Here is a 40,559-nt window from a genome sequence, read left to right as displayed (position 1 = left end):
TACTGCACCCCAAAAGTTAGACAGAAAAAATCTAACTTTTGGGATCAGTACATATCCTCGCTTTTTTTAATCTAATAGGTCCTTATTTTCAATTAAGAGTTCTAGTGGGGATTTATCTCTTGCTACAATAAAACCAGGTTCATATTGGTTATGAAATGTTCTTTTCTGAGAAGTTGGATCAATATACAACTCATCTCCATCTTCTGTGTATAGCTGGTTGCCTCTTGTTAGGTAAAGTAAATCCTCTAAGTACTGTCCATCAGTTTGTAGAAAATGTTCGATGTATTTGACAGCCTTTAAGATCTCACTTACTTTATCAGAGTATTCATTCGATTCAAGAACACTCTTTTCTAATTCAATCTCCTTACTCGTTCCAAAAAGTTGAGTTGGAGTTGCATTAAAATATTCTGCTATCTTATCTAAATTTGCAAAGGTGGGGTAGCTTTTTTGTTTTTCGTAGTCAGAGATGGATTGTTTACCGATTCCTAAATCTTCCGCAAGTTGAGTTTGACTCACTCCTTTTTCTATGCGTAGTCGTGCCAAATTGGGTCCAAAATTTTGAATAATAAAGGTCATGATGAACTCCTGTTTTTTATTTTAAACTTATTCTATCACCTATAAACTTACAAATCAAGTTTTTAATTGACTTCCAAAAATATTTTTTATAAAATATATTTATAACTTAAAAATAAGTTATAAATAATGCAAAATAGTTCATCTGTTTAGGAATAGTGAGTGAGGAGGAAGTTGAAGACGAGACTATGACTTATGACTATTCGAAGCCTTGGAGCTAGAAATTGTGTGGACAAGGACAAGGGACGAGCCTGACGGGAAGTCAGGCGAAGTCCTGCAGACTGCCGTCCAGACAATTTCTAGCCAAGCAAAAACTGGCTATTCTAACAGCCAGCAAAAAGGTACACTTAGGACAACGTCCAAAGAACGACGGAACGAGCAAACGTTGATTTGACGGTGTTTCTGAGACCTAAAAAATCTAAAAGAAGGGGGGACAATTTTGTTGGTTTCTATACAAGATTTAAGAAGCATTCAAGAACGATGTGAAATAGGAGAATTAGTACAGAGGTTAGATGTCAGTATTGATAGATTAACGGTTATCTGGGATACAGATACTGGTTCCCTAAGGCGGATTTTCAAAAATCTGAAACAGGCAATAAGTACAAGAGTTGATTCATTTGAAATATATGATAATGTTCGAGATGATGTCTTTACTTTAGCTAAAGATTTTAATGAGTATGATTCAATCAATATTATATTTTTTCAATTATCCACTTATGGAGGTGAACAATTGATTCGGATTGATTTCAATCCTAACACTTTAAAAGAATTTGATGGAATGAAAGTATGGAGGCAATTAATGTACTTTGCCAGATTGAATTCATTGACGGTACGTTTGTCTCGTTTTGATTTGGCATTTGACATTTTCAACAGGCCTGAGATCGTTAATTTGCAACATATTAAAGGTGGTGTTACCCATAAGGTCTTCTATGGTCGAGGGGGCGAATTAGAGACGAAATATTGGGGTTCTAGCGGTAGTAATGTACAAGTTAGGTTATATGATAAGAATAAAGAAATCATTGCTCACAAGCGAGAAGAGAAGCTAGATTTGGATGTAAATCCGTTTTGGTGGAGACTAGAGTTCCAACTCAGAACCAAAGCGATTGGTGAGGAGATGGTCCAAGATATTATGAGTAGACTTGATAATTTCGGATTTTATAAGCTAGATCATATTCGAGTGGATCAAAGAGCATTTACAATTATCTTTCTCAACAATCCTGAACTGTTGTCATTGGCTTTTCCAAAATTAAAATCAGACAGCATCAAAAAGAAAAAAACAAGAGTCCGCAAACTATTGAGAGAAGAAACGAATCAATTTGCGGAAGAATTAAAAGAAGTATTAATACAGAATCTCCCTAAATTAAATACAGAATTACAACTACTTGTAGGTGAGTTTCTGACTTTAGAAAATCAATAAGGAGGATAACTATGGATAATAATTTAATTAGCAACAAAGAATTAATTGAAATGGGCTATCGCCCTCACACTGCAAATGATATCATCCATCAGGCAAGAGAATTACTTGTATCACGAGGCTATACATTTTATAATCGCAAACGTTTGATGGTTGTTCCAAAAAGTGTTGTAAATGAGATTCTAGGAACAGAGGTGGCGTAATATGGCGAGTGTTCGTTATCGAAAGCGAGGAGATAGTAATTTATGGACCTATGAAATTCGTAGCGAAGGAAAAACTATTGCTCATAATAGCGGTTTTAAAACAAAAAAACTTGCAGAGTCAGAAGCTGAACCGATTCTGCAAGAACTTCGTTTAGGAAAAAGAATTTCTAGAGATATTTCTCTTGTCGATCTATATCAAGAATGGCTTGAACTAAAAATTCTACCGAGTAGTAGGTCGGAAGAGACAAAGAGAAAATATCTTCTCCGTAAAAACACAATTGAAAGATTATTTGGAAATAAAAAAGTCACTCAAATTCGTGCGAGTGAATACCAAAGAATAATGAATAAGTATGGGCAAACAGTTGGTAGAAATTTTCTTGGTAGATTGAATACTGGGATTCATCAAAGCATCCAAATGGCAATTGCCGACAAAGTTCTAATTGATGATTTTACACAACATGTCGAGTTATTTTCATCCAAAGAACAACAGATGACAGAAGAGAAATATTTACATACAGAAAGGGACTATCTGGATTTACTTTTAGCAGTAAAGAAAAAATTTGATTACCAACGTTCAATTGTTCCTTATATCATCTATTTTCTATTAAAAACAGGCATGAGGTTTGGAGAGTTAATAGCGTTAACTTGGAATGAAGTTGACTTTGACAGAGGACTGCTAAAAACATATAGGAGGTTTAATACCCTTTCTCATAAATTTGTCCCTCCAAAAAACAAAACGTCTATTCGGATGGTACCGATAGACGAAGAATGTATTAAGATATTACAAGACCTAAAAATTGAACAGGAGAAGGCTAATAAAGAGCTAGGAATCAAGAATAGGTATAAAATGATTTTTCAGCATTATGGATATATTCACTTGGTACCAGATATTGCAAGTGTCAATAAAGCTTTGAGTGTTCTTTTAAATGAATTAGATATTTATCCAATTATCACGACAAAAGGAGCACGTCATACCTATGGAAGCTACCTCTGGCACAAAGGATTTGACCTTGGAGTTATTGCAAAAATTCTAGGGCATAAAGATATTTCAATGTTAGTAGAAGTATATGGACACACTTTAGAAGAGAAAATTTTTGAAGAATTTAATCAAATTAGAGATGTCTGGAAAGATTGCTCATAAAAAAATGTGGGGCAAATGATGGGGCAAATCAGTTATAGACAAGCAAAAAAGCCTTATAAATCAAGGCTTTTTCCTGTTGATTTAGATGCCCCCTACAGGGCTCGAACCTGTGACCCATAGATTAAGAGTCTACTGCTCTACCAACTGAGCTAAGGAGGCAAATATAAAAAGCTGTATTGGTGCCGATACTTCACGATTTGTATTGAACCCGCGCAATTAAGCAGGTGGGCAACTCGCTCTGACTTAGCTGCTTCCGCGTGAAACGGCCTGCATACTGCCAGAAGTCTTTTGTTTCCCTAATAATACAAAAAATAGTCGGTCAACACTTAAGTGTGAAGTCGTACACCACAGCGTTTCTATATGTATATGATACCACATTTTGAAAATATTTCAAGGAAAAATCTCAATTTTTTGAAACCGATGTCACTTTTTCTTAAATTGATCAATCTTCTCCTTGGTGGCTCCGAGAGCACGCTCGTACTTGCCATTTTCATTGGGAATAAAGTAGGAAGCGTGTTTGAGCTTGTCTGGCAAGTAGTCCTGATTGACCCAGTTGCCAGGGTAGTTGTGAGGGTATTTATAGTTTTGCGCATTTCCCAGTTCCTTGCTTCCGGCATAATGACCATCACGGAGGTGGCGAGGAATAGGAAGGTTGCCAGAACTTCTAAGATCAGCCAGCGCTTTATCCATCGCAACGTAGGCTGAGTTAGATTTAGGCGAAAGGGCTAGATCGATGACGATGTTGGCGATGAGAATACGGGCCTCAGGAAAGCCGATGCGCTCAGCTGCTTGCAACGCCGTCACCGTATGAATCTGCGCATCTGGATTGGCCAGACCGATATCCTCATAAGCAATGACGGTCAAGCGACGAGCTAGGCTGGGTAGATCTCCGGCTTCGATCAAACGAGCGGCGTAGTGGAGACTAGCATCGACATCCGAACCACGGATAGATTTTTGTAGAGCAGAGAGCACGTCGTAGTGGCCGTCTCCATCTTTGTCCATGGTGATGTAGCTACGCTGGAGGCTATTTTCCATGATCCCTAGCGTAATATGGCGGATGCCTTCTGCATTTTCAGAAGTCGACAGCACCGCCAGATCGAGAGAATTAAAGGCAGAGCGAAGATCTCCATTGGTCGAGGTAGCGATGAAATCCAAAGCGTCCTCGTCAAGCACGACAGGAAAGTCAAAGCCACGCTCGGGATCATCCAGCGCCGTTTTCAGAGCTTGCTTGACCTCCTCCATCGTCAAAGGTTCCAGCTCAAATATTTGTACGCGGCTACGAATAGCGGGTGTGACAGAGAAAAAGGGATTTTCAGTCGTTGCACCGATCATGATGACAAGACCACTTTCGAGCAAAGGCAGGAGAAAATCTTGCTTGGTTTTATCGAGGCGATGGATCTCGTCCAAGAGCAGGACCAAGCCACCAGAAAATTTGGCCTCCTCTGCGATTTCTTGTAGGCGTTTTTTACTGTCAACTGTTGCATTAAAGGTCCGAAAGGCATACTTAGTCGTTCCTGCGATCGCAGAAGCAATACTGGTCTTTCCGATCCCCGGAGGTCCATAGAGAATCATAGAGGACAGACGATTGGCCTCGACCATGCGACGAATGATTTTGCCTTCTCCAACCAGGTGCTGTTGACCGATGACTTGATCGATCGTTCGTGGTCGCATACGGAGTGCGAGATTGTCGGGCATTTCCTTCTCCTTTCTAGCTTTGTCTCCTTTCAAAGAGGCGGTTTTTATGGTAAGATTGTAGTAACTATTGTATCATATTCCGCTCTAAGAGTGGGAAATTAGAAAGAGGACGCTATGTCTAAATACGGATTTTTGGATGTTTTAGAAGAGGAGATGGACAAGGTTTTTCCTTTTGATTTTGAGATCAATTGGGATAAGAAAAACCATGCTGTAGAAGTGGCTTTTCTCTTGGAAGCACAGAATACGGGAGGGGTTGCACTGGTTGATGAAGCTGGCGAAGAATCTGATGAGGATATTTTCTTTGAAGAAGCTGTCATCTTCTACAATCCAGCCAAGTCTCATGTGGAGGAAGATACCTATTTAACAGCGATTCCTTATGAGCCTAAAAAAGGCTTGTCTCGTGAGTTTCTAGCCTATTTTGCGACTTTTCTCCGAGATACAGCTGAGCTGGCCTTGGATGAGCTCATGGATTTCTTAGCAGACGAAGAAGCAGAGAGTTTTGAGATCGTCTGGAACCAAGAAGTTTTTGAAGAAGGCAAAGTTGGCCTAGAAGAAAGCACCTTTTATCCCTATCCAAGATATTAGAAAAGATTCTAAGTATTTTTTTTGAATACTAGATTCAAGGAGAAGGGGAAAACTATGCTAGGAAAAATCAAACAGTTTTTCAGGAGAAAGTCAGATAAATCTGAGCAATCAGTTTGCATTCTTCCCCGCAATCGCTTTGCGGATTTAGATTTTGAGCGAGTATTGAAGTCAGGAACTCGTTGTTGTGTTGATGAAGATGGGCACTATGTTGAGGATGGTAAAATCACATTATTTGAATTTTCTATAGACTTTGCAGAATTTGAGTTCATAGGTGATTTCAAAATTGAGGAGAAAGATCAGTTTAAGCAACTATTAGCTCGTTTGAATAGTTTTGACAATGCCATTCAGTCCCATTTGGAAAGCGAGTTGCAACAACCTATCCCTCAGTTTGCCAAGAATCTCGGCTATACTCAGAAGAGGTGGGAGAAAACCTTTTACTTCCACCCTTGGATATTAAGTTTTGATGAAAATCCTCCTAATCTTCGCTATGTTGCAGATTATGTAAATGATGAGTTTACGGTTTATTTTGCTAAAAAACATGGCAGATGGCAGGCGTACTGGGATGCAGAGTGCCAAAAGGTGATTGAAGAAAGCTAGCTAGGGGTTTTCTATAGAGTAGTAGTTATGATAAGAAAAGGTCATCATCATGGAATTGTTGGATAAACACTTGGATTTTACGGGTTGTAAAATTGCCCTCTTTTGTGGAGATAAGCTACTGACCATCTTGCGTGATGACAAGGAAAATATCCCTTGGCCCAATATGTGGGAGTTGCCAGGTGGTGGTCGTGAAGGGGACGAGAGTTCTTTCGAGTGTGTAGCGCGTGAAGTTTATGAAGAATTAAATATCCAACTGTCGAAAGAGGAAGTGATCTGGTCTGGGATCTATCCCAGTATGCTAGATGGGAACAAGAAATCTGTCTTTTTAGTTGGGAAGTTGACGCAGGAACAGTTCGAAAGTATCATATTTGGAGACGAGGGCCAGGGCTATAAGTTAGTGAGCTTTGAAGAGTTTTTAACTTCGGATCGGGTAGTTCCCCAATTACAAGAACGAGTGAGAGATTATGTGGAGAAGAAATTAGGATGAAGGGTAGTAAAAATATCAACATGTTTCTCATGGATGGAGAAGTTACTGGTATAATCAAATGTACCTTGTCCAATTGGACAGGTGTGATCTATAAAATTCCACGCATTCAATTATTAGATTTAAAATCACGTGACGAAATGAAGCAAAGTGGCATTTATTTCTTATTTGGTCGTGATGAAAATAAGCAAAAGGATGTTACCTACATTGGGCAGGCGACGAATCGCAAAAATGGTGAAGGTGTCCTTTTACGTGTTCAGGAACATACTCGTGATAACCATGCAGATTATTTTAATGATGTGATTATTTTGACGACGCAGAATAATTCCTTTGGTCCCACAGAAATTAGTTACTTGGAAAATAAATTTACACAACTAGCAAAGGACGCGGGGCGCTTTATTGTCAAAAATGGGAATGAGCCCAATTCTGGGAATGTAACAGAAGAAAAGCAGTCTGAGTTGGATGAGGTTGTAGAAAATACTTTGATGATTGTAGGAACCTTAGGGTACCGAGTGTTTGTTCCTATGACCAAGAAAACGGATCAGAATGTTTCTGATGAAAATTCAACTTATCTCTATTTGAAGCGAAAAACAAAGAAATCAAATCGAATGATTGAAGCTATCTGCGAACAGACTTCGGAAGGTTTTGTTGTTTTAGAAGGCAGTCAAGTGGATGAGGTTGATTCACCCGCAATACCAGCTAGTCTAAAAGAATTGCGTAAGGAATTAATCAAATCAAATGTGATTAAAGATGGTGTTTTACAAGAAAAACAACTGTTCTCCAGTCCATCTTATGCAGCTGCTTTTGTACTAGGAATGAATACGAATGGACGAACGGATTGGAAAAATAAGGACGGTAAGACTTTAAAAGAATTAGAAGAAACAATGGATTGTTAAGGAGAATCAGATGGAAACATGGCAAGAGTTAAAAGTTACAGTGAAGCGTGAGGGTGAGGAGCTAGTCTCTAATCTCTTGATCGAGTTAGGCGCCCAAGGGGTCGCAATCGAAGACAGCATGGACTATGTGGGCAACGTCAATCGCTTTGGTGAGATATTTCCTGATGTCGAGCAGCAAGAAGAAATCGTGGTGACCGCCTACTACCCGGAAACGGTTGATGTAGCAACAGTTGAAGCGGATTTGCAGGATCGCTTAGCAGAATTGACGGATTTTATGGATCTAGGAGAGGTCAAGATGGGCACGACTGCCTTGGCTGAGGAAGACTGGGCCGACAACTGGAAGAAATACTATGAACCAGCTCGCATCACTCATGACTTGACCATCGTGCCGTCATGGACGGACTATGAGGCGACTGCTGGAGAAAAGATTATCAAGCTGGATCCTGGTATGGCCTTTGGAACAGGAACTCACCCGACCACTAAGATGAGCCTCTTTGCCTTGGAGCAAGTCCTTCGTGGCGGGGAGACAGTGCTAGATGTGGGGACAGGATCAGGCGTCCTTTCTATTGCTAGCTCCCTTCTTGGTGCCAAGGAAATCTTTGCCTATGACTTGGATGATGTAGCGGTTCGCGTCGCTCAGGAAAATATTGAACTCAACCCGGGAATGGAAAACATCCATGTAGCTCCAGGCGATTTGCTGAAAGGCGTGGAGATTGAGGCAGATGTCATCGTGGCCAATATCTTGGCGGATATTCTTATCCATCTGACAGAGGATGCTTATCGCTTGGTCAAGGACGAAGGTTATCTGATCATGAGTGGCATTATCAAGGACAAGTGGGACATGGTGCGTGAGTCGGCTGAGTCAGCTGGATTTTTCCTTGAAACCCACATGATCCAAGGGGAATGGAATGCCTGCGTCTTCAAGAAGACCAAGGATGTCTCCGGTGTGATTGGAGGCTAGCATGCAGCAGTATTTTGTAAAAGGTTTGGCTAGCTCACCTGTCACCATTGAGGACAAGGAGACCAGCAAGCACATGTTTCAGGTCATGCGCCTGAAAGAAGAGGATGAGGTGACCTTGGTCTTCGATGATGGGATCAAGCGCTTGGCGCGCGTGGTCAATGTAGAAGTCCGTCAGTTGGAGCTGATCGAGGAATTAGCTGACAATGTGGAACTGCCAGTCCAAGTGACCATCGCATCAGGCTTTCCCAAGGGAGACAAGCTGGAGTTCATCACTCAAAAAGTGACGGAACTCGGTGCTAGCCAAATCTGGGCCTTTCCTGCAGACTGGTCAGTCGCCAAGTGGGATGGCAAGAAGTTGGGTAAAAAGGTCGAGAAATTAGAAAAAATCGCCCTTGGAGCAGCCGAGCAAAGCAAGCGTAATCTTGTCCCAAGCATTACCCTTTTTGAGAAAAAAGCAGACTTTCTGGCTCAGTTCGACCAGTTTGACCGGATCGTGGTGGCCTATGAAGAGTCGGCTAAAGAAGGAGAGGCAGCAGCTTTACTTCAGTCTCTGACCGGATTGGAAGCTGGAAGCAAACTGCTCTTGATCTTTGGACCAGAGGGCGGTCTCTCACCTGCAGAAATTGAAAGTTTTACAGCTAAAGGAGCAGTCCCTGCAGGACTTGGTCCTCGGATTCTTCGAGCAGAAACCGCACCACTCTATGCCCTCAGCGCCGTGAGTGTTGTTACAGAATTAATGAACTAACGAAGTGAAGGAATCGCTTCGTTATTTTTTTACAAAAATCTTCTATTTTCAAAAATTTTTACGAATTATAATATTGAGGAGAGGTGCATATGAATAAAAGAAAGAATAGACGACGTTTGGTATTTTCTGTGATAGTTGTTGGGATCTTGATCTGGGTAGGATCAAAAGTAAAGGATCATCTAGAATTCCAACAAGAAATGGTCCGAATTGTACATAGTAAGGAAGTGAAAGAGTTAATTGTACATGATTTGAAACAGAAAGACCCGGATGCGTTTACAGAAAAAGGAAAAATTCAATCGTATGAAATTGATGACGAAACGATCGAACACAATCCTATGGGAGGAATTATGTTTGAGGTAATAATTAATGGAGATAAAAAAATAACAGGTAGTATGGGATTATGGAAGCGTAGTGAAGATGGCCCTATTGAGTCTGTAGGGATGGATACCTCTGTAGGTCTTCAAGAACTTATGGAAGAGTAAGCTTGATATTTGCGGGAAAATCAATCATCAATGGGAGCAATCGGGTTGTTTATTTAGCTTTCTTCCAAATTATTAAAGTAAGAGTAATAAAATTGAAAACTAAATATTGTAAAGCGATACTACTAGGAATTTATGAGGATGAAGATGAAGCCAAAAAGAAAAAATTGTCGTTATATATTTGGAGTGTTGTTACTGGGAATCTTGATATGGGTAGGTTTACTTGTAAAAAACCATCTTGATTTTCAACATGAAATGGTTCAGATTGTCCGTAGTAAGGAAGTGGAAAAGCTAATAGAAGAAGAACTGAAGGAGTTGGATCCAAATGCCTTAACACCAAAATGTAAGATCCAATCGTATGAAATTGATGATGAAACGATTGAACACAATCCTATGGGAGGGATTATGTTTCGTATCATCATTAATGGAGACAAAGAAATAACCGAAAATTTTGGATTACGAAAAGATAGTAAGGATGCACCAATCGAACAAGTGGGAGTGCGTAAATCTATTGAGTTTCAAGATCTGGTAGAAAAGAAATGATAATCAAAATAAAAGAAAAGCATATTCGATTCGAATATGAAATATATTTTCTTTGAGCGCTTTGTATATTTAGAAAAAATTTTTTAAAAGGATCTTTTTTTGAAAATTTTTACGAATTATTAAAGTAAGAGTAATAAATTTGAAAACTAAATAGTGTAAAGTGATACTACTAGGAATTTATGGAGGATGAAAATGAAACAAAAAAGAAAAATCGGCCGTTATATATTTGGAGTGTTGCTATTAGGAGTCTTGCTATGGGGAGGTCTACTTGTAAAGAACCATCTTGATTTTCAACATGAAATGGTTCAGATCGTGCATAGTAAGGAAGTGGAAAAGTTGATAGAAGAAGAACTAAAGGCAACAGATCCAGATGCCTTGACGCCAAAAGGTAAGATCCAATCGTATGAAATTAATGATGAAACGATCGAACACAATCCAATGGGGGGGATAATGTTTGAAGTGACTATAAATGGAAATAAAGAGATAACTGGAAGTATGGGATTGAGGAAGAGTAGTGAAGATGGCCCGATTAGATCTGTAGGGATGTCTGAGTCTACAGAACTACAGAATCTAATAGGAGATTAAAAATGGTATTTAATGATGAACAAAAGAATGATATTGCATGGCAGGAATATACGAAATATAAAGTTGGAAATAAAGTAAAAATTGATACAGATAATAAGAAAAAAACAATAGGCTATGTTTCTGAAGTTTTTGGCCAGGCACCAGAAGAGGATATGGTTTCCTCTCTCGAAGACTTGAAAGCACGGTTTCAAGGAGCTCTATCTGGTTTAAATGGATATATTGTGACAGATAAAAAAATCACTCATGAAACCAGACCAGAAGATGTGCATGAAGTAACAATTTTGTTTGAGGGATCGGAAGCTAAATTTGATAAAAATTTCATGGGAGCCGTAGATGATTGGGTACTTACCGATGCTCCAACTGCATTACAAATATCAATGGCTAAAAGACTTGGAATCAAAACTGGGAAAACCTCCCAGCTTGATGCGGCTTCGAAAGAAGTAAAAGCAGCAATGGATAGATATCCGAATGCTCGTTTCAAATTTTATGCTCATTCTTTAGGGGGCTTAAATATCCAATCTTCACTGGGTTCTTTAGAGGATAAATATTTAGATAGAATTGATGGGGCTTATATATATGAAGCACCCAACCTTTATCCACAGTTGAGTGATGCAGAAAAGAAACAGGTCGATAAGATTAAATATAAAATTTTTAATTTTATAGACAAGCGTGACTTGGTCACATGGGAACATTCTGAAGAAGGGAATGAAGGAGTTGTTGGAACACTTGTTCGAATTGACAGTAAGGATGCTGGCAATTTAGGAAAACAACATATGTGGGGTGGTTACGACTACAAGTATGGCTACTTGAACGTCAAAGAAGAGAGTTTAGATGACTATCGGTTAGCTCGAATAAAGCAGACAAAAGAACAACTGCAGTTAAAGAAACAAGCGCTGGAGTCTTGGAAGAAAAGCGGACTCTCCGGAAGTGACCTCATTTCCATGGATACCATTCAGGCAATGGGAATAGTGGAGTCGCTGAAGGAGTTTACCCTCATTGCCTCTGATTATATTTTAGCTGTCTGTGATTTCCGTATTGCGGATATAAAAGGAACCTGGGAGACGTTATTAATTTCTTGCCGTTCAACTGTATTAGGGACCCGTTGCACAGAAAGTGATATCATAAGCGCACTTGCTCAAATTGGTGCAACAAAAGAAACGATTGAGACGAATCGCATCACAGAATTAGAAAAAATTAAAAAAGATACTCTAAAAATAAAAGAAAGTATTTTTAGTCTATCAACAGACATAGCGAAAGGAATTGCAACTGTAATAGGCACGGATGTTTCTCTAGCAAGCCAACTTCAATTGCAATGGTAAAGAATGGGCAACAAAGAGATTGAATACATTAATGCGATTAGAGAAGTAGAAGAAAAATGGAATGGTACTGAAGAAGAATTAAAAATGGAGATGAAAGAACTAGAGAAAAGAATGAATCATATCCATGATCAGTATTGTTTTACAAAACAAAACATTGAAATGATGGAAGAGGAAGTCGGATATTTCTCTAAGACGATGGGTAATACGGAAATTTTATCGGATTATTATCGTGAATTATCAGATGTTTATGAAGAATTGAATGCAGAGCACTATCACGAACTAGCTCATATTGAGGAAGCGCATCAGTTAAAACAAAAAGAATTACAGGTAGCCTCTGAAAAATATGCGAATGAGATTGCAAAATTACGAAAGGAGATGTATGTCGAAAATTGATCTTACAAATGATTTAACATACGAAGATAAGCGTTTCATGGCAGCTCTTCTTAGTGTTAAATTTATGGGGGAAATAGCCTTAACAAAGGCAACTGTTGACCAAAGAAGCATTAAAAAAAGAATTTTATCTAGTTTAACAGAACTTGAAAGTTCTTTAGATCAGGTTATTGGAACTATTGATTCGGATTTGGCTGGAAAATTTTCAAACTCTGTTAAAGAAGGAGTTGAAAGAAAGAAATTGGAGTTAAACGCTTTGCAAGAGTTTTGTAAGACAAAGTAGTATCCGTATATTAAAGTAGCTTCATTGGTTCCCATCTGCTTCTAAAAGTGTTAAAATAGTATCCAAGAAACTGGAGAAAACGAATGCCGAAAGAAGAGAATTTAACAGGGGACCAAGTCGTTGCCCTTACAAAAAAATATTTATCACCTGAAGATGTTGCTTTTGTACAAAAGGCTTTGGTCTATGCGGTTGATTGCCATAATGGGCAATTCCGTCAATCTGGAGAGCCTTATATCATTCATCCGATTCAAGTGGCAGGAATCCTTGCCAAGCTGAAACTGGATGCTGTGACGGTCGCCTGCGGCTTTTTGCATGATGTCGTAGAAGATACGGATGCGACTTTAGATGATTTAGAGCGCGAATTTGGTCATGATGTGCGCGTGATTGTCGATGGGGTGACCAAGCTCGGGAAGGTCAAGTACAAGTCCCATGAAGAGCAGTTGGCGGAAAACCATCGCAAGATGCTCATGGCCATGTCTCAAGATATCCGTGTCATTTTGGTCAAATTGGCAGACCGCTTGCATAATATGCGTACCCTCAAGCATTTGCGCAAGGATAAGCAAGAGCGCATTTCGCGTGAGACCATGGAGATCTATGCGCCACTAGCCCACCGTCTCGGTATTTCCAGCGTCAAGTGGGAGCTTGAGGATTTGTCTTTCCGTTATCTGAATGAAGTCGAATTCTACAAGATTTCTCATATGATGAAGGAAAAACGTCGCGAGCGAGAAGAGTTGGTCGAAGAGGTTGTCCACAAGATCGAGACCTATGCTGGGGAACGCCATTTGCATGGGAAAATTTATGGTCGACCAAAGCATATCTATTCGATCTATCGCAAAATGCAGGATAAAAAGAAACGCTTTGATGAAATCTATGACTTGATTGCCATCCGCTGTATCCTGGATACCCCAAGTGATGTTTATGCTATGCTAGGCTACATCCATGAGCTCTGGAAGCCAATGCCGGGGCGTTTTAAGGACTATATTGCCAACCGGAAGGCCAATGGTTATCAGTCCATCCATACGACTGTATACGGCCCTAAAGGACCGATTGAGTTCCAGATCCGAACCAAGGAAATGCACGAGGTTGCTGAGTATGGGGTTGCGGCTCACTGGGCTTATAAAAAAGGCATTAAGGGTCAGGTCAACAGCAAGGAATCGGCTATTGGGATGAACTGGATCAAGGAGATGATGGAACTCCAAGACCAGTCAGGCGATGCCAAAGAATTTGTTGAAAATGTAAAAGAAGACATCCTGGCAGAAGAGATTTACGTCTTCACACCAGATGGAACCGTGCGCTCGCTTCCGAAAGATTCTGGGCCGATCGATTTTGCCTATGAAATCCATACCAAGGTTGGGGAAAAAGCGATTGGTGCCAAGGTCAACGGCCGGATGGTGCCTCTTAATACCAAGCTACGGACGGGAGACCAGGTGGAGATTATCACCAATGCCAACTCCTTTGGTCCGAGCCGTGACTGGCTGACCCTTGTTAAAACCAGCAAGGCGCGCAACAAGATTCGTCAGTTCTTTAAAAATCAAGACAAGGAATTATCTATTAACCGTGGTCGGGACCTCTTGATGGCCCAATTCCACGAGCATGACTTGGTAGCCAATAAGTTCATGGACAAAAAGCACATGGACAAAGTGCTACAAAAATCAAGTTACAAGACAGAAGAAGCCTTGTTTGCGGCGATTGGTTTTGGAGAGATTGGGGCTATTACCATCTTTAACCGCTTGACGGAGGATGAACGCCGGGAAGAAGAACGGGCTAAGGCACGCGCAGAAGCAGAAGAGCTAGTCAAAGGTGGCGAGGTCAAGGTTGAAAATAAAAAAGACACCTTGAAAGTCCGTCACGAAGGTGGCGTGGTCATCCAAGGTGCTTCTGGACTCTTAATTCGGATTGCTAAGTGCTGTAACCCAGTTCCAGGCGATGAAATCGTCGGCTACATCACCAAAGGACGCGGTGTTGCCATTCACCGTCAGGACTGTATGAACCTCCGAGCTCAAGACAACTACGAGCAACGTTTGATTGATGTGGAATGGGAAGATAACAATACGACCAAGGACTACATTGCTCACATCGATATTTACGGACTCAACCGTGCCGGACTTCTGAACGATGTACTACAAGTCCTCTCCAATACAGCTAAGATGGTCTCGACCGTCAATGCCCAACCAACCAAAGACATGAAATTTGCCAATATCCACATTTCCTTTGGGATTCCAAACTTGTCTATGTTGACAACGGTTGTGGATAAGATTAAGAGTGTGCCGGAGGTGTACTCTGTTAAGCGTACCAATGGCTAGTCTTCTGCGAAAATCGACTTCATACTGCGTTAGTTTCGACTGGCCTAACTACAGTTATGCCTGCGTCTCACTGCCTTGTCTGATGTCGATTTTCTTTGAAGAAGCTAGGACGTGCTCAGAACTCTTTTATTGTTTGGTTAGCTAGTCTCGCCGTTCTAGAGTACTGTCTTGGTCTCGCTGCCTCGCACTAAAAGCAACTGAACAGCCTTTACTTTTCAGATGGTGTGCCTGCGTCTCACTGCCTTGTCTGATGTCGATTTTCTTTGAAGAAGCTAGGACATGCTCAGAAGTCTTTTATTGCTTGGTTAGCTCGTCGTCTGTGGTTGATGTTCTTTCAAGAGCATCAGTGAATGCTCAATAGATTTATAAAATAGGATAATAAAATGAAATTAGTAATTCAACGGGTCAAGAGTGCCTCGGTTTCCATTGATGGTCAAGTCTACAATGCGATCCAGCAAGGTTTGCTGCTCTTAGTGGGAGTAGGGCCTGAGGATGACCAGAAGGATTTGGAGTATGCGGTCCGCAAGGTATCGCAGATGCGTATTTTCTCAGATGAGGAAGATAAGATGAATCTTTCGGTCAAAGATATTCAAGGAGAAATCTTGTCGATCTCTCAATTTACCCTCTTTGCGGAGACAAAAAAAGGCAACCGTCCTGCTTTTATAGGGGCTGCCAAGCCAGAGATGGCCAGTCAGTTATATGATGCCTTTAATGATCAATTAGAAAAAGAAGTCCCTGTCAAACGAGGGATCTTTGGAGCCGATATGGCGATTGAATTGATCAATGATGGTCCGGTGACGATTTTACTAGATACAAAAAATCCATAAGTAAGAAAACATGCAGTCGGGTTAGACTGCATGTTTTTCGATATAGAGTTGTTGGGCGATCACTTGGTTGATAGAAATTTCTTGTCCATGGATAACGAAGTGATAGAGGCCTGTGTAGTCATCATACCGTTGAAACGCGATGGTATCGCCAATCTGGAGATGGATCTGGTCTAAGAATTTTAACAATTCATAGGTGTCATAGACTCTTTGCAGAATATACAGACCAGGCTCAGTCGTTTCACTGAGACGGTCTTGGTAGGCTTCGACAAGCCTTTCACCTTTCTTTGGAATTGTCCCACCATGAGGGCATGTCTTAGGATTTCCAAGCATGTGATCCAGCCGGTCGATGAAATGTTCAGAAACGGTATGCTCGAGAACTTCTGCCTCTTCATGGACTTCTTCAGTTGTGTAGCCAAGATTTTTCAGCAGAAATACTTCGATCAAGCGGTGCTTGCGGTAGAGATCAGAGACCAATTGCGAGCCCAGATCCGTTAGTAGATAGCCATGGGTCTTATCTTTCACTAGGAGACCCTCAGAGACCATCCGCTTAATCATCTCAGTCACAGCGGGTGGAGAGACCTGCATGCGACTAGCGATTTCCTTATTACTGATTTTTTCTACTTCTGTGCCAATTTCATAAATGCACTTGAGGTAATCTTCTTTGTTTGGTGTCATGCTTTCCTCTTTTCTTCGCTCACTTCTAGTATATCAAAAAAATCCTCAAAAACGCTAGTGGAGTAATGAGAATTGTCTCAAGCTCCAAAAGATGGTAGTATAGAAGCATAGAAAGGACGGCATTATGAACAGACGGGAATTAGCGAGACTAGGCTGGAGAGAAAAAAGTTTAGCCTATCTAGAGAAGCACTTGCAGGGATACAAAGACCCACAAGCCTACCAAGAACAATACCAGTCTGTCTTTTTCTTTGCCAGTCCTCTGTTTCAAAAAATGTGGTTTCAAGAGATCAAGGATCTAACGGAAATTGCTGCCCAAGACTTGCTGAGGGGCGTCATGAAAATTCTCCTAATGCCGAGTGACTTGTCTGGAACTTGTGAAGAAACAGCCTTTCTTCTGAGTAGGATGGCTCCAGATTGTCCACCAGGTTCCGACTTTTGGAAGGCTTTTTCACGCGTCGTGCAGGTCGCTTTTGAAAGGGATCCCTTGGCGGACCAGTCGGGAGATCAGCTCTTGAAACGCCAGATTCACCAGTTGCGTTACCTACTTTCAAGTTACCAGGCACAATGGATTAGGATGCATAATGCGAGAGCTGGACAGACTGACGAGGAGGCCTTACAAGCTTACCTACAGGAGGCTAGAGCGGTCACGGTGGATGCTTATGCGGCTGCTCGCCTTCACAACAAGGTCTCCCTAGGGCCAGATGGTCACCTTCATTATCCATCAGGAGCCTCCCGACAAGTCAATTTCAAGGTCTTGTTAAATTTTCATACGGAGTATATTCTCGACCAAGCTGGGCATTTCCTCAATGAAGTCGATCCAGTAGAAGTTTCTGAAAATGGCATTGTCAATGGTGCCAGTTTTAACTACGGGTTGGCTAGGGGCCGGACCCATAAGGACTTAGATATTGACCCCGTCAAAGCTTGGGACCCAGCCTTTCGCAAGCAGGTCCTTTATCGCCAAGGTGTTCGCTATCTAGCTCCGAAGAATGACCGCGGAGAGCAAGGTTATTGGAGTCGAAAAGGAGTCTTTGCACAAGGAGGCAAAAGCTATAAGCAACAAGTAGCACAGCGCGTGCGAAGTTTCCTCAGAGGCATCCCTCGCTTACGCTGGCGGGTCCTCCTCCAGAATGGGCTCCATCGGATTTTATAGCAGTCCTCTTTCAGATTGAAGACAAAGGTCTCTTAGAAACTTTCCTTAGGTGAGTACGGACGTTAGGTGAAATTATCCAGTGGATGATTTCAGCAATCCAGGAAGTTCCATGACTTAGTTTTGAACCTAAAGTTTCAAAACTCCCGAGTGCTAGAAACAATCGTGTTTCTAGCACTTTTCTCACGGTGGAAAGTTTCAGTATATGTTGAATGAGCCTAATAGTGTCTACCTCATTTTATTTTTTTTCAGCATCATTTAGGTTCTTTTACGTAAAAGTAGTTTGTTTATATTAAAAAAAGAGGTCGCAGACCTCTTTTTATGTTTATCCAAGTGTTTTGACGGCTTTGATTGCAGCGTCGTAATTGGGTTCGCTGTTAATGTTGTCTAGGTATTCAACGTAAGTCACCTTGTTGTCTGCATCTAAGACCAAGACAGCGCGCGCAAGCAAGTGCCATTCATTGATCAAGAGACCGTAAGCTTTCCCGAAGGAATGGTCATAGTAGTCTGAGAGCATGATAGCATTTTCGATCCCTTCAGCAGCACACCATTTGCCTTGGGCGAAAGGAAGGTCGACGGAAACCGTCAAGACCACAGTGTCCTCCATGTCAGAGAGGGCCTGGTTGAAGTGACGTGTTTGAGTGGAACAGATACCTGTATCAATAGAAGGGATCACACTGAGAACTTTTTTCTTCCCAGCAAAATCAGCCAAAGATTTTTTCTCCAAGTTTGGTGTAGTCAGTGAAAAGTCATGAGCAGTATCACCAACTTGAAGTTGAGATCCAGTAAAGGTAACAGGGTTTCCTAAAAATGTTGTCATAGCAAAGACTCCTTTTTTCTTTTCATTGTACATCAATGAAGGGGGAAGAGCCACTGATTTGTTTGAGAATCTAATCAGTTTGGAATCTTATTTGTTCAAACCTTCTGCGATTTTCTCCAAATTCCATTTCATCATGCTGTAGTAGCTATCGCCCTTTTCTCCTTCTTTGGCAATGGAATCAGTGAAGATCTTTGCATAGATTGGGATGTCGGTATCTTTAGACACAGTTTTCATAGGACGTTCATCGACACTGGATTCAACAAAGAGGGCAGGCACCTTGGTTTGCCGGAGCTTTTCTACCAGCGTTTTGATTTGGTCAGGTGTGCCTTCTTCTTCCGTATTGATTTCCCAGATATAGGCGGATGGGACGCCGTAGGCTTTGGAGAAGTATTTGAAGCAGCCTTCGCTGGTTACAATCATCTTCTTCTCTTCTGGGATATTGTTGAATTTTTGTTTGGCTTCTTGGTCGAGCTTGCTGAGTTTTTCAGTATAGGCAGCTAGATTTTTTTCGTAGAAGTCCTTGTTTTTGGGATCTTTTGCGATCAATTGTTTGGCAATGTTTTTAGCGTAGAGGATCCCGTTTTCGAGATTGAGCCAAGCGTGAGGGTCTTCTTTTCCAGCTTGGTTTTGGCCTTCCAAGTAGATGACGTCGACTCCGTCGCTAGCTGCGAAATAGTCTTTGTTTTCAACTTTATTGGCATTTTTGACCAATTTAGTAAACCAAGCATTGCCACCGGTTTCGAGGTTGATCCCGTTGTAGAAGATGAGGTCTGCTTGCGAAGTCTTTTTGACATCTTCTGGAAGCGGTTCGTACTCGTGAGGATCTTTGCCGACAGGAACGATACTGTGCAGCTCGATCTTATCCCCAGCTATATTTTTGGTGATATCTGCAAGGATGGAGTTGGTGGTGACCACTTTCAATTTATCAGAAGCTCCAGAAGAAGAGCCTTTGCTACAGGCCAACAGACCAAATAAGAGCGCCACAAAGAGGGCGAGGATAGAAGTGAATTTTTTCATGGTTTTCTCCTTTAATGAGATGAAAGAGCGTGCTTATTCTTTCTCTGCTTAGGAGCGATAAAGAAGCTGATGAGAAAGAAGACAGCAGAAGTGAGGACAATACAAGACCCGACGGCGATGTTTAAGCTATAGCCAATAAAGAGTCCCAGGATGGATGCAAGAGCACCTAATCCGGATGAAAGGAGCATCATGGACCAGAGACTATTGGTATAGAGATAGGCCGTCGCAGCGGGTGTAATGAGCATGGCGACGATGAGAATGGTTCCGACACTCTGCATAGCAGTGACAGAAACCAAGGTCAAGAGCACCATAAGGAGGTAGTGATAGACCTTGACCCGGACGCCCATGGATTGAGCCAGAACAGGATCAAAAGATGTGAGCAGTAAGGGTCGAAAGAGTAGGACAATCACCAGCAAGACCGCAGCACCAACACCGATGGTTATCCACATATCCCGGTCTTGGACGGCCAAGATATTCCCAAAGAGGATGTGGAAAAGGTCGGTGGAACTTTTAGCGACTCCAATCAGGATGACTCCTAAGGCGAGGAAAGAAGAAAAGGTAATCCCAATTGCAGTGTCGCTCTTGATGATGGAGTTGCTCTTGATATAGGTGATAAGGACGGACGCCAGGAGGCCAAAGACAATAGCGCCAATAAAGAAATTGATGCCCAGGATAAAGGAGAGAGCCACACCAGGAAGAACTGCGTGTGAGATAGCGTCTCCCATGAGAGACATGCCTCTTAAAATAATGAAGCATCCAACGGCTCCAGCGACAATCCCGATGGCGATGGCTGTGATCAGGGCATTCTGTAAGAAGTGGAATTGCTGTAATCCATCGATAAATTCTGTAATCATCCGACGCCACCTCCTATAAAGAGTTCATGCCCATAGGCTGCATGCAGATTTTCTTTGGTAAAGGTTTCCTCTGTTTTCCCAAATGCAATCAGTTTACGATGAAGGAGGAGGACCTGGTCGAAATAAGCTGGGACCTTGCTGAGGTCGTGATGGACGATCAGAATGGTCTTGCCTTCTTGTTTCAAGGTCTGGAGGGTCTGCATGATGATGTCTTCGCTGACAGAGTCAATCCCTGCGAAGGGCTCATCCAAAAAAATGACATCCGCTTCTTGGACCAAGCAGCGGGCGATCAGCACCCGTTGGAATTGCCCTCCTGAAAGCTGGCCGATCTGGCGATCCGCTAGATCAAGAAGATTGACAAGTTTCAAGGCATTTTCCACTTTTTGGAGATCTTCTTTGCTTTTTCTCTTGAAGATAGAAAGGTGGGGATAAAGACCCAGTGAGATGCACTCTCTCACCGTGATGGGAAAGTGGAAATCAATAGCGGATTTCTGTTCGACGTAGGCCACCCGTTGAAGAACTTGGCTGAGATCTTTTTGATCGAGCTGGACCTTTCCCGCATGAGGGAGAAGTCCTAGCATGGCCTTGATTAGGGTTGATTTTCCAGCCCCATTGGGGCCAAGAATGCCTAGGATGGTTGGACCCTGGATGGTGAGGGAAAGATCCTCCAAGGCCAGTGTTTGCTGGTAAGCAACACTGAGATGTTCAATTTGAATCATGATTTTGCTCCTTTACCATTAATATACATGAATAAAAAAATTAAGTCAAGTTAATTTTTGAAATAATTATACACGAATAAAAAGTTAAGTCAAGTTAATTTTTAAAATAATTCAACTTAAATCTCTTGAAATCATTGAAAAAAGTTCCTATTTTTGATAAGGTTATTACAAAAGAATGAAAGCGAGAAGATCATGGTACGTTTACAAGATGATTTTTATGATTACGTCAATGGGGAATGGGCTGAGACAGCTGTGATTCCTGATGACAAACCGTCAACTGGTGGTTTTATGGACTTGATCCAAGACATCGAAAACTTGATGTTGGATATCACTGGAAAATGGCAACGGGGAGAAGAGCTGCCTGAAGATAGCATTCTGCAAAACTTTGTCAAATACCATAAAATGGTGGCAGATTTTGATGCGCGAGAAGCAGCTGGTGTGGCACCAGTCATGCCCTTGATCAATGAAATTAAGGCTCTGTCTTCTTTTGAAGACTATACCAGCAAGTTGGGGACCTATGAACTAGCTGGCAAACCAAATCTCATGCCATTTAGCGTGTCACCAGACTTTATGAATGCCCAAATGAATGTCTTGTGGGGAGAGTCTCTTGCTCTCATCTTGCCAGATACAACCTATTATGAAGATGGCAACGAAAAAGGCCCAGAATTACTGGCTATCTGGCGCCAAATGATGGAAAAACTCTTACCTAAATTTGAATTCTCAGAGGAAGAAATCAAGGATATCCTGGATAAGGTCATTGCGGCGGATGCAGAATTGGCCAAATATGTTTTGTCAAATGAAGAAAGATCAGAGTACAACAAACTCTATCATCCTTATGAGTGGGCAGATTTCAAGGCCTTGGTCCCAGAATTGCCACTCGATGCCTTCTTTACTGAAGTGATCGGACAAACACCAGATAAAATCATCGTGCCAGAAGAGCGTTTCTGGAAGGAATTCGCACCAAAATACTACTCGGCAGCCAACTGGGAAACCATTCATGCCAAATTGAAACTTGGTGCAGCTTTAGATTGGACGTCTTTCTTGACGGAAGAAATCCGTGTCTTGTCTGGTGAATATGGACGGATCATCACGGGGATTCCAGAACCTCGTCCAAAAGAAAAAGCCGCTCTGGCCTTGGCAGAAGGACCTTATAGCCAAGCACTTGGACTCTGGTATGCGGGAGAAAAATTCTCACCAGAAGCAAAAGCAGACGTAGAGCATAAAGTAGCGACCATGATTGACGTCTATAAGGAGCGCTTAGAAAAAGCAGACTGGCTCGCTCCTGAAACTCGTGAAAAAGCCATTGTCAAACTCAATGTCATCACACCACATATCGGCTACCCTGAAAAATTACCAGAAACATACGCCAAAAAGATCATCGACGAAAGCAAGACCTTGGTTGAAAATGCTCAAGCCCTTTACGAAATTTCCATTGCCCATACTTGGAGCAAGTGGAACCAACCGGTTGATCGAAGCGAATGGCACATGCCAGCCCATCTGGTCAATGCCTACTATGATCCGCAACAAAACCAAATCGTCTTCCCAGCAGCGATTTTACAAGCACCTTTCTATGACCTTCACCAATCATCATCAGCCAACTACGGCGGAATCGGTGCAGTCATTGCCCATGAAATCTCCCACGCCTTTGACACCAATGGTGCTTCCTTTGATGAGCACGGTAGCTTGAAAGACTGGTGGAAGCCAGAGGACTACGAAGCCTTTACAGCTCGCACGCAAAAAGTTATCGATCAGTTCGAAGGTCAAGACTCTTACGGTGCTAAGATCAACGGGAAATTGACTGTTTCTGAGAACGTAGCAGACCTCGGAGGAATCGCTGCAGCCCTTGAAGCCGCTAAGAAAGAAGCAGACTTCTCAGCAGAAGAATTCTTCACCAACTTTGCTCGCATCTGGCGCATGAAAGCTCGGACAGAGTACATGCAACTCCTCGCAAGTGTTGATGTCCACGCACCAGGAAAACTCCGTACCAATGTTCAATTGCCAAACTTTGACGAATTCTTTGAAACCTTTGATGTCAAAGAAGGCGACGGCATGTGGCGCGCACCAGAAGATCGTGTGATTATTTGGTAAACTAAGATAGGAGAGACGATTCGGTTTACCGAAACTTCCTGCAGAAAAATAGGAAATCAATGCCGCATTCCCTGAATGCCAATTGATTTATCTTTTTTCCAAAGGAAGTAGTCTCGACTTCAGTTAAGCCATTGATTGATTTTCTCAATGCTTGTAAAAAAATAAAAATCCCAAAAGCCAAGTTTCAATCTACTGAAACTAGCTTTGGGGATTTTTGAGTGGATTAGAAATCAGAAGAGATATCAAATAATCAAATAATAATGAAGCGTTTTCAATGGCTGCCTGAACAGATAAATTTAATTGATTGCAGCCTTGTATAATTCTTTGACTTTCATAGAAATAAATGCTACTATGAGTGTGAACTAAATAAATTTTAAAGGAGTAGACTATGAGAAATTTTGCAAGTCCGTCACGTTACATTCAAGGTGAGAATGCCTTATTTGAAAATGCGCAATCTATTTCAGAATTAGGGACTCACCCTGTTTTGCTATGTGATTCAGTGGTCTATGATATCGTAGGGAAGCGTTTTGAAGAATACCTTGGTCAAAATGGGCTCACGGTTTTGCCAGTCTTCTTCAATGGAGAAGCTTCTGACAACGAAATCAATCGTGTGGTTAGTCTGGCAGAAGAAAATGGCTGTAATTTGGTCATTGGACTTGGTGGAGGAAAGACCATCGATAGTGCAAAAGCTATTGCTGATCTTCTAAAATCACCAGTTGTGATTGCTCCGACCATCGCCTCTACAGATGCTCCCGTTTCAGCCTTGTCGGTTATCTATACGGATGAGGGTGCCTTTGAGCGCTATATCTTCTATTCTAAGAACCCAGAATTGGTCTTGGTGGATAGCAAAGTGATCTCTCAAGCACCAAAACGTTTGCTCGCCTCTGGTATCGCAGATGGCCTAGCGACTTGGGTAGAAGCGCGTGCGGTTTTGCAAGCGAATGGAAAAACCATGTTGGGTCAACGACAAACCTTAGCGGGTGTCGCCATTGCACAACGTTGTGAAGAAACCTTATTTGCTGATGGTCTCCAAGCCATGGCTGCTTGTGAAGCCAAAGTCGTAACCCCTGCTCTTGAAAACATTATCGAAGCCAATACTCTTCTTAGTGGGATTGGGTTTGAAAGTGGTGGGTTAGCAGCGGCCCATGCCATCCATAATGGCTTTACAGCCCTTACTGGGGACATCCACCATTTGACACACGGTGAAAAAGTAGCTTATGGAACCTTGGTTCAATTGTTCTTGGAAAACCGTCCTAAGGAAGAATTGAATAAATACATTCGTTTCTATCAACAAATCGGCATGCCAACCACTCTGAAAGAAATGCATCTTGAAACTGCAAGTTATGAAGATCTTCTCAAAGTTGGTCAACAAGCCACCATCGAAGGAGAAACCATCCATCAAATGCCATTTGAAGTGAAGGCTTCTGATATTGCCCAAGCCATCGTAGCAGTAGATGCCTACGTTCAAGGTTTAGACTAAATCAATATCTGTCATTCACAGATAATGTAGACAAACTGATTTTTTACATCAAACAAACTAATGGATGCCTAAAAAATTAAAATTAGATACTTTTTAAGGCTCATTAAAAAATACTTAGGAACTTTCCGCCGTGAGAAAAGTGCCTGAAAACAATTGTTTCAGGCACTCGGGAGTTTTGAGACCTTAGGCTCAAAACTAAGTCATGGAACTTCTTAGAAGGTCGCTGACGTCCGTACTCACCTAAGGAAAGTTTCTAAGATGACTTTGTCAACAAACCAAGAACTCCCATACCTTATGGTAATGGGAGTTCTTTTTCTATTTTCTTCTTTTTGGATCGGTTTGTTTAAAGATCAGGTATAAAATTCCGGCAGGCAGGAAGCAGAAGAGCCACATAACATCTAGTCCCTTGCTTTTACTGCTAAAGGTCGTTGTTTTAGACTCATTGACGGTCACTCCCGCTTTAATACTTGGAGATACCTGTTGCAAGCCGTTCTGAACGACTAGGCGGTTGTCTTCCAGTTTAAGGGCTGGCTTCGTCCCCTTCTTAACGGTCGCATAGAAGTCTTGCTTCAGCTGAATGGTCTTCCCGTCGATGGTATGATCGCCTGCAGAAAGGATTTTTTTATACTGGTAGTCTGCGAACATTTTCTCAGCCAAGGTATTCCCGATTTGATTGCGGTAGCTTTCGGCGATCTCGACATCGTAGTTTCCAACCCCCAAAATCACTTCGATAATCCGCTGTTTACCCCGCTTGGTTGTCGCGGTGTAGTTGTAGTCAGCAGTTGGGCTGGATCCAGTTTTGAGTCCATCTGTTCCTTTAAGGGCGAACTTTCCACCTTCGAGGGAAGTATTGTAGTTATCGTAGCTTTGCTCGTAGGGGGTTCCTTCCATGATCGTAGTGTGAGCTTGCTTGGTGTATTCCAACATTTCTGGCAGGTCGTTTACGATGTGATAAGCCAGAATAGACATGTCCCGCGCTGTGATTTCGTTATTCGCATTGACATCGTAGCGCTGAGGATTGTAGTAGCCCTGAAGGACCGAAATCATCGCCCCATTTGGATTGTGCCATTTGGTATGGCTCATCCCCATTTCTTGCGCGTACTGATTCATTAAGTCCAAAAACTTATCGGGATCATTGTCAGTGACGGCGTTGGCGAGCATAATCACGGCTGCACTAGAAGATGGAACAAAGAGCATCTTGATCAATTCCGATACCTTGTAGTCAACACCAGCTACAATAGGTGAGTTACTTAAAAGATTGTTTTCCGAGATGGCTTGGTCTGCCTCTGTTGCTGTGACCACGGTATCGTACTTGATCTTGCCTTCCTTAAGGGCCCGAAAGACCACATAGGCACTCATGAGTTTGGCCATGCTTCCTGAGTCCCGGACCGTGTCGATATTATCTCCGTACAATATAGCTCCAGTATTGGCGTCGATGACGATGTCAGCCTTAGGTTTGTAAAAATCGTCCAATACCAGTCCAGCATCAGCTGCGATTTTCATGACATCTTCTTGCTGGTAGATGTCGTCCGCAAAGGCAGTGGAAATAGGGCCTAATGTCAAGACTCCTACAAGGAGGGACAAGAGGCTGTGTTTTAGTCGTTTGTGTAAATGTCTCCCATAATTCATAGATTCCATTATATCATACAGGCCAGAGATTCAACTTGAAAAAATTCTAGAAAAAGAAGAAATTGAAAAAATAAAGAAGAAATAGAATAATTTCACAGTAAAAGCGTTTACATTTCCCTAGAAAGTGCTATAATTTAAATTGAGTATAACATTTTTTACAATGAGGTGATTTATATGAACAAAGGGAAGGTACTCTTAGCTACCAGCGCTCTGCTTTTATCAGCTGGTGTACTGGCAGCCTGCTCAGGAGGGAAATCTAGTAGCTCTGGTGGTCAGACCTATAGCTATGTCTATACCCAGGATCCAGATACCTTAGACTACTCGATTTCTAATAAAAAATCGACTTCCGAGTTTACAGGAAATGCGATAGATGGCTTGTTGGAAGTGGACAAGTACGGGAACTTGATCCCATCGCTTGCTAAAGACTGGACTGTTTCCAAGGATGGCTTGACCTATACTTATAAACTCCGTAAAGGGGTCAAATGGATGACTTCTGAAGGGGAAGAATATGGAGAAGTCAAGGCTCAAGACTTTGTCACAGGTCTCAAGCACGCGGCAGACAAGAAATCACAAGCGATTTACTTGGTCCAAAAATCTGTCAAAGGTTTGGATGATTATGTTTCAGGGAAGACATCTGATTTCTCAACTGTTGGTGTAAAAGCTATTGATGATTACACCGTTCAATATACTTTGAGTCAACCAGAAAGTTTCTGGAATTCTAAGACTACGATGGGGATCTTGATGCCGGTCAACGAAGAATTCCTGAAATCTAAAGGAGATGACTATGGTCAAGGAACTTCTCCATCTAGTATCCTATACTGTGGTCCTTATTTGATCAAATCCATCACTTCTAAATCTTCTGCGACATTGGAAAAGAACCCAACATACTGGGATGCGGACAATGTCAAGATCGGTAAAGTCAAGTTGACCTATTATGATGGACAAGATTCAGAATCCTTGATCCGTGGATTTGATAAAGGTGACTATACGGTTGCCCGTGTCTTCCCAAGTGGCTCTAACTATAAGAGTGTAGAGAAGAAACACAAAGACGATATCGTCTTTAGTGACCAAGGTTCATCTACCTACAACCTTTCCTTCAACATTGACCGTCAGTCTTATGAAATTACAGCCAAGACCACAGATGCACAAAAGACTTCAACTAAGAAAGCAATCTTAAATAAGGACTTCCGTCAAGCCATTATGTTTGCCTTCAACCGTAAGGCATATGTAGCTCAGGCGAACGGGGAAGCTGCTGCCAATAAGGTCATCCGTAATACCTTTACGCCACCAAACTTTGTCCAAATCAATGGCCAACAATTTGGGGATGCAGTAGAAAAAGACTTGGAAGCTTATGGGGATGAATGGAAAGGGGTCTCTGTCGCAGATGGAAAAGATACCCTCTACAATCCAACCAAGGCCAAAGAAGAGTTTGCAAAAGCCAAGGCAGATTTGCAGGCTCAAGGAGTTGAATTCCCAATTCATTTGGACCTTCCAACTTCTTCAACTTATACAGAAGGAATCAAACAAGCCCAATCCTTCAAACAGTCGATCGAGTCAACTTTAGGAGCAGAAAATATTGTTATTGATCTGAAAATGATCTCAGATGATGATCTTCAACGGGTCACCTACTTTGCTGAAAATGCATCGCAACAAGACTGGGATTTGAACAATAACTTGGGTTGGGGACCAGACTATACGGACCCATCTTCTTACATTGATATCACTAGTGGTAAATCCGGCGAAAACGCCAATTCTTACTTTGGATTCGATGCTGGTACGGATAATGCAGCCGCAAAAGCAGCTGGTTTTGATGAATATGATCAATTGATCGAAGATGCGCACAATGAAACCAAAGATGTGAACAAGCGTTACGAAAAATATGCTGCTGCTCAAGCTTGGTTGACCGACAGTGCCCTCTTGATTCCGATCCATTCAGATGGAGCTTCTCCAGGTGTTCGTAAGACTGTACCATACTCTGCAGCCTTTGCTTGGACAGGCCACAAGGGTCAATCCTTCAACTATAAATATTTGGAAGTTCAAGACAAGGTCGTATCTGCTAAAGACTACGACAAAGCGCGTGAACAATGGAAGAAAGAAAAAGAAAAATCCAATAAAAAAGCGCAAGAAGAACTTGAAAAGCATGTGAAATAGACTTTTCTTGAAGAAAACAGGAGAGACAGGTCCCGTATGGGACCTGTCTTTTTCTTTGTCTGAACCTTTAAAAATCGCCTAAAAATGGTATAATAGGAGCATCACGAAAATTGGAGAGACGCTATGAGTTTTTACAATCATAAAGAAATCGAGCCTAAGTGGCAAAAATACTGGGCTGACCATCACACCTTTAAGACAGGAACAGATGCTTCAAAACCTAAGTTTTATGCATTGGACATGTTCCCTTACCCATCTGGAGCGGGTCTTCACGTAGGACACCCAGAAGGCTACACAGCAACAGATATCCTTAGCCGTTTCAAACGTGCCCAAGGCTACAATGTCCTTCACCCAATGGGCTGGGATGCCTTTGGTTTGCCTGCAGAGCAATACGCTATGGATACAGGGAATGACCCAGCGGAATTCACAGCAGAAAACATTGCCAACTTTAAACGTCAAATCAATGCGCTTGGCTTCTCTTACGACTGGGACCGTGAAGTCAATACGACAGATCCGAACTACTACAAGTGGACGCAATGGATTTTCACCAAGCTTTACGAAAAAGGCTTGGCTTATGAAGCGGAAGTGCCAGTAAACTGGGTTGAGGAACTAGGAACAGCTATTGCCAACGAAGAAGTTCTTCCAGATGGAACCTCTGAGCGTGGGGGCTATCCAGTTGTCCGCAAACCAATGCGCCAATGGATGCTTAAAATCACGGCCTATGCGGAGCGCTTGCTCAATGACTTGGATGATCTTGACTGGCCAGAGTCTATCAAGGACATGCAACGCAACTGGATTGGTAAATCAACTGGTGCTAACGTAACTTTCAAAGTAAAAGGAACAGACAAGGAATTCACCGTCTTTACGACTCGTCCAGATACACTTTTTGGTGCGACCTTCACTGTTTTGGCGCCTGAGCATGACTTGGTTGACGCTATTACAAGCCCAGAGCAGGCTCAAGCTGTAGCGGACTACAAACACCAAGCTAGCCTCAAATCAGACTTGGCTCGTACAGACCTTGCCAAGGAAAAAACAGGAGTTTGGACTGGTGCTTATGCTATCAACCCTGTTAATGGCAAAGAAATTCCAATCTGGATTGCGGACTATGTTCTTGCTAGCTACGGAACAGGTGCTGTTATGGCCGTACCTGCCCACGATGAGCGTGACTGGGAATTTGCTAAACAGTTTGGTCTTCCAATCGTAGAAGTCTTGGAAGGTGGAGACGTAGCAGAAGCTGCCTACACAGAAGATGGGCTTCACGTCAACTCTGATTTCTTGAACGGTCTCAACAAAGAAGAAGCGATTGCTAAAATTGTAGCTTGGCTAGAAGAAAAAGGCTTTGGTCAAGAAAAGGTGACCTACCGTCTCCGCGACTGGCTCTTTAGCCGTCAACGTTACTGGGGTGAACCAATCCCAATCATTCATTGGGAAGATGGAACTTCAACAGCTGTGCCAGAAAGTGAACTGCCGCTTGTCTTGCCAGTAACCAAGGACATCCGCCCTTCAGGTACTGGGGAAAGCCCATTGGCTAACTTGACAGATTGGCTTGAAGTGACTCGTGAGGATGGTGTCAAAGGTCGTCGTGAAACCAATACCATGCCACAATGGGCCGGTTCAAGCTGGTACTACCTCCGCTATATCGATCCACACAACACTGAGAAATTGGCTGACGAGGATCTCCTCAAACAATGGTTGCCAGTCGATATCTACGTAGGTGGTGCAGAACACGCTGTGCTTCACTTGCTCTACGCTCGTTTCTGGCATAAGTTCCTCTATGACCTTGGTGTTGTACCGACTAAAGAGCCATTCCAAAAACTCTTTAACCAAGGAATGATCTTGGGAACAAGCTACCGTGACCACCGTGGAGCTCTTGTGGCAACTGACAAGGTTGAAAAACGTGACGGTTCCTTCTTCCATGTTGAAACAGGAGAAGAATTGGAGCAAGCGCCAGCTAAGATGTCGAAATCCCTCAAGAACGTTGTCAACCCAGACGATGTGGTGGAACAATACGGTGCGGATACCCTTCGTGTCTATGAAATGTTCATGGGACCACTCGATGCTTCTATCGCTTGGTCTGAAGAAGGATTGGAAGGAAGCCGTAAATTCCTTGACCGTGTTTACCGTTTGATCACAAGTAAAGAAATCGTTGCGGAAAACAATGGCGCTCTAGACAAGGTTTACAACGAAACTGTTAAGTCTGTCACTGAGCAAATCGAGTCTATGAAATTCAACACAGCCATTGCTCAGCTCATGGTCTTTGTCAATGCGGCGAACAAGGAAGACAAACTCTATGTGGATTATGCCAAAGGCTTTATCCAATTGATCGCTCCATTTGCGCCTCACTTGGCAGAAGAACTCTGGCAAACAGTCGCAGCAACAGGCGAGTCTATCTCTTATGTGGCTTGGCCAACATGGGACGAAAGCAAATTGGTTGAAGACGAAATTGAAATCGTCGTTCAAATCAAAGGAAAAGTCCGTGCTAAACTCATGGTCGCGAAAGATCTTTCACGCGAAGAATTGCAAGAAGTCGCTCTAGCTGACGAAAAAGTCAAAGCAGAAATCGATGGCAAGGACATCGTGAAAGTGATTAGTGTCCCTAATAAACTCGTTAACATCGTCGTTAAATAACGAGTTTATTAGCCCTATCTGCCACCTTCAATAGTCCACTGGACTATTGAAGCCAACTAAATTGGTTAATATTGTTGTAAAATAAAAATGAATCCTTCAGAGTTCAGCTCTGGAGGATTTTTTAGGCTCAGCTTGACAATAAATAGTATTTTTGTTAATATCATTAACAAAAGAGAGGCGCTATGAATAAGAAAGAACTGTATAAGTTTAATAATCGTTTTAACAGCTTTGCTTTAGCTTTTGAACAGTTGAAAAAAGCTCAGCATAGGAACAGTATTGATAAATCAATCACTATTAATGAAGTCCATTTGATCGACCTGATAGGTCGCAATCAGCCTGTGAATCTAGTGAAATTATCTGAGTTACTTGAAGTATCTAGGAGTGCCATTACTCAGAGTGTTAGACGTTTAACCAAGAAAGACCTCGTTACTTTTGAATTTGCACCGGATAATGAAAAAAATAAATATCTGATATTATCCAAAAAAGGTGTTGAAGTTTTTAATATCCATAAAGAGCAGCAAGAACATATTGAAAAGGCCATTTTTTCAGTTTTAAGAAACTATAGTGAGGAGGATCTTCAAATGGTTATGAAACTGATGGATGATGTTGAACAGGTATGGCAAGAATTGCCGTGGTAAAAATCACGGTAATTTTAAAACTATATTGTTAATTATATTAACAAAAAGAGGAAGATATGAATATACAAATTGAACTGATCTCAGAGTCTGATTTAGCAGACGAATCTTTTAATATTGTCATCGATGGCTTAAAACCAAGAGAAACCTATCGAGTCGAAATGTATTTATCTGATTATTATTGTATCAATGCTCCTATGCTTTTAGCTCATAATGTTTTATGGAAATCAACAGCGACTTTTGTATCAGATAAGAATGGTATTATTGATATTTCGCAAACTCCATCTTGTTCTGGCTCTTATGAAGATATTGCAACAATGGGGTTATTCTTTAATACCAAGCCCTTGACCAATAGGAAAAAGAAACTTCCAAACTCTCTTTCTAAAATTCCCTTATTAGATCACTTTTTTGTGGAAATCAAAATTATACAAGGTAATACTGTCGTTGCAGAGAGAACTTTCAAAAGACATTACATGAGTTCGCAAATTAGTCATCAAGATATTTACAGGAAACATTTTCAAGGGAGACTATTTTATGATAAAAAGGCAATAAAAGCACCAGCATTGATTATTGTGAGCGGTAGTGAAGGAAGGATTGAAAAGGCACAGAATATAGCTCAGCTTCTATCTTCTAGAGGTTATATTTGCTTAGCAGTTGCCTACTTTGGTTTAGAGGGGTTGCCAAAAAATTTGGAACGTATTCCTTTAGAGTGCCTTGTGGAAGCAAAGGATTATCTACGTCAGTATCATCAAGTAGATAGTGAAAGAATTGGAATCTATGGACGTTCTAAGGGAGCAGAGTTAGTTTTAGCTGAGGAGAGCATTTTTAATGACGTTCAATGTTTGGTACTAAATTCACCCTCTGATGTGGTGTATGAAGGGATAAAAGGGAAATGGAACTCCCATACTTCTTCTTGGACGTATTTGCAAAAGGAACTTACCTATCAAAAGTTTCGACTGAGAGATTATCTGTTTAGCAAACTTTTTAGAAAACCTATCCCTAAAGATCGCTCTGCTAGGATAGACATTAGTAGACTCTCTTCGCCAATCTTATTGCTCGGAAGTACTGTTGATGAAATATGGGATGCCTCGTCAGCAATAGCCAATATTGTCTCACATTATAAAGGCCACCACATTACATTTAAAAAATATCATGAAATAGGTCACATGTTGACAGTGGCTTATCAACCCAATCATCGCTATCGAAAAGATTGGCGTTTATTGATGAAAGAGAGTAAGGATTCTTGGTTGGCTACGATTCATTTTTTTGATAGGCATTTGAAGAAGCAATAACATAAGATTATAAATATGCTATAATAGTCCCAACTAAGATAAAAACACAGTTCTGGTTGGTAGTCCAGACGTAGGCAAGCCTATCAGTAACCTTCCTCCTTGGTTGTCCATTCTTAGGGATAGATTTAAGGAGGTGCTGTCGTGGAAACAATTTCAATTGGATTGACAGTTTATTTTGAAGATGGATTTTGGCATGGTTTGTTCGAACAAGTGTATCGAGAAGCTTATCAAGTTTGTCGTGTGACATTTGGTCAGGAGCCAAAAGATGATGAAATTCTAGAGATGTTACAGACTCAGTTTACTCATTTATCTTTTAGTCCAGAAGCTACAGTTAAGCAACATGTAAAAATCAAGAATCCTAAACGATTACAGCGAGCTGTGAAGAAACAAGTAAAGAAGAAAATTTCTTCCAAGTCGAAAGAACTATTGCAGTTGCAGTATGAGGAAAGGAAAAAGATTTCAAAACATCAATCTAGTGTCCAAAAGCAATTGCTCAAACAAGAGAAATTCGAACGCAAACAGCAAAAACGAAGAGACAAGCATAAAGGACATTAACCCTTATCTCTTTCATCAAAAAAAGCTTCGGTAGGAAGAACCCTACCGAGGCTTTTTAACAAATTTCATTCTGCATTACAGTGAACAGATGTAAAACTCAGTGTTGTTCTACAAGGAGTTTAAATGTTGCTCTTCTTCCAAGAAAAATTGTGAAAAAAGAGAATAAGTCTGGCAATTTTGAGGTCGTCAAGAATCCTTTGAAGAGTATCTTAGAAAAAAATGTTATTTCTATATCGAAACAGTTGACAGATGTAACAGGCAGTGGTACAATGACTTTAATATTTCGATATAGAAATAAAAAGGAGACAAAATGGACAAGATACAAGGGGGCTACCAAGCTTTACAGATACGCTTATTGAACGGGCGACTTTTTCAAAAACTCTTGAGCAAGGAATCAGATGCCCAATACCGAAGTGAACAGGGGAAAATTTTAACGATTTTGTGGAAGCAAGAGTTGGGGTGCGCTACTGCGACCGATATCGCTCTTGCGACGGGTCTAGCTAATAATACATTGACCAGTATGGTTAAGAAATTGGAAGAACAAGGCTTGGTTACGATTCAACCTTGCACACAGGATAAAAGGAAAAAATATATCTCTTTGACAGACCTTGGTTGGGCGCAAAAAGAAATTGGAAACCGTGTCAGCAAAGAACTGGGAGAGATTTTTTACCAAGGTTTTTCAGATCAAGAAATCCGAGAATTTGAAGCCTATCAAGAGCGTATTATTGACAATCTAAAAGCTAAAGAAAATGACATCTAGGGAAAGGAGGCAACAGTTATGATTGGAATTACAGGTGTAACAGGGAAATTAGGTTCCTATGTGGCTGATCTTGTCGATAAAAAAGGAATTGCTTCTATCCATCTGGCAAGAAGTCCAGAGCGGGCAACAGTCTACGCGTCAGCGGAAATTCGTAAGATGGTGTATGCCAATACTCCAAAAGTAGTTGAGGCCTTAAAGGGTATCGATGTCTTATTGATGGTCTCTGCTCGGGAAAATCCAGAGCGTGTCAAGGAGCACAAGGAGTTTTTAGATGCTGCAAAGCTTGCTGGGGTGCAGCATATCGTCTATACCTCCTTTTACGGAGCAGATGAAAAAGCAACCTTTACCTTGTCTCGAGATCATGCCCAGACGGAAGCCTATATCAAGGAGTTAGGGTTCACCTACACTTTTTTGAGAGATAATTTTTACTTGGACTTCTTGATTGATATTGCGCTTGAAAATGGAGAGATTCGTGGTCCGGCTGGCAGTGGGCAGGTGTCAGCTGTTGCCCGTAAGGACACATCTAGGGTTGCAGCAGAAATTCTTTTAAATCCTAAGGAGTGGAAAAATCAAACCTTGAATCTAACAGGACCAGAGGAACTTTCTATGGAGGAAATCGTAGCGCTTCTCTCAAAAGAGACCGGTAATGCCATCACGTATGTAGACGAATCGGTAGAAGAGGCCTATGAGTCACGGAAAAAATGGCCAGCACAAAACTGGGAGTACGATGCTTGGGTCAGTACCTATACAGCTATCAAAGTTGGGGAACAAGCTGGGGTTTCAACAGATGTCGAAATGGTATTAGGACGTCCAGCTATGAGTTTAATAGATGTTTTGAAAGAAAGACAGTTGCTTGAGGAAGATTAAATGATTGAATACAAACATGTAGCCTTGCGCTACACGGAAAAGGACATTTTGAAAGATGTCAATCTCCGCATTGAAAATGGAGAATTTATGGTGCTAGTGGGTCCTTCAGGGTCTGGAAAAACCACCATGATCAAGCTGGTCAACCGTCTCTTGGAGCCGACTGATGGCAATATCTATATGGATGGGAAACGTATCAAGGACTATGATGAACGGGAGTTACGTCTCAGCACCGGCTATGTCCTTCAAGCCATTGCCCTCTTTCCAAACTTGACCGTTGCTGAAAATATAGCTCTGATTCCTGAGATGAAGGGCTGGAGCAAGGAGCAAATCGCTTCGAAAACAGAAGAACTCTTGGCCAAGGTGGGGCTTCCTGCGGCAGACTATGCTCATCGGTTACCAAGCGAGTTATCTGGTGGAGAGCAGCAACGGATTGGCATTGTGCGCGCCATCATTGGGGAACCAAAAATTCTATTGATGGACGAGCCTTTTTCAGCCTTGGATGCCATCTCTCGCAAGCAGTTGCAGGCTCTTACCAAAGAATTGCACAAGGAGTTCGGTATGACCACTATTTTTGTGACCCACGATACGGACGAGGCCTTAAAATTAGGCGACCGGATTGCAGTACTGCAAGAAGGAGAGATTGTACAGGTAGCGGATTCTGAGTCCATTTTAGACCAGCCAGCCAACGACTTTGTTGCAGATCTATTTGGAGGTGCTCACCATGTCTAAACTATTTGCAACCTTTCAAGAGCGCTTTGGGGACTGGCTCACTGCACTGGGGCAACATTTGCAACTGTCATTACTGACCTTGCTCCTTGCGATTTTTCTGGCTGTTCCTCTAGCTATTTATTTGAGTATTCACAAAAGAACAAGCAACTGGGTTTTACAGCTAGCTGGGATCTTCCAGACCATTCCTTCCATGGCCCTTCTCGGCCTCTTCATACCCATCATGGGAATCGGAACGCTTCCGGCCTTGACAGCTCTCGTTATCTATGCCATTTTCCCGATCCTTCAAAATACCATCACCGGTTTACAGGGGATTGATCCAAGCCTTGAAGAAGCAGGAATCGCCTTTGGTATGACCAAGTGGGAGCGACTCAAGAAGTTCGAGATTCCCTTGGCCATGCCCGTCATTATGTCTGGGATTCGCACGGCAGCCGTGATGATTATTGGGACAGCTACCCTAGCTGCCTTGATTGGAGCTGGGGGACTCGGTTCCTTTATCCTCCTAGGGGTTGACCGCAATAATGCCAGTCTGATTTTGATCGGTGCCCTATCTTCTGCCTTCTTAGCCATCGCATTTAACCTTCTTCTCAAATGGATGGAAAAGGCCAAATTGCGGACCATCTTTGCAGCCTTTGCTGTGATGGTTATTGGATTAGGAGCTTCTTATACGCCAAGTCTTCTTCCCAAACCGAAAAAAGAAAATCTGGTCATTGCTGGGAAGTTGGGTCCTGAACCTGAAATTCTCGCCAATATGTATAAGATCTTGATCGAGAAAAATACGGATATGACAGTGACTGTCAAACCGAATTTTGGCAAGACCACCTTCCTCTATGAAGCCCTGAAAAAAGGGGATATCGCTATCTATCCAGAGTTTACAGGGACTGTGACCGAGAGTCTCCTCAAGCCAGCACCACAAGTCGGCCATGATCCAGAAGCAGTCTATCAAGCAGCCCGAGATGGGATTAAGCGACAAGACGACCTGGCCTTGCTCAAACCGATGGCTTATCAAAATACCTATGCTGTTGCAGTGCCTAAGAAGATTGCCCAAGAGTATGGACTCAAGACTATTTCAGATTTGAAAAAGGTGGAAGGACAACTCAAGGCAGGCTTTACCTTGGAGTTTACCGACCGAGAGGATGGAAACAAGGGCTTGCAGAAGGTCTATGGTCTTCATCTACAAGTCTCCACCATGGAGCCAGCTCTTCGCTACCAGGCTATCCAGTCTGGGGATATCCAGATAACAGATGCCTACTCAACGGATGCCGAGCTGGCTCGTTATGACCTGGTGGTCCTTGAAGATGACAAGCAACTTTTTCCACCTTATCAAGGGGCGCCCCTCATGAAAGAAGCTCTCCTTAAGAAACATCCAGAATTAGAAGGCATTCTGAACAAGTTGGCGGGTAAAATTACGGAAGCCCAGATGAGCCAGATGAACTACCAAGTGGGAGTAGAAGGAAAACCTGCTGCCCAAGTAGCGCGTGACTTTTTGGTGAAAGAAGGATTTATCAAAAATTAACAAACAATTCTCAAGTCTTCGCACTTGAGGATTTTTTGATAGAAAGCAATTTTAAATGCTTTTGGGGTAGAGGGAAAGACCTTCTCTTCAAAAAAACTCCATTGAGTCTGGCTTAAAATTGTGTTACAATAAGCTTTGAAAATGAATGAAAGTATATGGAAAAAGTATGAAAAAACAACCAGTGATTGGAATTACAGGAAATGAAAGACCCTTCCCGGATGATCCAGACGCGAACATGAGTTATGCGGCGACTGGTTTTGTCGAAGCGGTCAAAGAGGCAGGAGGGATTCCTTTGATCTTGCCGATTGGAGATGCGGCCTTGGCCAAAGACTACATATCGATGATTGATAAGCTCATCATCACCGGTGGACAAAATGTCTTGCCCAAGTTTTACGGAGAAGAAATCACCATCGACAGTGATGACTACCTCTTGAAACGCGATCTCTTTGAGTTGGCCTTGATTGAAGAAGCGCGTGCGGCTAAAAAAGCTATCTTTACCGTTTGTCGTGGGACCCAGCTCTATAATGTCGCTCTAGGGGGAACGCTGTATCAAGACATTGAACACCATTGGCAAGACAATCCAGGTCAGTACACCAGCCAAGAGTTGGTGACCAAGGATCAGACGGTCCTGCAAGAGATCTATGGTAAGACCAGTCGCATCAATTCTTTCCATCATCAAAGTATTAAAGACTTGGCAGATGGCTTAGAAGTGATCGCGCGGGATCCCAAAGACGACGTCATAGAGGCGGTTCAATCCATAGATGAAAGTCGTTTTCTCGGCGTTCAATGGCATCCGGAATTGCGTTTTGACAAGAGTCCAGCAGACCACAAACTCTTTGAATATGTCGTGAATGACTTATAATGAGGACCAGCTCTCTTAGGAATTTTTCTAAGGGAGCTTTTTCTTTAATCTGCGTAAGAAAGACTGTAAATTGTGCCTAGGTTTTGGGGGGATATTCGTTACAATAGAGCTAGTAGAATGAGGAGGATTAGGACATGTTTCAATTTCCAAAGGATTTTTTATGGGGGAGTTCGACCTCGGGTCCACAGACAGAAGGGCGTCTAGATCAGGATGGAAAAGGTGACAATCTCTGGGATTACTGGTATAGGATCGAACCCAATCGCTTTTATCAAGGGCAGGGACCAGAGAAAACATCCACTTTTTATGAACACTGGGAAGACGACCTGGATCTCTTGTTAGAAACTGGGCACACCGCCTTTCGAACCTCTATCCAGTGGTCCCGTATTTTCCCAGAAGGCCGAGGGGAGATCAATCAAGCAGGTGTCGATTTCTACCGTCGTGTCTTTGAAAAGATTAAGGAAAAAGGGATTCACCTCTTGGTCAACCTCTATCATTTTGATTTGCCGATGGCTCTCCAAGAGCAGGGCGATGGTTGGGAAAACAAGGAAACCGCCTATGCTTATCAAGAATATGCGCGTTTTTGTTTCAAGACCTATGGGGATCTGGTCGACCAGTGGATCACCTTTAATGAACCCATTGTACCTGTGGAGTTTGGTTATTTTTATGATGCCCATTTTCCTCATAAGGTAGATGCAGCTACAGCTGTAAAAGTAGCCTACCACACCCAGTTAGCAAGCTCTCTAGCGGTCAAGGCCTGTCACGAGGTGGATCCCAATTCCCGGATCGGGATTGTGCTCAATCTGACACCAGCCTACCCTCGGAGCCAGCATCCAGAAGATGTTAAAGCCGCTCGTATCGCCGAGCTCTTCCAAGCCAAATCTTTTTTAGATCCTTCTGTTCTTGGCCATTATCCTCAAGAATTAGTGGAGATCTTGCGGGAGCGTGATCTCTTGCCAGATTATGATCCCTTTGAGTTGCGCTTGATGGAGGAAAATACCGTCGACTATCTAGGTGTTAACTATTACCAACCACTCCGTGTAGCAGCTCCTCGTTATGCTCCGAATCCAGCTTCTCCCCTACTCTTTGAGCAATTTTATGAACCCTATGTCATGCCAGGTCGCAAGATTAATCCCCACCGTGGTTGGGAAATCTATGAGCAAGGCCTGTATGACATTGCCAAAAATATCAAGGAAAACTATGGCAATATCGAGTGGATTTTGACAGAAAATGGGATGGGGGTCGAAGGCGAGGAAAAATTCCGCGAGAATGGGGTGATCCAAGATGACTACCGGATTGACTTTGTCAAAGACCATCTTCGTGAGCTCCATCGGGCTATTCAAGATGGTGCCAATTGTAAAGGCTATTTGATCTGGACCTTTATTGACTGCTGGTCTTGGCTCAATGGCTACAAGAACCGCTATGGTTTAGTTGAGTTGGATCTCGAAAGTCAAAAACGCACCCTCAAAAAATCCGGCCATTGGTTCCGTGAATTGAGCCAGCAGAATGGATTTGAAGAGTAGAAAAAGCAACCTATCAACCAAGATGTTGATAGGTTTTTCTTAACCCTTCCTTAACTAGACCAATTTTCTTATATTTCCTAGTTGACAAACTGGAAAAAGCATTGTATACTGACTCCAATGGTTACTTTTTTGGTAAATTAGACTAGACCAATTTACAGTAACTGAGAAATCGACCATGGGTCGTTTGACTAAGTAAAGGGGAAAGTATAGCAAGACTATATCGTAAAGACTATGTGCGGAATCGTTGGTGTTGTAGGAAATACAAATGCTACTGATATTTTGATTCAAGGACTTGAAAAGCTCGAATACCGAGGTTATGACTCTGCAGGTGTTTTTCTGGCTAGTGAAGGCAAGAGCCAATTGGTAAAGGCAGTTGGTCGCATTGCAGAATTGTCAGCTAAGGCAGAAGGTGTCGAAGGGGAAGCGGGAATTGGACATACCCGTTGGGCCACTCATGGAAAACCAACTGAGGACAATGCTCACCCACACCGTTCGGAGACAGGTCGTTTTGTTTTGGTACACAATGGCGTCATTGAAAACTACCTTGAAATCAAGGAAGAATACCTGGCTGGTCACCATTTCAAGGGGCAAACAGATA

41 protein-coding genes, 1 tRNA gene and 1 other RNA gene (1 of these 43 only partly in view) are annotated in these 40,559 nt (G+C 42.2%); 33 read left to right on the top strand and 10 right to left on the bottom strand.

Going from position 1 to position 40,559, the window contains the following annotated elements; translation table 11 throughout:
- Window positions 1–66: 66 nt before the first annotated feature.
- Entirely contained in the window at window positions 67–576 is a 510-nt protein-coding gene (locus tag HMPREF2904_RS06225) for a helix-turn-helix domain-containing protein (RefSeq protein WP_014712806.1), read from the bottom strand.
- A 208-nt stretch (window positions 577–784) separates the two neighbouring features.
- On the opposite strand from HMPREF2904_RS06225, the gene HMPREF2904_RS12140 reads away from it, so the two are divergent.
- Genes HMPREF2904_RS12140 through HMPREF2904_RS06210 form a run of 4 tightly spaced genes read left to right on the top strand, consistent with a single transcriptional unit; the run spans window position 785 to window position 3,331 of the window.
- Window positions 785–967 carry a hypothetical protein gene (locus HMPREF2904_RS12140; RefSeq protein WP_080976925.1) on the top strand — a complete coding sequence of 61 codons (183 nt, stop codon included), beginning with the start codon at window positions 785–787 and terminating at the stop codon, window positions 965–967.
- Between the two features lie 45 nt (window positions 968–1,012).
- On the top strand, window positions 1,013–1,990 hold the full coding sequence (locus HMPREF2904_RS06220) for a hypothetical protein (protein ID WP_002887075.1): 978 nt from the start codon (window positions 1,013–1,015) through the stop codon (window positions 1,988–1,990).
- Between the two features lie 11 nt (window positions 1,991–2,001).
- The gene (locus tag HMPREF2904_RS06215) at window positions 2,002–2,190 is read left to right on the top strand and encodes a DUF3173 domain-containing protein (RefSeq protein ID WP_000369785.1); all 189 of its coding nucleotides are present in this window, start codon (window positions 2,002–2,004) and stop codon (window positions 2,188–2,190) included.
- Window position 2,191: 1 nt separating this feature from the next.
- Window positions 2,192–3,331 (top strand): site-specific integrase, encoded by a 1,140-nt coding sequence (locus HMPREF2904_RS06210; protein WP_002887076.1) that lies wholly within the window; start codon window positions 2,192–2,194, stop codon window positions 3,329–3,331.
- Between the two features lie 86 nt (window positions 3,332–3,417).
- Here HMPREF2904_RS06210 and HMPREF2904_RS06205 read toward each other — a convergent pair.
- From HMPREF2904_RS06205 to HMPREF2904_RS06195, 3 genes are all read right to left on the bottom strand, one after another.
- Window positions 3,418–3,490 (bottom strand) — tRNA-Lys (locus HMPREF2904_RS06205).
- 5 nt (window positions 3,491–3,495) lie between these two features.
- Window positions 3,496–3,688, bottom strand: a non-coding RNA gene (ssrS, locus tag HMPREF2904_RS06200) — 6S RNA.
- Between the two features lie 66 nt (window positions 3,689–3,754).
- The gene (locus HMPREF2904_RS06195; RefSeq protein WP_070661063.1) at window positions 3,755–5,026 is read right to left on the bottom strand and encodes a replication-associated recombination protein A; all 1,272 of its coding nucleotides are present in this window, start codon (window positions 5,024–5,026) and stop codon (window positions 3,755–3,757) included.
- A 114-nt stretch (window positions 5,027–5,140) separates the two neighbouring features.
- On the opposite strand from HMPREF2904_RS06195, the gene HMPREF2904_RS06190 reads away from it, so the two are divergent.
- The 14 genes from HMPREF2904_RS06190 (at window position 5,141) to dtd (ending at window position 16,023) form a co-directional block, all read left to right on the top strand.
- On the top strand, window positions 5,141–5,611 hold the full coding sequence (locus HMPREF2904_RS06190; RefSeq protein WP_070661060.1) for a DUF3013 family protein: 471 nt from the start codon (window positions 5,141–5,143) through the stop codon (window positions 5,609–5,611).
- Between the two features lie 54 nt (window positions 5,612–5,665).
- Window positions 5,666–6,208: a hypothetical protein gene (locus HMPREF2904_RS06185; protein WP_070661058.1), complete on the top strand. Its 543-nt coding sequence runs from the start codon at window positions 5,666–5,668 to the stop codon at window positions 6,206–6,208.
- Window positions 6,209–6,257: 49 nt separating this feature from the next.
- The gene (locus tag HMPREF2904_RS06180) at window positions 6,258–6,695 is read left to right on the top strand and encodes an NUDIX hydrolase (protein WP_003014209.1); all 438 of its coding nucleotides are present in this window, start codon (window positions 6,258–6,260) and stop codon (window positions 6,693–6,695) included.
- Entirely contained in the window at window positions 6,692–7,588 is an 897-nt protein-coding gene (locus tag HMPREF2904_RS06175) for a GIY-YIG nuclease family protein (protein WP_003014207.1), read from the top strand. The genes HMPREF2904_RS06180 and HMPREF2904_RS06175 overlap by 4 nt, the downstream gene beginning before the upstream one ends.
- Window positions 7,589–7,598: 10 nt before the next feature.
- Window positions 7,599–8,549, top strand: coding sequence for a 50S ribosomal protein L11 methyltransferase (gene prmA / locus HMPREF2904_RS06170; RefSeq protein WP_070661043.1), 951 nt, complete (start codon window positions 7,599–7,601; stop codon window positions 8,547–8,549).
- Window position 8,550: 1 nt separating this feature from the next.
- Window positions 8,551–9,294: a 16S rRNA (uracil(1498)-N(3))-methyltransferase gene (locus HMPREF2904_RS06165; protein WP_070661041.1), complete on the top strand. Its 744-nt coding sequence runs from the start codon at window positions 8,551–8,553 to the stop codon at window positions 9,292–9,294.
- Between the two features lie 89 nt (window positions 9,295–9,383).
- Window positions 9,384–9,776, top strand: a complete 393-nt coding sequence (locus HMPREF2904_RS06160; RefSeq protein ID WP_070661038.1) for a DUF1310 family protein — start codon at window positions 9,384–9,386, stop codon at window positions 9,774–9,776.
- Between the two features lie 144 nt (window positions 9,777–9,920).
- Window positions 9,921–10,316, top strand: a complete 396-nt coding sequence (locus tag HMPREF2904_RS06155; protein WP_070661036.1) for a DUF1310 family protein — start codon at window positions 9,921–9,923, stop codon at window positions 10,314–10,316.
- Window positions 10,317–10,508: 192 nt separating this feature from the next.
- Window positions 10,509–10,901 (top strand): DUF1310 family protein, encoded by a 393-nt coding sequence (locus HMPREF2904_RS06150; protein ID WP_070661033.1) that lies wholly within the window; start codon window positions 10,509–10,511, stop codon window positions 10,899–10,901.
- A 2-nt stretch (window positions 10,902–10,903) separates the two neighbouring features.
- Complete coding sequence (locus HMPREF2904_RS06145) at window positions 10,904–12,220, top strand: hypothetical protein (RefSeq protein ID WP_070661026.1); 1,317 nt, start codon at window positions 10,904–10,906, stop codon at window positions 12,218–12,220.
- A 3-nt stretch (window positions 12,221–12,223) separates the two neighbouring features.
- Window positions 12,224–12,613 carry a hypothetical protein gene (locus HMPREF2904_RS06140; protein WP_070661024.1) on the top strand — a complete coding sequence of 130 codons (390 nt, stop codon included), beginning with the start codon at window positions 12,224–12,226 and terminating at the stop codon, window positions 12,611–12,613.
- A complete protein-coding gene (locus HMPREF2904_RS06135; protein WP_070661022.1) occupies window positions 12,600–12,893 on the top strand; it encodes a hypothetical protein in 294 nt (97 codons plus the stop codon). Before HMPREF2904_RS06140 ends, HMPREF2904_RS06135 begins: the two co-directional genes overlap by 14 nt.
- Window positions 12,894–12,976: 83 nt before the next feature.
- Window positions 12,977–15,196, top strand: coding sequence for a RelA/SpoT family protein (locus tag HMPREF2904_RS06130; protein ID WP_003013723.1), 2,220 nt, complete (start codon window positions 12,977–12,979; stop codon window positions 15,194–15,196).
- Window positions 15,197–15,579: 383 nt separating this feature from the next.
- Window positions 15,580–16,023: a D-aminoacyl-tRNA deacylase gene (gene dtd / locus HMPREF2904_RS06125; RefSeq protein ID WP_070661019.1), complete on the top strand. Its 444-nt coding sequence runs from the start codon at window positions 15,580–15,582 to the stop codon at window positions 16,021–16,023.
- A gap of 21 nt (window positions 16,024–16,044) precedes the next feature.
- Here dtd and HMPREF2904_RS06120 read toward each other — a convergent pair whose 3' ends face one another.
- Complete coding sequence (locus HMPREF2904_RS06120; protein ID WP_070661016.1) at window positions 16,045–16,698, bottom strand: metal-dependent transcriptional regulator; 654 nt, start codon at window positions 16,696–16,698, stop codon at window positions 16,045–16,047.
- Window positions 16,699–16,822: 124 nt separating this feature from the next.
- Here HMPREF2904_RS06120 and HMPREF2904_RS06115 point away from each other — a divergent pair, with 124 nt between their 5' ends.
- Window positions 16,823–17,848: a DUF3114 domain-containing protein gene (locus HMPREF2904_RS06115; protein WP_070661014.1), complete on the top strand. Its 1,026-nt coding sequence runs from the start codon at window positions 16,823–16,825 to the stop codon at window positions 17,846–17,848.
- A 322-nt stretch (window positions 17,849–18,170) separates the two neighbouring features.
- Here the strand turns inward: HMPREF2904_RS06115 and tpx are convergent, their stop codons facing one another.
- From tpx to HMPREF2904_RS06095, 4 genes are all read right to left on the bottom strand, one after another.
- The gene (gene tpx / locus HMPREF2904_RS06110) at window positions 18,171–18,665 is read right to left on the bottom strand and encodes a thiol peroxidase (protein ID WP_070661012.1); all 495 of its coding nucleotides are present in this window, start codon (window positions 18,663–18,665) and stop codon (window positions 18,171–18,173) included.
- A gap of 87 nt (window positions 18,666–18,752) precedes the next feature.
- Window positions 18,753–19,682 (bottom strand): metal ABC transporter substrate-binding lipoprotein/fibrin-binding adhesin FimA, encoded by a 930-nt coding sequence (gene fimA / locus HMPREF2904_RS06105; RefSeq protein ID WP_070661010.1) that lies wholly within the window; start codon window positions 19,680–19,682, stop codon window positions 18,753–18,755.
- A gap of 11 nt (window positions 19,683–19,693) precedes the next feature.
- Window positions 19,694–20,536: a metal ABC transporter permease gene (locus HMPREF2904_RS06100; RefSeq protein ID WP_003004302.1), complete on the bottom strand. Its 843-nt coding sequence runs from the start codon at window positions 20,534–20,536 to the stop codon at window positions 19,694–19,696.
- Window positions 20,533–21,255, bottom strand: a complete 723-nt coding sequence (locus HMPREF2904_RS06095; RefSeq protein WP_023919584.1) for a metal ABC transporter ATP-binding protein — start codon at window positions 21,253–21,255, stop codon at window positions 20,533–20,535. The genes HMPREF2904_RS06100 and HMPREF2904_RS06095 overlap by 4 nt, the downstream gene beginning before the upstream one ends.
- Before the next feature lie 192 nt (window positions 21,256–21,447).
- Between HMPREF2904_RS06095 and HMPREF2904_RS06090 the strand changes: the two genes are divergently transcribed.
- Complete coding sequence (locus HMPREF2904_RS06090; RefSeq protein WP_070661008.1) at window positions 21,448–23,343, top strand: M13 family metallopeptidase; 1,896 nt, start codon at window positions 21,448–21,450, stop codon at window positions 23,341–23,343.
- 388 nt (window positions 23,344–23,731) lie between these two features.
- Window positions 23,732–24,823, top strand: coding sequence for a glycerol dehydrogenase (locus HMPREF2904_RS06085; protein WP_070661007.1), 1,092 nt, complete (start codon window positions 23,732–23,734; stop codon window positions 24,821–24,823).
- 315 nt (window positions 24,824–25,138) lie between these two features.
- Here the strand turns inward: HMPREF2904_RS06085 and HMPREF2904_RS06080 are convergent, their stop codons facing one another.
- On the bottom strand, window positions 25,139–26,461 hold the full coding sequence (locus HMPREF2904_RS06080; protein ID WP_070661006.1) for a DUF1958 domain-containing protein: 1,323 nt from the start codon (window positions 26,459–26,461) through the stop codon (window positions 25,139–25,141).
- A gap of 165 nt (window positions 26,462–26,626) precedes the next feature.
- Here HMPREF2904_RS06080 and HMPREF2904_RS06075 point away from each other — a divergent pair, with 165 nt between their 5' ends.
- The 12 genes from HMPREF2904_RS06075 to glmS form a co-directional block, all read left to right on the top strand.
- Window positions 26,627–28,603, top strand: coding sequence for a peptide ABC transporter substrate-binding protein (locus HMPREF2904_RS06075; protein ID WP_070661003.1), 1,977 nt, complete (start codon window positions 26,627–26,629; stop codon window positions 28,601–28,603).
- A gap of 123 nt (window positions 28,604–28,726) precedes the next feature.
- Window positions 28,727–31,228, top strand: coding sequence for a leucine--tRNA ligase (leuS, locus tag HMPREF2904_RS06070; RefSeq protein ID WP_070660999.1), 2,502 nt, complete (start codon window positions 28,727–28,729; stop codon window positions 31,226–31,228).
- 182 nt (window positions 31,229–31,410) lie between these two features.
- Window positions 31,411–31,866, top strand: a complete 456-nt coding sequence (locus HMPREF2904_RS06065; protein ID WP_060933554.1) for a MarR family winged helix-turn-helix transcriptional regulator — start codon at window positions 31,411–31,413, stop codon at window positions 31,864–31,866.
- A gap of 56 nt (window positions 31,867–31,922) precedes the next feature.
- The gene (locus HMPREF2904_RS11745; RefSeq protein ID WP_070660996.1) at window positions 31,923–33,155 is read left to right on the top strand and encodes an acyl-CoA thioesterase/BAAT N-terminal domain-containing protein; all 1,233 of its coding nucleotides are present in this window, start codon (window positions 31,923–31,925) and stop codon (window positions 33,153–33,155) included.
- 141 nt (window positions 33,156–33,296) lie between these two features.
- On the top strand, window positions 33,297–33,710 hold the full coding sequence (locus tag HMPREF2904_RS06055; RefSeq protein ID WP_070660994.1) for a YjdF family protein: 414 nt from the start codon (window positions 33,297–33,299) through the stop codon (window positions 33,708–33,710).
- A 310-nt stretch (window positions 33,711–34,020) separates the two neighbouring features.
- Window positions 34,021–34,470: a MarR family winged helix-turn-helix transcriptional regulator gene (locus HMPREF2904_RS06050; protein WP_070660991.1), complete on the top strand. Its 450-nt coding sequence runs from the start codon at window positions 34,021–34,023 to the stop codon at window positions 34,468–34,470.
- 18 nt (window positions 34,471–34,488) lie between these two features.
- Window positions 34,489–35,337, top strand: a complete 849-nt coding sequence (locus HMPREF2904_RS06045; protein WP_070660988.1) for an SDR family oxidoreductase — start codon at window positions 34,489–34,491, stop codon at window positions 35,335–35,337.
- Window positions 35,338–36,066: an ATP-binding cassette domain-containing protein gene (locus HMPREF2904_RS06040; RefSeq protein ID WP_070660986.1), complete on the top strand. Its 729-nt coding sequence runs from the start codon at window positions 35,338–35,340 to the stop codon at window positions 36,064–36,066.
- On the top strand, window positions 36,059–37,579 hold the full coding sequence (locus HMPREF2904_RS06035) for an ABC transporter permease/substrate-binding protein (RefSeq protein WP_070660981.1): 1,521 nt from the start codon (window positions 36,059–36,061) through the stop codon (window positions 37,577–37,579). The genes HMPREF2904_RS06040 and HMPREF2904_RS06035 overlap by 8 nt, the downstream gene beginning before the upstream one ends.
- 166 nt (window positions 37,580–37,745) lie before the next feature.
- Window positions 37,746–38,441, top strand: a complete 696-nt coding sequence (locus HMPREF2904_RS06030; RefSeq protein ID WP_176744611.1) for a gamma-glutamyl-gamma-aminobutyrate hydrolase family protein — start codon at window positions 37,746–37,748, stop codon at window positions 38,439–38,441.
- A 134-nt stretch (window positions 38,442–38,575) separates the two neighbouring features.
- Window positions 38,576–39,961: a glycoside hydrolase family 1 protein gene (locus HMPREF2904_RS06025; RefSeq protein WP_070660975.1), complete on the top strand. Its 1,386-nt coding sequence runs from the start codon at window positions 38,576–38,578 to the stop codon at window positions 39,959–39,961.
- Window positions 39,962–40,192: 231 nt separating this feature from the next.
- Window positions 40,193–40,559, top strand: partial view of a glutamine--fructose-6-phosphate transaminase (isomerizing) gene (gene glmS / locus HMPREF2904_RS06020; RefSeq protein WP_070660972.1) — the beginning only. Its footprint extends 1,442 nt past the window's final position; the window shows 367 of its 1,809 coding nt (coding positions 1–367); its start codon is at window positions 40,193–40,195; the stop codon falls past the right edge of the window.

Origin of the sequence: Streptococcus sp. HMSC072G04 (assembly GCF_001813295.1) — a bacterium.
Lineage (GTDB): Bacteria > Bacillota > Bacilli > Lactobacillales > Streptococcaceae > Streptococcus.
This window is presented reverse-complemented; position numbering and strand designations above follow the sequence as displayed.

Bases quoted from the DNA above. Each gene is read 5' to 3' on its own strand.
- HMPREF2904_RS06225 (WP_014712806.1), bottom strand. From the start codon at position 576: ATGACCTTTATTATTCAAAATTTTGGACCCAATTTGGCACGACTACGC.
- HMPREF2904_RS06215 (WP_000369785.1), top strand. From the start codon at position 2,002: ATGGATAATAATTTAATTAGCAACAAAGAATTAATTGAAATGGGCTAT.
- HMPREF2904_RS06210 (WP_002887076.1), top strand. From the start codon at position 2,192: ATGGCGAGTGTTCGTTATCGAAAGCGAGGAGATAGTAATTTATGGACC.
- HMPREF2904_RS06195 (WP_070661063.1), bottom strand. From the start codon at position 5,026: ATGCCCGACAATCTCGCACTCCGTATGCGACCACGAACGATCGATCAA.
- HMPREF2904_RS06190 (WP_070661060.1), top strand. From the start codon at position 5,141: ATGTCTAAATACGGATTTTTGGATGTTTTAGAAGAGGAGATGGACAAG.
- HMPREF2904_RS06185 (WP_070661058.1), top strand. From the start codon at position 5,666: ATGCTAGGAAAAATCAAACAGTTTTTCAGGAGAAAGTCAGATAAATCT.
- HMPREF2904_RS06180 (WP_003014209.1), top strand. From the start codon at position 6,258: ATGGAATTGTTGGATAAACACTTGGATTTTACGGGTTGTAAAATTGCC.
- HMPREF2904_RS06175 (WP_003014207.1), top strand. From the start codon at position 6,692: ATGAAGGGTAGTAAAAATATCAACATGTTTCTCATGGATGGAGAAGTT.
- prmA (WP_070661043.1), top strand. From the start codon at position 7,599: ATGGAAACATGGCAAGAGTTAAAAGTTACAGTGAAGCGTGAGGGTGAG.
- HMPREF2904_RS06165 (WP_070661041.1), top strand. From the start codon at position 8,551: ATGCAGCAGTATTTTGTAAAAGGTTTGGCTAGCTCACCTGTCACCATT.
- HMPREF2904_RS06160 (WP_070661038.1), top strand. From the start codon at position 9,384: ATGAATAAAAGAAAGAATAGACGACGTTTGGTATTTTCTGTGATAGTT.
- HMPREF2904_RS06155 (WP_070661036.1), top strand. From the start codon at position 9,921: ATGAAGCCAAAAAGAAAAAATTGTCGTTATATATTTGGAGTGTTGTTA.
- HMPREF2904_RS06150 (WP_070661033.1), top strand. From the start codon at position 10,509: ATGAAACAAAAAAGAAAAATCGGCCGTTATATATTTGGAGTGTTGCTA.
- HMPREF2904_RS06145 (WP_070661026.1), top strand. From the start codon at position 10,904: ATGGTATTTAATGATGAACAAAAGAATGATATTGCATGGCAGGAATAT.
- HMPREF2904_RS06140 (WP_070661024.1), top strand. From the start codon at position 12,224: ATGGGCAACAAAGAGATTGAATACATTAATGCGATTAGAGAAGTAGAA.
- HMPREF2904_RS06135 (WP_070661022.1), top strand. From the start codon at position 12,600: ATGTCGAAAATTGATCTTACAAATGATTTAACATACGAAGATAAGCGT.
- HMPREF2904_RS06130 (WP_003013723.1), top strand. From the start codon at position 12,977: ATGCCGAAAGAAGAGAATTTAACAGGGGACCAAGTCGTTGCCCTTACA.
- dtd (WP_070661019.1), top strand. From the start codon at position 15,580: ATGAAATTAGTAATTCAACGGGTCAAGAGTGCCTCGGTTTCCATTGAT.
- HMPREF2904_RS06120 (WP_070661016.1), bottom strand. From the start codon at position 16,698: ATGACACCAAACAAAGAAGATTACCTCAAGTGCATTTATGAAATTGGC.
- HMPREF2904_RS06115 (WP_070661014.1), top strand. From the start codon at position 16,823: ATGAACAGACGGGAATTAGCGAGACTAGGCTGGAGAGAAAAAAGTTTA.
- tpx (WP_070661012.1), bottom strand. From the start codon at position 18,665: ATGACAACATTTTTAGGAAACCCTGTTACCTTTACTGGATCTCAACTT.
- fimA (WP_070661010.1), bottom strand. From the start codon at position 19,682: ATGAAAAAATTCACTTCTATCCTCGCCCTCTTTGTGGCGCTCTTATTT.
- HMPREF2904_RS06100 (WP_003004302.1), bottom strand. From the start codon at position 20,536: ATGATTACAGAATTTATCGATGGATTACAGCAATTCCACTTCTTACAG.
- HMPREF2904_RS06095 (WP_023919584.1), bottom strand. From the start codon at position 21,255: ATGATTCAAATTGAACATCTCAGTGTTGCTTACCAGCAAACACTGGCC.
- HMPREF2904_RS06090 (WP_070661008.1), top strand. From the start codon at position 21,448: ATGGTACGTTTACAAGATGATTTTTATGATTACGTCAATGGGGAATGG.
- HMPREF2904_RS06085 (WP_070661007.1), top strand. From the start codon at position 23,732: ATGAGAAATTTTGCAAGTCCGTCACGTTACATTCAAGGTGAGAATGCC.
- HMPREF2904_RS06080 (WP_070661006.1), bottom strand. From the start codon at position 26,461: ATGGAATCTATGAATTATGGGAGACATTTACACAAACGACTAAAACAC.
- HMPREF2904_RS06075 (WP_070661003.1), top strand. From the start codon at position 26,627: ATGAACAAAGGGAAGGTACTCTTAGCTACCAGCGCTCTGCTTTTATCA.
- leuS (WP_070660999.1), top strand. From the start codon at position 28,727: ATGAGTTTTTACAATCATAAAGAAATCGAGCCTAAGTGGCAAAAATAC.
- HMPREF2904_RS06065 (WP_060933554.1), top strand. From the start codon at position 31,411: ATGAATAAGAAAGAACTGTATAAGTTTAATAATCGTTTTAACAGCTTT.
- HMPREF2904_RS11745 (WP_070660996.1), top strand. From the start codon at position 31,923: ATGAATATACAAATTGAACTGATCTCAGAGTCTGATTTAGCAGACGAA.
- HMPREF2904_RS06050 (WP_070660991.1), top strand. From the start codon at position 34,021: ATGGACAAGATACAAGGGGGCTACCAAGCTTTACAGATACGCTTATTG.
- HMPREF2904_RS06045 (WP_070660988.1), top strand. From the start codon at position 34,489: ATGATTGGAATTACAGGTGTAACAGGGAAATTAGGTTCCTATGTGGCT.
- HMPREF2904_RS06040 (WP_070660986.1), top strand. From the start codon at position 35,338: ATGATTGAATACAAACATGTAGCCTTGCGCTACACGGAAAAGGACATT.
- HMPREF2904_RS06035 (WP_070660981.1), top strand. From the start codon at position 36,059: ATGTCTAAACTATTTGCAACCTTTCAAGAGCGCTTTGGGGACTGGCTC.
- HMPREF2904_RS06030 (WP_176744611.1), top strand. From the start codon at position 37,746: ATGAAAAAACAACCAGTGATTGGAATTACAGGAAATGAAAGACCCTTC.
- HMPREF2904_RS06025 (WP_070660975.1), top strand. From the start codon at position 38,576: ATGTTTCAATTTCCAAAGGATTTTTTATGGGGGAGTTCGACCTCGGGT.